General features: G+C 64.6%; 41 protein-coding genes and 5 pseudogenes. 20 read left to right on the forward strand and 26 right to left on the reverse strand.

The window, feature by feature from the left end:
* Positions 1-651, forward strand: a 651-nt coding sequence (locus ABZW16_RS24365; protein ID WP_354958298.1) for an aldehyde dehydrogenase family protein, incomplete at its 5' end; no start/stop codon positions are given.
* A complete protein-coding gene (locus tag ABZW16_RS24370) occupies positions 651-1,181 on the forward strand; it encodes a DUF779 domain-containing protein (RefSeq protein WP_354958299.1) in 531 nt (176 codons plus the stop codon). The genes ABZW16_RS24365 and ABZW16_RS24370, both read left to right, overlap by 1 nt.
* Before the next feature lie 149 nt (positions 1,182-1,330).
* Here ABZW16_RS24370 and ABZW16_RS24375 read toward each other — a convergent pair whose 3' ends face one another.
* The 4 genes from ABZW16_RS24375 to ABZW16_RS24390 all read right to left on the reverse strand — a co-directional run bounded on the left by ABZW16_RS24375 (position 1,331) and on the right by ABZW16_RS24390 (position 4,047).
* Positions 1,331-1,615, reverse strand: a complete 285-nt coding sequence (locus ABZW16_RS24375; protein ID WP_354958300.1) for a hypothetical protein — start codon at positions 1,613-1,615, stop codon at positions 1,331-1,333.
* A 79-nt stretch (positions 1,616-1,694) separates the two neighbouring features.
* The gene (locus ABZW16_RS24380) at positions 1,695-2,354 is read right to left on the reverse strand and encodes a class I SAM-dependent methyltransferase (RefSeq protein WP_354958301.1); all 660 of its coding nucleotides are present in this window, start codon (positions 2,352-2,354) and stop codon (positions 1,695-1,697) included.
* 344 nt (positions 2,355-2,698) lie between these two features.
* Complete coding sequence (locus tag ABZW16_RS24385; protein WP_354958303.1) at positions 2,699-3,499, reverse strand: MerR family transcriptional regulator; 801 nt, start codon at positions 3,497-3,499, stop codon at positions 2,699-2,701.
* Between the two features lie 41 nt (positions 3,500-3,540).
* Positions 3,541-4,047, reverse strand: coding sequence for a VOC family protein (locus ABZW16_RS24390; RefSeq protein ID WP_354958304.1), 507 nt, complete (start codon positions 4,045-4,047; stop codon positions 3,541-3,543).
* A 77-nt stretch (positions 4,048-4,124) separates the two neighbouring features.
* On the opposite strand from ABZW16_RS24390, the gene ABZW16_RS24395 reads away from it, so the two are divergent.
* The 5 genes from ABZW16_RS24395 to ABZW16_RS24415 all read left to right on the forward strand — a co-directional run bounded on the left by ABZW16_RS24395 (position 4,125) and on the right by ABZW16_RS24415 (position 7,424).
* Positions 4,125-5,021 (forward strand): aromatic prenyltransferase, encoded by an 897-nt coding sequence (locus ABZW16_RS24395; RefSeq protein WP_354958305.1) that lies wholly within the window; start codon positions 4,125-4,127, stop codon positions 5,019-5,021.
* Between the two features lie 92 nt (positions 5,022-5,113).
* Complete coding sequence (locus ABZW16_RS24400; RefSeq protein WP_354958306.1) at positions 5,114-5,542, forward strand: SRPBCC domain-containing protein; 429 nt, start codon at positions 5,114-5,116, stop codon at positions 5,540-5,542.
* On the forward strand, positions 5,535-5,864 hold the full coding sequence (locus tag ABZW16_RS24405; RefSeq protein WP_354958307.1) for a metalloregulator ArsR/SmtB family transcription factor: 330 nt from the start codon (positions 5,535-5,537) through the stop codon (positions 5,862-5,864). The genes ABZW16_RS24400 and ABZW16_RS24405 overlap by 8 nt, the downstream gene beginning before the upstream one ends.
* 26 nt (positions 5,865-5,890) lie before the next feature.
* Positions 5,891-6,625, forward strand: coding sequence for an SDR family NAD(P)-dependent oxidoreductase (locus ABZW16_RS24410; RefSeq protein WP_354958308.1), 735 nt, complete (start codon positions 5,891-5,893; stop codon positions 6,623-6,625).
* A 577-nt stretch (positions 6,626-7,202) separates the two neighbouring features.
* Entirely contained in the window at positions 7,203-7,424 is a 222-nt protein-coding gene (locus ABZW16_RS24415; RefSeq protein ID WP_354958309.1) for a hypothetical protein, read from the forward strand.
* A gap of 55 nt (positions 7,425-7,479) precedes the next feature.
* On the opposite strand, the gene ABZW16_RS24420 is transcribed toward ABZW16_RS24415, so the two are convergent.
* The 6 genes and pseudogenes from ABZW16_RS24420 to ABZW16_RS24445 form a co-directional block, all read right to left on the reverse strand.
* Entirely contained in the window at positions 7,480-8,001 is a 522-nt protein-coding gene (locus ABZW16_RS24420) for a flavin reductase family protein (protein WP_354958310.1), read from the reverse strand.
* Positions 7,994-8,503 (reverse strand): NAD(P)H-dependent oxidoreductase, encoded by a 510-nt coding sequence (locus tag ABZW16_RS24425; RefSeq protein ID WP_354958311.1) that lies wholly within the window; start codon positions 8,501-8,503, stop codon positions 7,994-7,996. Before ABZW16_RS24425 ends, ABZW16_RS24420 begins: the two co-directional genes overlap by 8 nt.
* 24 nt (positions 8,504-8,527) lie before the next feature.
* A pseudogene (locus tag ABZW16_RS24430) lies at positions 8,528-9,053 on the reverse strand (acyl-CoA dehydrogenase family protein).
* Positions 9,053-9,193 (reverse strand): annotated as a pseudogene (locus tag ABZW16_RS24435) (dimethyl sulfone monooxygenase SfnG); the annotation flags it as partial. The pseudogenes ABZW16_RS24435 and ABZW16_RS24430, both read right to left, overlap by 1 nt.
* A gap of 186 nt (positions 9,194-9,379) precedes the next feature.
* A complete protein-coding gene (locus ABZW16_RS24440; RefSeq protein ID WP_354958312.1) occupies positions 9,380-10,270 on the reverse strand; it encodes an alpha/beta fold hydrolase in 891 nt (296 codons plus the stop codon).
* 1,017 nt (positions 10,271-11,287) lie between these two features.
* On the reverse strand, positions 11,288-14,323 hold the full coding sequence (locus ABZW16_RS24445) for a glycoside hydrolase family 38 C-terminal domain-containing protein (RefSeq protein WP_354958313.1): 3,036 nt from the start codon (positions 14,321-14,323) through the stop codon (positions 11,288-11,290).
* Positions 14,324-14,509: 186 nt separating this feature from the next.
* Here ABZW16_RS24445 and ABZW16_RS24450 point away from each other — a divergent pair.
* The 5 genes and pseudogenes from ABZW16_RS24450 to ABZW16_RS24470 all read left to right on the forward strand — a co-directional run.
* A pseudogene (locus ABZW16_RS24450) lies at positions 14,510-15,301 on the forward strand (LLM class F420-dependent oxidoreductase); the annotation flags it as partial.
* Positions 15,302-15,553: 252 nt separating this feature from the next.
* Positions 15,554-15,862 (forward strand): antibiotic biosynthesis monooxygenase, encoded by a 309-nt coding sequence (locus tag ABZW16_RS24455; RefSeq protein ID WP_354958341.1) that lies wholly within the window; start codon positions 15,554-15,556, stop codon positions 15,860-15,862.
* A 318-nt stretch (positions 15,863-16,180) separates the two neighbouring features.
* Positions 16,181-16,618, forward strand: a complete 438-nt coding sequence (locus ABZW16_RS24460; protein ID WP_354958314.1) for a hypothetical protein — start codon at positions 16,181-16,183, stop codon at positions 16,616-16,618.
* A 450-nt stretch (positions 16,619-17,068) separates the two neighbouring features.
* Positions 17,069-17,329 (forward strand): annotated as a pseudogene (locus ABZW16_RS24465) (OB-fold domain-containing protein); the annotation flags it as partial.
* 192 nt (positions 17,330-17,521) lie between these two features.
* On the forward strand, positions 17,522-17,788 hold the full coding sequence (locus ABZW16_RS24470) for a hypothetical protein (protein WP_354958342.1): 267 nt from the start codon (positions 17,522-17,524) through the stop codon (positions 17,786-17,788).
* Between the two features lie 24 nt (positions 17,789-17,812).
* Here ABZW16_RS24470 and ABZW16_RS24475 read toward each other — a convergent pair whose 3' ends face one another.
* From ABZW16_RS24475 to ABZW16_RS24485, 3 genes are all read right to left on the reverse strand, one after another.
* Positions 17,813-18,136: a putative quinol monooxygenase gene (locus tag ABZW16_RS24475; RefSeq protein WP_354958315.1), complete on the reverse strand. Its 324-nt coding sequence runs from the start codon at positions 18,134-18,136 to the stop codon at positions 17,813-17,815.
* 328 nt (positions 18,137-18,464) lie between these two features.
* Positions 18,465-19,127, reverse strand: coding sequence for a hypothetical protein (locus ABZW16_RS24480; RefSeq protein WP_354958316.1), 663 nt, complete (start codon positions 19,125-19,127; stop codon positions 18,465-18,467).
* A 98-nt stretch (positions 19,128-19,225) separates the two neighbouring features.
* The gene (locus ABZW16_RS24485) at positions 19,226-20,716 is read right to left on the reverse strand and encodes a glyceraldehyde-3-phosphate dehydrogenase (protein ID WP_354958317.1); all 1,491 of its coding nucleotides are present in this window, start codon (positions 20,714-20,716) and stop codon (positions 19,226-19,228) included.
* A gap of 267 nt (positions 20,717-20,983) precedes the next feature.
* Here ABZW16_RS24485 and mgrA point away from each other — a divergent pair, with 267 nt between their 5' ends.
* Positions 20,984-22,027: an L-glyceraldehyde 3-phosphate reductase gene (gene mgrA / locus ABZW16_RS24490; protein ID WP_354958318.1), complete on the forward strand. Its 1,044-nt coding sequence runs from the start codon at positions 20,984-20,986 to the stop codon at positions 22,025-22,027.
* Between the two features lie 62 nt (positions 22,028-22,089).
* On the opposite strand, the gene ABZW16_RS24495 is transcribed toward mgrA, so the two are convergent.
* The 6 genes from ABZW16_RS24495 to ABZW16_RS24520 form a co-directional block, all read right to left on the reverse strand.
* Complete coding sequence (locus ABZW16_RS24495) at positions 22,090-23,499, reverse strand: FAD-binding oxidoreductase (RefSeq protein WP_354958320.1); 1,410 nt, start codon at positions 23,497-23,499, stop codon at positions 22,090-22,092.
* Between the two features lie 34 nt (positions 23,500-23,533).
* A complete protein-coding gene (locus ABZW16_RS24500) occupies positions 23,534-24,994 on the reverse strand; it encodes an amino acid permease (protein ID WP_354958322.1) in 1,461 nt (486 codons plus the stop codon).
* A gap of 355 nt (positions 24,995-25,349) precedes the next feature.
* Entirely contained in the window at positions 25,350-25,667 is a 318-nt protein-coding gene (locus tag ABZW16_RS24505; protein WP_354958323.1) for a GYD domain-containing protein, read from the reverse strand.
* A gap of 285 nt (positions 25,668-25,952) precedes the next feature.
* On the reverse strand, positions 25,953-27,032 hold the full coding sequence (locus ABZW16_RS24510; RefSeq protein WP_354958324.1) for a CHAP domain-containing protein: 1,080 nt from the start codon (positions 27,030-27,032) through the stop codon (positions 25,953-25,955).
* Between the two features lie 260 nt (positions 27,033-27,292).
* Positions 27,293-27,502 (reverse strand): hypothetical protein, encoded by a 210-nt coding sequence (locus ABZW16_RS24515; protein ID WP_354958325.1) that lies wholly within the window; start codon positions 27,500-27,502, stop codon positions 27,293-27,295.
* A gap of 275 nt (positions 27,503-27,777) precedes the next feature.
* A complete protein-coding gene (locus ABZW16_RS24520) occupies positions 27,778-28,473 on the reverse strand; it encodes a GntR family transcriptional regulator (RefSeq protein ID WP_354958326.1) in 696 nt (231 codons plus the stop codon).
* A 582-nt stretch (positions 28,474-29,055) separates the two neighbouring features.
* Between ABZW16_RS24520 and ABZW16_RS24525 the strand changes: the two genes are divergently transcribed.
* The 5 genes from ABZW16_RS24525 (at position 29,056) to ABZW16_RS24545 (ending at position 35,402) form a co-directional block, all read left to right on the forward strand.
* Entirely contained in the window at positions 29,056-29,775 is a 720-nt protein-coding gene (locus ABZW16_RS24525) for an SDR family oxidoreductase (RefSeq protein ID WP_354958327.1), read from the forward strand.
* A 192-nt stretch (positions 29,776-29,967) separates the two neighbouring features.
* Complete coding sequence (locus tag ABZW16_RS24530) at positions 29,968-31,098, forward strand: dihydrodipicolinate synthase family protein (protein ID WP_354958328.1); 1,131 nt, start codon at positions 29,968-29,970, stop codon at positions 31,096-31,098.
* Positions 31,099-31,328: 230 nt separating this feature from the next.
* Positions 31,329-32,939, forward strand: coding sequence for a GMC family oxidoreductase N-terminal domain-containing protein (locus ABZW16_RS24535; protein ID WP_354958330.1), 1,611 nt, complete (start codon positions 31,329-31,331; stop codon positions 32,937-32,939).
* 207 nt (positions 32,940-33,146) lie between these two features.
* On the forward strand, positions 33,147-33,713 hold the full coding sequence (locus ABZW16_RS24540) for a TetR/AcrR family transcriptional regulator (RefSeq protein ID WP_354958331.1): 567 nt from the start codon (positions 33,147-33,149) through the stop codon (positions 33,711-33,713).
* Between the two features lie 411 nt (positions 33,714-34,124).
* A complete protein-coding gene (locus tag ABZW16_RS24545) occupies positions 34,125-35,402 on the forward strand; it encodes a GNAT family N-acetyltransferase (protein ID WP_354958332.1) in 1,278 nt (425 codons plus the stop codon).
* 82 nt (positions 35,403-35,484) lie between these two features.
* Here the strand turns inward: ABZW16_RS24545 and ABZW16_RS24550 are convergent, their stop codons facing one another.
* On the reverse strand, positions 35,485-36,180 hold the full coding sequence (locus ABZW16_RS24550) for an SDR family NAD(P)-dependent oxidoreductase (protein WP_354958333.1): 696 nt from the start codon (positions 36,178-36,180) through the stop codon (positions 35,485-35,487).
* An 84-nt stretch (positions 36,181-36,264) separates the two neighbouring features.
* On the opposite strand from ABZW16_RS24550, the gene ABZW16_RS24555 reads away from it, so the two are divergent.
* Positions 36,265-36,954: a TetR/AcrR family transcriptional regulator gene (locus tag ABZW16_RS24555; protein ID WP_354958334.1), complete on the forward strand. Its 690-nt coding sequence runs from the start codon at positions 36,265-36,267 to the stop codon at positions 36,952-36,954.
* A 54-nt stretch (positions 36,955-37,008) separates the two neighbouring features.
* On the opposite strand, the gene ABZW16_RS24560 is transcribed toward ABZW16_RS24555, so the two are convergent.
* The 4 genes from ABZW16_RS24560 to ABZW16_RS24575 form a co-directional block, all read right to left on the reverse strand.
* Positions 37,009-37,905: an RNA polymerase sigma-70 factor gene (locus ABZW16_RS24560; RefSeq protein ID WP_354958335.1), complete on the reverse strand. Its 897-nt coding sequence runs from the start codon at positions 37,903-37,905 to the stop codon at positions 37,009-37,011.
* Positions 37,902-39,086, reverse strand: a complete 1,185-nt coding sequence (locus ABZW16_RS24565; RefSeq protein ID WP_354958336.1) for an FAD-dependent oxidoreductase — start codon at positions 39,084-39,086, stop codon at positions 37,902-37,904. The genes ABZW16_RS24560 and ABZW16_RS24565 overlap by 4 nt, the downstream gene beginning before the upstream one ends.
* Before the next feature lie 363 nt (positions 39,087-39,449).
* Positions 39,450-40,178 carry an IclR family transcriptional regulator C-terminal domain-containing protein gene (locus ABZW16_RS24570; RefSeq protein ID WP_354958337.1) on the reverse strand — a complete coding sequence of 243 codons (729 nt, stop codon included), beginning with the start codon at positions 40,176-40,178 and terminating at the stop codon, positions 39,450-39,452.
* A 7-nt stretch (positions 40,179-40,185) separates the two neighbouring features.
* Entirely contained in the window at positions 40,186-41,655 is a 1,470-nt protein-coding gene (locus tag ABZW16_RS24575; RefSeq protein WP_354958338.1) for an APC family permease, read from the reverse strand.
* Positions 41,656-41,978: 323 nt separating this feature from the next.
* On the opposite strand from ABZW16_RS24575, the gene ABZW16_RS24580 reads away from it, so the two are divergent.
* The gene (locus ABZW16_RS24580) at positions 41,979-43,499 is read left to right on the forward strand and encodes an APC family permease (RefSeq protein WP_354958339.1); all 1,521 of its coding nucleotides are present in this window, start codon (positions 41,979-41,981) and stop codon (positions 43,497-43,499) included.
* Between the two features lie 87 nt (positions 43,500-43,586).
* Here the strand turns inward: ABZW16_RS24580 and eutC are convergent, their stop codons facing one another.
* Both eutC and eutB read right to left on the reverse strand, forming a co-directional pair.
* Entirely contained in the window at positions 43,587-44,447 is an 861-nt protein-coding gene (gene eutC / locus ABZW16_RS24585; protein ID WP_354958340.1) for an ethanolamine ammonia-lyase subunit EutC, read from the reverse strand.
* Positions 44,448-44,452: 5 nt separating this feature from the next.
* Positions 44,453-44,842, reverse strand: a pseudogene (gene eutB, locus ABZW16_RS24590) (ethanolamine ammonia-lyase subunit EutB); the annotation flags it as partial.
* Between the last annotated feature and the right edge of the window lie 97 nt (positions 44,843-44,939).

Genomic DNA, 44,939 nt, shown 5'->3' on the forward strand with positions numbered 1-44,939 from the left:
TCATCATTTCATCAAACCATTGATAACGTAAATCTCTCGCTTCAGATTGAATACTTTTTCCTTTTTCTACTGTTTCAGATAAATCTAACTGTTTACGTGCGGACCAAGGCCGTGCGACAGGGCGATCCGCTCGATACCGACACCATGATCGGCGCGCAGGCCAGCAACGATCAGTTCGAAAAGATCCTGTCCTACATCGAGATCGGCAAGGCCGAGGGCGCCACCCTGCTCACCGGCGGCGAGCGCGCCGACCTCGGCGGCGATCTGGCGGGCGGCTACTACGTGCAGCCGACGGTTTTCGCGGGCAGCAATTCGATGCGGATCTTCCAGGAGGAGATCTTCGGACCCGTCGTCTCGGTAACCTCGTTCGCCGACTACGACGATGCCATCAAGATCGCCAACGACACGCTCTACGGACTCGGCGCTGGCGTATGGTCGCGCGACGGCGCGGTCGCCTACCGGGCCGGGCGTGATATCCAGGCCGGTCGGGTGTGGACCAACACCTACCACCAGTACCCCGCACACGCCGCGTTCGGCGGCTACAAGCAGTCCGGCATCGGACGGGAGAACCACCGGATGATGCTCGAGCACTACCAGCAGACGAAGAACCTGCTGGTCGGTTACGCATCGAAGGCGCAAGGCTTCTTCTGATGGCCGCAGTCCCCCGGCGCGTGCGCGCCACCGCGGCGGCGATGGATCTGCTCCGTCGCCTCCGCGGGCAGCACGGGCCGCTGATGCTGCACCAGTCCGGCGGCTGCTGCGACGGTTCGGCGCCGATGTGTTATCCCGCAGGCGAATTCGTGGTCGGCGATCGCGATGTGCTGCTCGGCCTGCTCGATCTGCGCCTGCGAGCCGATGAACTGTCCACGACCGAGCCGGAGCCGGATGACTGTGCGCCGGTGTGGATTTCGGGTCCGCAGTTCGCGGCGTGGCAGCACACTCAGCTCATCCTCGATGTGGTGCCGGGCCGCGGCTCCGGATTCAGTTTGGAATCACCCGAAGGACTCCGATTCCTCAGTCGTGGAAGGGTTTTCGAGGACGCTGAGCTGGTTGCGCTGGCCCGGACCGAGCCGGTGACCGGTGCGGGCTGGGAGCACGGTGCGCGTCCGATGGCGTCGAGCGAAGCACAGGTGGTCACCGAGGCAGCCGACGCCTGCCCGGTGCCAGGTCGTCATCGCTGACCATCCCCCAGCATCGATGGCGAACGCAGCACATCGGTTGCGGCGCGTCCAGCTAACCGTTCGCCTGCGCCGATGCGGCCAGCGCGCTCACTCCGATGGGAATCGGTGCGCAGCGAGTTGGATTTCCGTGTGGCACTGACGATTCCGGTTCAGATCTGGGAGCGCCGGTCGACGGCGACCATATCGAGCACCAGATCCTGCAAAACCCGGCGCGTGGTATGAGCTTGTGCGATCAAGGGTTCGGACGCTTCGGTCTCGGCCAGCTCCACCAGCCGATTCACTTGGTGACAGAGCGCAACGAGTCTGCGGATCGCTTGACGTCGCTCGGCGAGGTTCAGGGTGTCGGTGGCCATACTCAGCAGATCGCGCCACCGCCGCCGACCGTTTCGCCAAAGTTTGCTGGCACTGCGAGACTGCTCCAGCAATATCGACACAATCGGATCCCTGCTGCACGGACCGCCAATGCGTCAGTGACGGAACGGGATCGCACACCTCGCCGGCCAGCTCCGCGGTCTAGATCCGTTGGATGGTTGCGAGCCAGGCCGGTGCACCATCATCATGGAATCGCGTCTGAATCCGGTCCGGCTCGATGGCGGCGACCTGCCATCCAGCGCCGGCGCCGAACGCCGCACTCAGCTCTTCCCGACCGACCGGGTGCGGGCCGGTATCGGGACCAGTGTCACTGAAGCACAACACATACAGGGTTGCACCGTGCTCGGTCACCGACGCCAGACTCGCCACGTACCGTGCCCGCTCGTCCCCGTCGAAGGTGTGGAACAGTCCGCAGTCCAGCACCGTGTCGAACCTGCGCCCCAAACGCTCCAGCCGAAACGCATCGGCCGCGGCGAACTCGACCTCGATCCCACGGTCCCGGGCCTTCTGCCGGGCGATCGCCAGTGCCGTCTCGGCGATATCGAACCCGAGCACCGACAAGCCGAGCGAGGCAACGTACAAAGCGTTCTCGCCGGTCCCGCAACCCGCATCGAGCACGGCTCCGACGAATCCCCCTGCAGATGCCACACGCACTATCGCTGGTTGCGGCCGGTCGATATCCCAAGGCGCTGGACCGTCGTGGTACGACGCATCCCACGGCAGCCCGGTCATCCGTTCGTGACTGGTCGGATGCCGACCACCGAACGGATCATCGGCGCGGGTTCCCGATCGCTCCGACAACTTCGTCACCTCCCTGCGACTGGTCTTCTCACCTCATCGTGGCACGCCGATCGACGGGTCTCGACGATTGTGAGCCGGGTACTCACACCAGTTTCGAATGCACCGTCAGGCCGAGCTGATCCGTCGGGGGCAGCACATCCCGGCGCCGATCGCCCGGTGTGTTTGCCGTCGGTTCCGCATGCGTGGATGCAGCTGTATACGCCGACCGATGATGCGGCGTGGGTGAAGCGGGAGTTGTTTCGCCGCCGCCCACGCCGAACACGCAGCAGAGTGGGATCGCCTGTGGCAGTCCGCCATCGAGATCCCCGGCCGCGACGACTATCGGGACTGGATCCGGCCCGCACTCAGACCCAGCTCGCCGATTCCGGGATGACCCCGTTGGCGCGGGCATTGGCATCGATGATGTCGCGGAGCCAGGTGGTCAGTCCGGGCTCGATGGCATCGTAGAAAGCGGCGAATTCCGGGTCGGCGGTGTATGTCCGGGCTATGCAGACGTGCATCGAGTGGGTGCAGTCGAAGTAGGTGTCGATCGATGCGCGGTGCCGCTCGGCCAAAGCGTTGGCCCGATCACTTCCGGGGCGCACTCCGGCGCGCTGGGCCGCGGCCAGATCCGCGTTCAATGCCTCCACGCCGCCCGCGATCTGCTGCCAGTCTTCGGCGGTTCTGCCCGCGGCGCGTTCGGCGTACTGGGCCCACTGGTGCGTGTCGCCCCAGCGGTCGTGTGCTTGCGCGGCCCAGCCGGGTTGCCAGTGCTCGCCGAAGATCGCGACCTGCTCATCGGCCGAGAGCAGGATCCCGGACTTTCTGGCCTCGATCATGCGGTCCATGGCGTCCGCCATCTGGTGCAGGCGGGCAGCGCGCTCGCGAAGCGAATCGCGCTGCGCACGTAGCGATGCCGACGCATCGATGGCCGGATCGTCCAGTATCGACTTGATGTCGTCGAGAGGTAGGCCCAGCTCACGGTAGGTGAGCACCCGTTGGAGCCGGGACAGGTCCGCATCCGTATAGAGCCGGTATCCGGCGTCGGTGCGCTCGGATGGGCAGACCAGTCCGATGGCATCCCAATGATGCAGCGTCCGGATCGTGACACCCACCCGGGATGCGGCGGCACCGACGGTGAGACCGGCGGTGTCATCGAGATTCACACCATCCAGTCTGACATTCGCGCCGGGTGATGCCACCGACCTCATTGCTTCGGCCCTTCGATTCCGATGGACCGCAGCCACTCGGCCTCGGCGCTGTTCGAGTCGTAGGGCCGCGCCGCCGTCATGATCACCCGGGTGTTGTCCGGTGTGCGGACCTCCAGTTCCACCGAGTTCCACGGCATCATCCGCGGCCCCGTCGTACAACCGGGCAACACCAGCTCACACGCCGCCGCGATCTCGTCGAGCTGACTCAGCACGCACGCGAAGCTCACGCTCTGCGCCGTCGGCTCGGCCAGGCGCTCGTCCGGCACGAGCAAGACGTCCTGGAACGCCCAGCGCCGCAGATGCGTCACTTGCCCGGGGGCGGTGAACAGGTCGAAGAAGCCGAGTCCGCGAACCCAGAAGTCCACCGACGCAGCCAGATCGGGCGTCGGCACCGTGACGAACATCGGCATCCCATAGATGCCGCGGAAAGGCTCCGGAGCCACGGCGTCGAGGGCGGGCACGGGAACCGGACTGATATCGAATGCGGGGTAGGTTTCACTCACCACGACATCGTCGAGCCTGACGCAGCGTCAGGGTCAAACCGCTACGTCAGCCAGCCATCTGCGGGACGATGAAGGCCATGACCGAATCCGCCACACGCACGCTCGATCGGCTCCGGAGGGACCTGCAGGAGTATGCGCGCCTAGCCGAGGCCCGCTATGACCCTGCGATCGTGGACCCGGTGCTGGACACACTCGCCGATCTGTGGACCAACTCCGTCGTCGGTGTGCGCACGACGACGCATCCGGTGCCCGAACGCGAGATCAACGCTCGGGTGATGCATCCGGGCGCCCCGACCGATCTGATCGAAAGACTCTGTGACGCCGGACTTCTCACCTACACCGGACATCCGATGGAGCAGTTGCTCGCCGAGATATCGGCCGCCGTGCCGGTCCGTTCGGGTGTCGATCTCGCACTCGCCGGTGGTGTACAGAAGATCTGGCTGGTCTTCCCCGAACTACTCGAGGTGGAGCGGATTCTCGGATTCTCCGGGATCCCCGACTCGGCCCGCGCCAGCGCCGAGCACCTGACCCGATATGGCGGCCAAATCGGCATATTGGCAGTCGATTTCGATGCCCGCACGATGAATCTCTACTCGAACGTCTTCGCGCCGGGCACCCTCGCTCCCGCGGATATCGCCGGAATTCTGGCCGAACTCGACTTCGTCCCGGCCGACGACGCCGAACTGGCACTCCTCGGGCGCACCTTCAACCTCTACCGCACGTTTTCCTGGACATCCCCACGCATGCAACGGATTTGCTTCCCGGTGCGATGCGAGCCATCGAGCTTCCCGACCCATCTCGACCCGGTCCTGAACCGTTTCGTCGACGGAGCACCATTCGCCGACCCCGACACCCGAGGATTCGTCTTCTACGCCGCCTACGGCCCGGACACCCGCTACTACAAGATCCAGGCCGAATACGCCGCCGCCCGCCAAGCCACCTTTCCCGGCGGAACCGCGCCCAGCCGCACCTAGCGCTGCACTGCGTCAACGACCGCATTGACGCAACCATTCGGTTGCTATAGATTTATGGCAACCAAATGGTTGCGACATGAGGAGGTGCCCCGATGGGATTCCCGGATCGAATCGAACGCAGTGTGCACATTGATCAGCCACTGGAGCGGGTGTGGGCCGCGATCACCACAGCCGAGGGGCTCGGCAGTTGGTTCGGCAATAGCGCGGAGGTCGACTTGCGCGTCGGCGGCACCGCGAAACTGGCCTGGGAGGGCGGCGACGCAGCGGAATGGCGCATCGAACGACTCGAACCGCAGACGACCTTCGGCTACACCTGGCCCATCCACGGACTTCCCGATAGTGACCCGCGCCGAACGTATGTCGAGTTCACGCTGACACCGAACGACACCGGCACCACCGTCACCGTGGTCGAAACCGGCTTCGCACAACTCGAGCCGGATGACCACCGCAAGGCATTCGACGGCAATACCGACGGATGGGCGAAGGAACTCGCCAAGTTGGTCACCTATCTGCATGGCTGACCGCGCGTCCGAAGCCGTCGCGGAGGCTGTATTCGCGGCCCTGGCGGATCCGAACCGGCGCAGCATTCTCGCCGCGCTCGCGGAGGCCGGGCCGACCACCGCGACGGATCTGGCCGCCAAACTGCCGATCACCCGACAGGGCATAGCCAAACACCTTGCGCTGCTCGGCGATGCGGGTCTGGTGGCAGCCGAACCCGGTGAGCGGCGCCGGATCCGCTATCGCCTGCAGTCCGGTCCCATGCAGGTCGCCCAGCAGTTCCTGGCCGCGCTGGCCCGCGATTGGGACGACCCGCTCGCGGCACTGCGTCGACATCTGCAATAGCCGTTGACCCGAAAGGAATCATCATCATGACAAAAGTCTCCGATAGCGAAATTCTCATCACCGGGGCCAATCGTGGCATCGGAAAAGCACTGGTCGATGAGGCCCTGCGCCGCGGTGCCCGGCGGGTTTACGCAGCGATGCGTGTGCCGGTGCCGCACGCGGATGAGCGCGTCACGCCGCTGACGCTCGACATCACCGACGCGGGCCAGATTCAGCGCGCGGTCGATGCGGTCGAGTCGCTGGATATCCTCGTCAATAACGCGGGCGTGGCGATCTACGACGATCTGACCGACCGGGCGGTAATCCAGCAGCACCTCGATGTGAATCTGTTCGGCCCACTCACCGTGGCCCAGGCATTCCTGCCAATGCTGACCCGTTCGCAAGGTGCCATCGTCAACAACATTTCGATGAACGGAATCGGCGCCTTTCCGCTCGTTCCCGGCTATTCGGTCTCGAAGGCGGCGGCGTTCTCGATGACACAATCGCTGCGCGCCCAGCTCGCCGACAAGGGCATACGGGTACACGCCGCGCTGACCGGTCCGACCGACACCGAGATGACCCGGGAGTTCGACGCAGTGAAGGCCACCGCGGCGCACGTGGCGCGAGCCATCTTCGACGGTTTCGAAGCGGACGAGGACGATATCTTCCCTGATCCGGTGTCCGCGGCCTTAGCCGAAGGGTGGCGCAGCGGCGTCGGCAATGCCGTCGCGACCGAATTCGCATCGATCGCCCAGGCACTACGCAATTCCTCGGCCGCCTGATCTTTTAGTGAGCCTCCCGCAACGGCACTGTTCCGACCACCTCGGACCAGTGCCGTTGCCGTACCCGTTCCGGTTCGGCAGCGACGGGGCCAGTTCGCCCCTCGCGCAAAGAATTCGCCTCCTTCCGGTTCGCGCATGATCCACCGACGAGTCCGGTGTAGATCTCACAGACACGGGTTGCTCTCAGCTCAGCCAACCGCGCGACTATTGCATCGAGCGCGCCTGGCTCAGCCGCGCCCACCGCTATAGCGCCCGCTCCCGCACCACCCTGCCCCGGTGAGATGCCGGTGAAATCGCCGTGAAACGCGCGCGAGAAAAGATTCATGTTGTCCGCCACCGGTGACGAAGGAGGCGTACGCGGTAGCGGACAGGGAGGGGGTTCCGTCGAAATCACTCGGCCCGATCGAATCACCGGATCGATGGCAGGAGGTGAAATGACAACGAGCACAACGGAAGTACGGACCACCACGGATGTGGCCGCACTCCAGAAGCTTCCGGAGCTGAATGCGAAGTCGGATCCACTCGAGCTTCGCTATACCTGCAACTCACCGAGCGCACTGTCTCGGGTGGTTGGGGTTTGGCCTTCCTGGCCATCTGCAACACCGGGAACTACCGTCAGGACTTCACCCTCGAATATGTGCTGTTCCCAAATGGCACGGGCAGTACCGTCTACAAGGCCGCAGTGGATAGTCGCCGACTCAGTGTGCCCTATGCCGCGGGCACGTCCTACGTCACCATTAGCGACGATTTCGGAAACGAAGATCCGCGCATGCAGTGGGACCAGCTCAGCACACCCTGAGACCATCCGCGAGATCATGCGAAGTGCCGCGACCGGACTCGTCCGACCCCGATCTTCAGCTGGCGATCTCGGTGATCTCGCGATGTGGGTGCAGGCTGCGGAATTTACTGTCGTGGAAGATCAGCGGCTCGGCGTCGGCGCGGGCCGCGAGGCGGTTGATCCGCAGGATGACCACCGTATGGTCGCCCGCGGGGATGCGGACTTCGACCGCGCCTTCGATCCACGCCGTCGCACCCTCGATGAAGATCGCGTCGGCCGCGCCGCGCTGCACATCCACATTATGGAAGCGATTGCCGTTGCGGTTGCTCAGTGCCCGAGCCGCATCCTCCTGATCGGTGCCGAGCAGACTCAGACCGAGGTGCGTGGCGGTATCCAGCTTCGGCCAGGTCGCCGAACTGTTCTGCACGCAGAATGACACCAGTGGCGGATCCAGCGAGACCGGAACAAAGGTACTCACCGCCAAACCGTGTGGTGTGCCCTCGATTTCGGCGCATACCGCGACCACACCGCTGGGAAAGCTGGCGAATACGCGACGCAGTCCGGCGCCATCGGACGGGAACTCGAATAGCTCATACATGGTCGGCCGCCTTCGAACTCAGTGCCGCGGCGACGGGCCGCCAGCGGGTGGTATAGCGCTCTATCGCGCCGTCTTCCTGAAATGTGCGGTCCGATAGATAGAGACCGGGCAATGCGGCCGTCGCGCCGAGCTCGACCAACACCGGCTTCAGCAGCAGGTCCGGCGCGAGTGCGTGCGTCGGGCCCGCGCCGAGCATGAGCGGCACCGCCACGACATCGGCCAGGCCGGTACCGCCGTCGAACTGTTCGAGGAACAGCTTCAGCAGACCGCTGTAGGTGGCTTTGAAGGTCGGACTGGCGAAGACCACCAGCTCTGAACCGGCCACCGTGCGCACAGCGGCGGCGACATCGGGGTCACCCCAGGACAGCAGGCCAGCGCCGAAGGAGACCAGATCGATCACCGCCGGTGCCACGTCCGAGCGCAAACCCTCGGCGACCAGCGTTGCCGCGGTCAGCGTACGGGAGGCGGGCTTCGGATTGCCGACGACGACGGTAACTGTCACTTCCGTATCCTCTTCTCGCTCAGCTCAGATCACGCCGTGCAGCGGCGGCGCGATGTCGTGCAGCAATGCCCTGCCGATGTGCTGATACTTCCACCGCACCGGATCGTGCAGGGTGTGCGTGTGGACATTGCGCCAGTACTGGTGCAAGTTCAGATTCGCAGCGGCACTGCGTGTTCCGCCCACCTCGAACAGCGCGGCCGAAACTTCGTTGGCCGCGCGATCGGCGAGCACCTTGGCGGTGGCGACAGTCAGCGATGCCGGGGCGACGAATGAGTGGCCGTGCGGAATCTGCGCGATATTCGGGTCGACGGCCGTCAGCACGCGCACCCACCTCGGCCACCGCGCTCGGCGGGAGATCCGCTCCCCCGAATGCCGCGGGCGCCGTGATCGCGAGCAACCCACCCGCCGCGAGTCGATCCACCTCGGCGAATGGCAACTCTCGCCCGAGATCACGTGCCGCGGCCCCGGCTGCGAACTCCGAAGCCAACTGCGCAGCAACAGAATACGCCTGTGCCGCGGATTCGATGCGGTCGGCGGCGATCGCGGTCATCAGTGCCCGACCCCGGCGGGCCTGCGCGCCCCCAGTTCCCGGACCAGCGGCAGCACCTTCGCACCGAAGTACTCGACCTCCTCTTGGAAGGGCAGGAACCCGGCAAGCGTGAGGTTCGCACCGAGTTCCCGGTAGGCCACGACGGGTTGCACCCGGTAGGCGAACCGGATCCGATCGGCGATCTGCTCTGTGGTCATGCTTGCTCCATTCGGTGTCGGCGCGCGCTCCTTCCACTCCAGCACCGCAAGCCGACCGACAGGAGGGTTTGAATCTGTGCGATCGGATGGGGGTAGCGATCACCCCGACCGCCACCTACCACGAACACGCTATCGACTCAGGTTGGCGAGCAGGAAGTCGCGGGCGACGCCGGATGCTCGGTCGAACTGCTCCTCGTACACGGCGAAGTGCGTGCCGGGGATCAGCGCCAGTTGTTTGGGTTCCAGCGCCTCGGCATAGCTCTGCAGGGCGATATCGGTGGGTGTCAGGGTGTCCTGATCGGCGATCACCATCAGCAGGGGCGTCGGAGATATGCGGCGCAGGAACGCCTCCGGGGCATACGACTGGAACTTGTCGACACTCGACAGGGTGACCTCGTTGCGCCAGGTGGGGACCTGCGGGCCATTGGCCATCAACCAGTGGTAGACCTCGATACCGGGCATGGCGACGAGTTCGGTCGGATCATCGGAGGCCGCCTTGATCGTCTCGTACGGTTTCCCGGCAGCGCGAGCCAGGCGGTCGGCGGCAATGGCCCCGTGCACGGCGGGCAGCATGATGGTGGGCACCAAACTGCGAAAGTTCGCCCAACCGTTGGTAAGTGGCACCTGCGATACCACGGCACGGACCCGCCGGTCGGTCGCCGCGACGACCAGGACATGACCGCCCGCGAAACTGGTTCCCCAGATGCCGATCCGCTCCGGATCGATACCGTCCAGCGTCTGTGCGAAGGTGATCGCATCGCGGTAACCCTCGATCTGCGCGGTGGGGTCGACCTCGTAACGCGGTTCACCATCGGAGGTCCCGAATCCAGGGTGGTCGTAGACGAGACAGGCCAAACCGGCAGTGGTGAACACCTCGGCGAACGGCGCAACCCACTCCTTCACGCCCGCGAAGCCGTGCGTCATCACCACCAGCGGCGCGAGACCGGACGCCTGCTCGGGCCGGTAGAGCCACCCCCGCAATGTCACTGCGCCACTGGTGAATTCGACATCGACACGCATCGCGATTCCTCCCATTACACCGTCTTTGCACCCAACGTACGGCCTGGGTGAGCGGATGTCGAAGGTTCGTCTTCGACCACAACTCGACAGCCACTCGGCCGCAATCGAGTTCGGCCGCGGACACAGGGTGCCCGGGGCGCCGTCCTTCGACATCTCGACCACGCCTCAGCAGTCATGGTCGCCGCCGGTGGGGTCACAGTCGTCGGATCCAGGACGCATCGCGCAACTGGTCGTGTGGCATGGACACCGGCCGGATGCGATCGGGGACCAGCCATCCCTGCCGCCCGCTCGCGGTGAATTCCGAATAGGCCGCCGGGTGGTAACCGGTACCATGGCGCGATCGAGCAGAGGTTCAATAATCAACTTGAATTGCACGAACCAGGCTGCGCGATACCGAGATTCCATCGCGCCCGCGAGTACGTCTATTCCATTCTTCGACTATCCGCGGATCCACGGTCGTACCGGGGTCGGAGCAATTGGCGAACAGGAAGGTTCGTGCGTCAAATTGGAGGAAGGTACAAAGATATCCACGCCGACTGGGTCGATCTTTGGACTTCTTGTTCCTAGCTGCACCATCGTCGAAAACGATGTACTTGGCCCCTACGCCCGATTTCGAAGCCAAGTGGCCCGTAGGCGGGGTCGACTGGAGAACCGCGATGACCAGCGCAATTGCGCGGTCCAAACCGCATCCCGAAGCGCGAATAGGCGAATACCGCCGGCTCGAGCAGATGCTCCGGCTCGGTCGCTGAGACAATGGCAGTGCAGGGAAGTCCTGAGTCGATTGCGCCGGACAATCAAGGTAATGCCATGTCATGCCATGTCACGGTCCGATTTCCGGGTTGGCCGCCGATGCACTACTGGGCCGACTCCATAGCAGCGCACACCTTCGCAAAAGCAATATATGCACTGAGATTGGCGACAATTCAAATCGATCACGATATGCGCGAAGCGCTACAGCCCCTACCTTGTCAGCGGCTCTGGCTATGAACAAACCCGACTGATGCCTGCCGCTGCATCTCAGATCTCCGACGAGGTCCGATCCTGGGCACGGGTGAACCTCAGCGTGACGAGCTGAAATGGCCTCAGCCGCAAGCGAACTCCCATGCCCTCCCGGCTCGCGGGGGTGTCCCCCGGCAGCGGCCGCTCCAGCAGATCGCAGACCTGGAACCCGGCGAATCCGAAGCCGACGGCCACCAGCGCCGAGGCACGACCACCGTGCGCCTCGTAGACCCGTAGCACTACATCGCCGCTTCCGTCGTCGGCGAGCTTGACAGCGCTGGTCACCACGGCGGCATTGTCGATGGTGAACAGCGGTTCGACGGCCTCCGCAACGCCCGGCCGCAACGGCATGAGGTTGATGCGGTAGCCCTCGCGTACCGCGTCCCCGATCGATGCGCCCGGGATCAGCGAGTGTCGGAAGTGGTGTGCACCGTGGTCGGTCTCCGGATCGGGAAAGCGCGGTGCCCGCAAAAGCGAAACCCGCAGTGTTGTCGTCGTCCCGCCATCGGCTCGGACCGTGCGGGTGACGTCGTGTCCGTAGGTTGAGTCGTTGACGAGCGCCACACCCCAACCCGGCTCGGCGAAGTGGACGAACCGGTGGTTACATGCCTCGAACTTCGCGTACTCCCAGCTGGTGTTGGTGTGGGTCGGCCGGAACATATGCCCGAACTGAGTTTCGCAGGCATAGCGGTCGGCGTGGATGTCCAGGGGAAAGGCCAGTTTCAGGAACTTCTCCGTCTCCCACCATTCGACGCTGGTGTCGATGTCGAGGCCGCGCACGCCCGGCCGCAGTGCCAAGGTCTGCTCCACCTTGGAGGACCCGAACGAGCGCCCCACCCGCACCACCGCTGTGCCTGACGAATCCGCGTCCACCGCAACGAAATCCGCTTCGGTGAGGTCGGTGACCTGATTTCGATAGAAGAGATCGACATCCCACGCATCCCACGCGTTCGGGAAGTCCGGGTGCAGCTGTAGCAGGTTCGCGACCGAACCCGGCGCAAGCGTCTCGCGCCGCGCCTCCGGGTCGAATACCGACACGACAAGGCCGCGGTCATCTACTTCGACCCGCAACAGCCTGTTGTCGAGGACGAACCCGCCACCCGCACGCTCGGCCACCGAGCACGGGTGCCCTGCCGCCAGTGCGGCCGCCCCACCGGCCGGGACCGATCGCCAGGTGTGCGGCGCCGGGTTGAAGATATTCGGTCCGGTCCGCTCACCGCCGAGCATCCATTGGGCCCGTTCGATGACCGTCGTCAGCTCCTCGGCCACCGCCGCGTAGGTCTGCTCCGCCTCTCGGTGCACCCATGCGATAGACGAACCCGGCAGGATGTCGTGAAACTGGTTCAGCAGCACCGTCTTCCAGATCCGGTCCAGTGCCGAATAGGGATATTCGCGGTTCTTCCGCACCGCCGCCGTCGCGGCCCATAGCTCGGCTTCCCGCAGCAGGTGCTCACTGCGCCGGTTCCCCTGCTTGGTCCTGGCCTGACTGGTCAGCGTGCCGCGGTGTAGTTCCAGGTACAACTCCCCCACCCACACCGGCGGGTTCTGATATTCGGCCTCGGCCTTGGCGAAGAAGTCGGCGGGCTTATCCCACACCACCTTCGGCGAGCCCTCCAGGTTCCGCATCCGGGCGGCCTTGGCGACCATCTCCCGCGTCGGCCCGCCACCACCGTCGCCCCAGCCGGTGGGTGCCAGTGACCTGGACGCGCGGCCCTTATCCTTGAAATTCCTTGCGGCGTGCGCGATCTCGCGGCCCTGCATCGAGCAGTTGTAGGTGTCGACCGGCGGAAAATGGGTAAAGATCCGGCTTCCGTCGATGCCCTCCCACAGGAAGGTGTGGTGCGGAAACTGGTTGATCTGACTCCACGAGATCTTCTGTGTCAGTAACCATTTGCACCCGGCGGCCCGGATGATCTGCGGCAGCCCGGCGGCGAATCCGAACGTATCGGGCAGCCATACCTCCTCGCTCTCGACATCGAACTCCGCCAGGAAGAACCGCTTGCCGTGCACGAACTGCCGTGCCATCGCTTCGGAGCCCGGCATATTCGTATCCGACTCGACCCACATGCCGCCGGTCGGCACGAACCGTCCCTCCGATACCGCACTCTTGACCTTCGCATACACCTCGGGGCGATGCCGCTTGATGAAGTCGTATTGCGCGGCTTGGGACATCGCAAAGATGAACTCGGGCTCCTCGGCCAGCAGCGCGGTCATATTCGCGGTGGTGCGCGCCACCTTGCGCACCGTCTCGCGCAGCGGCCACAGCCATGCCGTGTCGATGTGCGCGTGCCCGACCGCGGAGATCTTGTGCGCGGACGCCACCGCTGGCGCGGCCAGCACATCGACCAAATACGCGCGCGCCGCAGCAGCCGTGGAGTTCACGTGCTGCAGATCGACGGCGTCGAGCGCGCGCTCGATCGCCCGCACGATGTCATAGCGGCGGGCGGGATCCTCGGGCATCTCGTGCATCAGCTCGCCGAGTACCTCCAGATCCTGGACCAGCAACCAGACCTCTTCATCGAAGACCGCCAGATCCAGCCGACCCAGCCGATACTGCGGCTCGTCACCGGCGGTGGATTTGTCGCCGAGCATGGTCGGCGAGAAGGGAATGATCGGGTTCGAAGCCGCCTCGACGTGCAACAGCACGTGCTCGCCGCCGACCGCCGCAGACGCAACCCGCACCCACTGGTTACGCGGGTGCAAACCCTTGACCGGCGATCCATCCGACCGATAGACCAGGCCCTCGCACTGGAAACCCGTCATGTTCTGGTCGAAACCGAGATCGATAATCGCCTCGACGGTCTTACCCGCCCACGCGGCAGGCACCGTCGCCTCGACCGTGAGCCAACTGGTCCCCCACGGTGCGCCCCATCTGGCACCGGATCCGATCGGCGTCCGGGGCGCGGCCAAGCCCTCGGCGACCGACACCGGCTCATCCGGTGCAACCCAGATGGACGCTTTCAGCGGCACCGACTCCGGATAGATCGCCGGAGTGATCCGCTCCGCGAGAACCCGGCCGAGGCGATTCTCGACCAACCGACGGTCATCGTGCATAACGCTGGCTCCCATCGGACCGGGGGCGTGATCAACGAACCGCAACCATTCTCCGACAGTGCGGCTATTTCTCGAGCACATCGGCCATATTGCGCTGCACCGACTCGGCCGCGACACCAACGGCTGTGCTCCTACTCACACGCGCCTTGACCATCACATACATGTGAAGGTTTCAGCATACTGTTCATGAAGATAGGCATCACCACCTTCGTTACCGACGAGGGCATCAGTGGTCCGAAACTCGGTGTGGCACTGGAGGATCGGGGTTTCGAATCGCTGTTCCTGCCCGAACATTCGCATATCCCCGCGAGTCGGAAATCCCCCGCCCCGGGCGGAGGTGAGCTGCCACGGGAGTACTACCGCGCGCTGGATCCGTTCGTCACCCTCGGCGCCGTTGCGGCCGTCACCGAGCGGTTGCTCCTCGGCACCGGGGTCACCCTGCTGATCCAACGCGACGTCATCCACACCGCTAAACAAGTCGCCACGCTCGACCGAATCTCACACGGACGCTTCGTATTCGGCGTCGGCATCGGCTGGAATCGCGAGGAGATGGCCGATCACGGCACCGACCCCCGCACCCGCGGCGCGCTACTCGACGAGCAACTCGTCGCCATCCGCAAGATCTGGACCGAGGACCTCGCCGAATACCACGGTCGCTTCATCGATTTCGACCCGATGTACGCCTGGCCGAAACCCGCACAGCAACCGCACCCGCCGATCTTGATCGGCGGCGGTGAGTCGGCGGCCGAACGCGCGATCCGCCACGGTGTCGGCTGGATCCCCACCGCAGTGGCCGATCCCGCCGCGATACCGGCCCAACTGGCCCTGCTCGACGGACACGACCTGCCGGTCACAATCGCATTCGCCGCAGCCGATCCGGCCCTACTCGACAGCTACGCCGAGGCCGGGGTGCAACGATTGATCCTCAGCGTGCCGACCCTCCCGGAATCGGAGACACTGCACGCCCTCGACGAAATCGCGAAAGCCGCCGGACCTCGCCGACCGCCGCGCCCGGCGTGCCGTCCTTCGAGGAAGCCGACGAGCACGCCGGGCGAACCTTCGGGCGGGGTGTTGTCGAAGACGGTGCCCAGCAGACCACTCGCTCGTGCCGACGATAGGAAGCATGACTTGCCGGCGAATGTGTCTTCAGCCCTGAGGTTTTCGGATTGGGCGCGTAGGCTCGAACGCGGATCGATCATGCGAAAGGGCGTAGGTGTGGCCGGCAACAATATGTTCAGCGTCTACGGGCGAATGACCGCACTGCCCGGTCGGCGTGACGAGCTGATCACCTTGCTCCTCGATGGATTCCGCGCCGGCGGCGATGACAGCGGCCTGCTCACCTACAGCATCAACACGGCCTTCGACGACCCGGACACGGTGTGGCTGACACAGCTGTGGATCGATAAGGAAGCACACGACGCGACCACCCGTTCCGAGCCGGTCGCAGCGGTGACTCGCCAGGTTCCTCCACTCCTGGCTCGGCAACCCGAAGGCTGCTACGGTCACGCCGTCTATGTTCACGACCGCACCACCGAGTGACGTGGGTCAGGGCCGACCTCGCCGTCCAACAGGCGGCCTGCCCCGGCTCGTGATGGCAGTGCTCGCTTATCGGGGTGGCCTCGGCTTCGAGCGATCACACCAGGCGAAGGTTGGTGCACCGCACATCAGGACCAACTCGCTTGCCGCAGTTCGAGCGGTCGGCGCTCGAGCCACCTGAGCTGGTGCTCAACCGAGACATCCTGCTCTGGACGAGGTGGCCTGGAAGAGCCCCTTCGAGACCGCTTCCGCTGCATTCGACACCTATGACACAGTTCTCACCGTGCCGTTGAATGGTCTGCCGACCGAGACCAAGGCGCCGTGCCCGCGTACGTCGTCGATACGGCCGATCGGGTGCGCAAGCGGCTGCTGGCCGCCGACCTGCCGTGCGTGCTGGGCCACGCCGACTTCGAAGCGCAGAACCTCCGGTGGCGCGACGGGGACGTGTGGGTCGTCCACGACTGGGACAGCCTGGCGTGGCAGCCGGAGGCGGCACTGGCGGGTGCGGCGTGCGGGGCGTTGGCCAGCGCGTCACCGCCGACCCTGGCACCGATCGAGAGCTCCGCCGCGTTCCTGGTTGCCTATCAGGATCTCCGGGGGTACCGGTTCACCGCGGAGGAGCAGGAGATCGCGTGGGCGGCCAGCCTGTGGCCGGCGGCGCACAACGCTCGCTGGGAGGCGGTGCACGGTGACACCCCGGTGTGCTGTGACGCCATCCGCGCACAGGCAGCCGAGCGCCTCCGCCGGGCCAACGCCTAGCCCCAGCGCCCAATCGGTAGTGGGCAGCTTCTGGCTATAGCTACAGCAAGTGAGCACAAGTGCCGCTTATCGAGCCGATTGACGCTGGTCCGGGTTGGTGTCGGCCGTGCTGGGTGCTCGGTCGCCGCGTCTGGTGCGGCCGGATCGTGTTGTACAGAATCCTTGTGCTGGTCCCTCTGCAAACTCGGCTATTCGTCCCGGGCGCAGATCGCCGCCTGGACCTCGCGTTCACATCGAGCGCAATAGCACCCGACCTGGGCACGCGACGGCTGTCGGAGCGGTCTCTGGGTAGCGGCGCTCGGCAGAAATGGGTATGTCTATCGGTAGTTCTACGGTCGCGGTCGGGCGTTGAGCGGGAGACGCTCGGTGAGGACAGCATGCATCGCTATCAGACCGAGGTCTTCCATGTCCGAGCACAAATACGACCCCACCGGGAACGCAACCGTCATGATGATTCGACGTTGTGGGCGCTGTGAAAAGTTGTTCGCGCCGCTGACCGCCGAATGTTCGTCGTGTCGGTCCTGGGATCTCGAGTGGTCGCCTTCGTCCGGTCTCGGTTCGATCGTGTCGTCGCGGCTCGTACACCGTCGTGTGAGCCGTCCGCAGGCCCAGGTGGAGCCATTGACGATTGCCATCGTGGAACTCGACGAGGGTCCGTGGGTGTACGCGACGATCGAAGGTGATGTCGCACCCGTTTCGGATCCGCCGGTCCGGGTCCGATTCGAGCCGCGTCCTCGGGTGGATCGCTTTCCGGTGTTCGCGGTCTGCCCCGCGGCGCCCGATTCGGATGGTGGCGATCGTTCCACGACACGGCGCGCAAGCGCTTCGAACGCGCATCGTCGCGCAGTCGAGCGTCGCTGCGACGCGCAGTGGGTGCGGACATCGCTTCGCCAGTGTGAACGGATGGCGGGCGCGCAGGCCCTCGATACGACCGCGCAGTCCCTGATCAGCTTCGCGATCCGATGGGCGCCGTTCGGCGGCGCCACGGCCGCCGAACTGCTCGTGACCTTTGGTGTGACCCGTCAGCGGTTTCTGCACATGGCGGACGAGGCGCTGCTCCCACGACCGACCGACAGCGTCGAGGTGCGCGGGCTGAAGCATGATTTGCGGGACGCCCTGGCACAGGCATGGCAGATGAGCCCGACCGCGGTCCCCACGCGTTGCGCCTGATCGAATAGGCCACGCGAGCAACGGCTATTCGACGGTCATCTCCCCCATTTCGGACCAGCCGGTGGCGTCGATGGTCTGGCTGATGATCTGGGGAGTCGACGCGAGCGCCTGCGGCAATTCCTTCATCGCGGTCTCGAAGTGGGGACTGCCGACATGGGCCGCGCCCGCGGCCTGGTCTCGAAAGGCTTCTACGAGAACGAATTCGCTGGGGTCGTCGACACTGCGCGACCAGTCGAACCAGAGGTTGCCCTCCTCGGCACGGGTCGCCGCGGTGAACGGTGCGACGAGGTCGAGCCAGCGGTCGGTCCATTCGGGCTTGGTCTTGAATTTCACGACGATGAAGATCATTGCCTGCCTCCTGAGGTAGGTCGGGCTGCGCGACACAGCCCGACTCGCGCTGTTGTCGGGCGGTGATCGTTGCCAATATCCCATTGTCGGACAGTCAGTAGGTGTCGGAGGGCCGAACGCGAGGCCCTCGCCCCGAGCACCGAAACCGGAGCGGATCGAGCTTGGGTCCACCATGATCTCTGCCGCGATCGAGCAGCAGTGCCACGATGGATGCGGCGCTGTGCAAAGCCGACCGAGTGACTTTCAGCGGGTCGATCACGCAAGCATCGAATATGTCGTGGCGTAGCCGAGTGGACGAGAAGCAAGGTCGCCACGCCCTGGTAGGTGCTCAGACCAGGGCAGCGCGACCGCGTGCGTAGGCGACGACGTCCTCTGCATAAGCCGACTCGCTCCGCTCCGCAAGGCACGTCCGGAGCTGGATCAACGCGTCGTCGAGTTGCGGTCCTGGTCCGCGGTCGGCGAGCAGGACGACGATCGCTTCCCAGGTCGCGATCTGCCGGTCCGGGGCAGCCAGCAGTTCGTCGAGATAGTGGTCCGGCTCCAGCAGCCGCAGCGCCCGACGCGCATAGGCGTGCACGCGTCGGGGCAGCTCGGCGCGGATGGCGTCGACGTCTGCCTGCAACACCCGGCCCGGTTGTGTCGGGTCGAGGTGCAGCGACCACAGCTCGGTCAGCTCCTCGGGCATGCCGTGGTCGTTGATCAGCCCGGGGCCGGTCGCCAGCTCGAGCGGCGTGACCGGGAGCCCCAGCTGCGCATTGCGCCAGTTACGGAATTCCCACCAGGCGGTGGGTGTCGCACTCAGGCTCAGTCCGAATCTGAGTACCTGCTGCCCGTCGGTCCAGGTACGCAGAGTCCGGGTGCGGCCGACCGATGCCACACCACCCGGCACGACTCGCACCCACGTAGCCTCCGAGCCGTGAAAGCCGTACGGCTGCAGCAGCTTTCCCGCATCGCGCGTCAGTCGGCGCACCGCCGAATCCGGTCCGACCATGTCAGCAGACTAGCGGTACCCACCGACACAACTGGATCAGCGTGCATCCCACCGGGGATTTTTCGGCGTGCCGCAGCCGTCGATCTCGGCCGCGCGAGTTACCGCGCGTCGGTCGCCGTCAGCACGCGAGCGTCGGCGGCACGGTCCAGCTGTGCGCCGACCTGCGGGTAGGTCGGATACTCGATGCCCGAGATGTACTGCACCGTCCGCACCACCTGGCACGAATAGCCGAATTCGTTGTCGTACCAGACATACAGAATCGCGGTGTCGCCCTCGACGATCGTGGCATTGGCATCGATGATCGAGGCTGCGCGCGATCCGATGAAATCGCTGGAAACCACGTCGGTGGCGGCGGTGTAATCGAGGTTTCGGCTCAACGGCCCGGCGAGCGAAACCTGACGCAGGTAGGCGAGTACATCGGCCTTCGTCGTCTCCCGCTCGAGCTGCAGATTCAGAATCGCCACCGATACGTCGGGGGTGGGGACACGAATCGAGTTGCCGGTGATCTTGGCCTTGAAGTCCGGCATCGCCTTCGCGACCGCGGACGCGGCACCGGTTTCGGTGAGCACGAGATTGAACGGCGCGGACCGGCCGCGACGGTCCGCCTTGTGATAGTTGTCCAGCAGGTTCTGGTCGTTGGTGAACGAGTGCACCGTTTCCACGTGACCGCGGATGATGCCGTACTCGTCGTCCATGGCCTTGAGCGGCGGCACGATCGCGTTGGTCGTGCACGAGGCGCACGAGAAGATCTGCTGCGACAGGTCCAGGCTGCGGTGGTTGACGCCGTGCACGATATTCGGAACGTCGCCCTTACCGGGGGCGGTGAGCACGACCTTCGCAATGCCGGGACGCAGATGCTGCGACAGGCCGTCACGATCACGCCACTTACCGGTGTTGTCGATCAGGATCGCATTTTCGATCCCGTACTCGGTGTAGTCGATCGCCGTCGGATCATTGCTGTAGATGAATTTGATCACGTTCCCGTTCGCGGTGATCGTGTCATTGTCGGTATCGACCTTGATCGTGCCGTTGAAATGGCCGTGCACCGAATCCCTGCGCAGCAGCGACGCACGCTTGGTCAGATCGTCCTCGCCGCCTTTGCGCACCACAACGGCACGCAGGTTCAGCCCATTGCCGGACCCGGCCTTCTCGATGAGCAGCCGAGTGACCAGACGACCGATGCGGCCGAAGCCATACAGGACAACATCCCGCGGGCCCGGTGACCGAGCCTTATTGCCATCGGTCACCTCGGCCAGGACCGCTGCGGTGAACTCGCTGATCGACAGTCCGCGATCGTCGGCGCGATAGGCCATCACCAACTGACCGAGATCGATCTTGCAGGGCCCCAGATCCAGCCCCCCGAGCACCTGCAGAAAGGGCAGGGTCTGGTCCACCGACAGCTCTTCGCCCTCGATCTGCCGCGCGAAGCGGTGCGTCCGCAGGATGCTGATCACCGACTTGTTCACCAGCGGCCGACTGTGCAGCAGGATCGTCACGCCCTTTGCCCGATACAACCTGCCGATAATGGGAATCATCGCCTCCGCGGCGGCTTCCTGAGCGTTCCAGCGGTCAAGTTGTTCGGTAGTCAACACAGGTCCTCGGATTTCCTCGATCTATTCGCCGCATCCATGCTAATGAGGGCCGCGATATCACCGAGTTCGGATCCCCACCGGTGAGCTTCGGCTCCTGCCCACAGCAATCCGACCAGTACAACAGCTACGGGACGCCGCGGGTCAGAACTGCAGTCGCGGCTACCGCGAGCACCACCGCGACAGCGGTGATTCGATCGCTGTCCCGAGTCGACGCCGATCATCAGGCACTATGGGACGGTCGACACAGGTGACGAGGAGATCCGAATGACATACATTCCCGAGCCCACCAGGTACGACGGCGCAATGCGCTACCGCCGCTCAGGCAGGTCCGGCCTGGATCTGCCCCTGCTCTCGCTCGGCTTCTGGCACAACTTCGGCGACGATCGTCCCTACCTCCTCCAGCGCGAGATCGCCCTGCACGCCTTCGACCTCGGCATCACCCATTTCGACCTGGCCAACAACTACGGCCCCCCGTATGGGTCGGCCGAGATCAACGCCGGACGAATCCTGAGCGAGGATCTCGCGCGGTATCGCGACGAACTCGTCATCTCCACCAAAGCGGGATGGGACATGTGGCCCGGGCCGTACGGGCAGGGTGGCGGGTCGCGCAAATACCTGCTTGCCTCCCTCGATCAGTCACTGACCCGACTCGGGCTCGACTACGTCGACATCTTCTACTCGCACCGATTCGACCCGACGACCCCGCTCGAGGAAACCGCGGCGGCACTGAATACCGCTGTCCGCCAAGGGAAAGCGCTATACGTGGGAATTTCGTCGTACACCGCGAAGGATTCCGTCGCGATGGCAACGATCTTGCGTGAGCTCGGCACACCGCTACTGATCCACCAGCCGTCCTACTCCATGCTCAACCGTTGGATCGAGACCGAAGGGCTGCTCGACGCCGCCGCGGCAGCAGGGTTCGGCGTCATCGGGTTCACCGCACTCGCACAGGGCATGCTCACCTCGAAGTACCTCGATGGCGTTCCCGCGAAATCGCGTGCCACACAGGGCAAGTCGTTCCAGACCGAATTACTCACCCCCGATATGATCGCGCGGCTGCGCAAGCTGAACGCGATCGCGGATCAGCGCGGACAAACGCTGGCGCAACTGGCCCTGTCCTGGGCGCTGCGCGACGACCGCATGACCTCGCTGGTGATCGGCGCGTCCACCACCGACCAACTCGATCAGAACGTCGCAGCGCTGGACAATCTCGATTTCGACGCCGCCGAGCTCGCCGACATCGATACCCTCCTCGACAACGACGGCGAAGTCGATCTCTGGCGGTCTGCGCGCCAAGGCATCCTCTGAACAGGTTTGCAATACGGCACTTTTCGCGTCGCCGACCCCAGAGTGGACGGCCGCAGTCGAGCCTACGAGCGAGCGGCGGCGCTCGACGGCGCATCCGGCCGGTTCGCTGGCAGGATATGAGGGTTGAGTATGAGCGCGGGATCCACGCCGTGCCGAATCGCTTTCATCAGGTCGATATCGACCGCGGATCTGCCGAGATGGATCCATGCGGCCTTCGAACGGCCGACTCCGTGCTCCGCGCTGATACTTCCGTTGTGGGCCACGACCAACTCGAATACGAACTCGGTAATCCGCTGGGCGGCTGCGGGATCCACATCCAGCAGATTCACATGCACGTTGCCGTCGGCGAGATGGCCGAACACGATCAGCCGGACCGACGGAAATACCGAGCCGATCTCACGACGGAGTACATCTATGAAGGACTCCAACTCCGCAACCGGCATCGCGACATCCAGTTTGACCGGAGGCGTCGCGGAGGCCGCGTTGACGGATTCGGTGTGGCTTTCCCGGAATTCCCAGAGCCGCTGGCCGCGCCCGAGCGTCGCATCCACAACGAGATCGCCTGCCTGCTCGAGTGTTTCGAGCAGCACCGTGGCGACATCCGGCGATCCGGATGCTTCGACGAGCAGATAGTACGGCGCGCTGTCGCCGAGGGGGTGGCGGAGTTTTCGGTGCTGTAGGACCAGCGTCATCCCGTCGTCGGTCATGAGCTCCGCCGCCTCGATGGTGAGCCCCGCCCGTCGGAACGCATCCGTCAAAGCCAGTGCCGATTCGACGGTTTCGACCCCGGCCAGGACCACCTCGGTGTGTGTCGGCGGCACATGCAGCTTCATCAGGACCTTGGTAATGATCGCCAGCGTGCCCTCCGATCCCGCGAGCAACCCCGGCAGGTGGTAGCCCACATTGTCCTTGGTGAAGTTCTTCCACCGGGTGAGCACACTGCCGTCCGACATCACGGCCTCGATGCCGAGCAACTGGGCTCGGGTGTCGCCGTACTTGATCACGCGGACGCCGCCCGCATTCGTTGCCACGATTCCGCCCAGCGTGGCCGAGTCGCGGGAGGCGAGGTCGACACCGAAAGTGAGGCCCACCCGCTGTGCGGCGGTATGTGCCTCGGCGACGGTGGCGCCCGCCCCCGCCGCGAGGGTGCGGGCGATCGGATCGACTGCCTCGATCGAGTCGAGACGTTCGGAGCTCAAGACGATCTCGCCGTGCATCGGGATAGAACCACCCACCAGTCCGGTATTACCGCCTTGGGCGACAACCCCTATTTCGAACTCGCGGCACAGTCGCATGATCCGGACTACTTCTTCGGTGCTGCCGGGACGCACCACCGCTGTGGTGCCACCGTGCCAACGGCCGGTCCAGTCGATGACATAGCGAGCGGTCATATCGGGATGGGTGAAGACGTGAGCCTTTCCGACGATGGCGGACAATTCGAGTACAAAACGTACTCGCGCCCCGGGGCTCATCCGTCGGATCCTTTCAGCCGTGACGAGCGCAGCGCTACCGGGAATCATGGCGTATCTCACGTTCTTTCACGATGGCGAGTACACGGCCGCGGGTCAGGAACCATCCGCCGACCAAGGCTGGAATCATGATCACCCCCGCCGCGATCACCGCGCCGCGTTGCACACTGTCGTCGCTGGATGCCATCAACGCGACCACCCCGGCGAGGAATACCAGCGTCGCGATACTCGTGTACGGCGCACCGATCAACCGGAACGACGGACGCTCGGCCAGGCCCTTGCGCCACCAATGCCACAGTTTCAGCTGGCACAGGATGATCGCCGCCCAGGCGGTGATGGTGCCGAGCGCGGACATATTGAGCACGATCTCGTAGGCATGCTCGGGTACCATCGCGTTCAATCCGACGCCGATCAGCGCGATGGCACCGGTGGCGAGAATGCCGACGTAGGGCACACCACCACGCGACATCCGCGCGGCCGCCTGGGGCGCACTGCCGTTCATCGACATCGACCGCAGGATCCGACCGGTCGAGTACAGGCCCGCGTTCAGACTGGAGAAGGCCGCCGTCAACACCACCAGGTTCATGACCGAGTCAGCGCCCCCCACACCGAGTTTCGAGAAGAAAGTGACGAACGGGCTCTCACCGGACTTGAAAGCGGTGTAGGGCAGCAGCAGGCCGAGCAGCACCAGCGAGCCGACGTAGAACAGCGCGATGCGGGCGATGACCGAGTTGATGGCCCGCGGCATGATCTTTTCCGGACTCTCCGCCTCACCCGCCGCCGTACCGACCAATTCCACTGCGGAGTAAGCGAATACGACGCCCGTGGTGACGGTGACCAGTGGCAGCAGACCGGTCGGGAACAGGCCGCCGTGGTCGGTGAGCACGCCGAACCCCGTGGACTGCCCTTGGATGGTGAATCTACCGGTGAGGAAGACGGTTCCGATAATCAGGAAGGCGACCAACGCGACCACCTTGATCAATGCCGCCCAGAACTCGAGCTCACCGAACCAGCGCACCGAGACCAGGTTGATCGCGACAACGACCGCCAAGGCGATGAACGCAATGAACCACTGGGGAACTACGTGAAACGTTCCCCAGTAGTGGACATAGGTCGCGATCGCGGTGATATCCACGATCCCGCTCATGCACCAGTGGAAGAAGTACATCCACCCGACCGCGAAAGCCAGCTTCTCGCCATAGAACTCACGCGCATAGGAAACAAACGATCCGGAGGACGGACGATGCAGCACCAGCTCGCCCAGCGCCCGCAGGATGAAGAACACGAAGATGCCACACACCGCGTACACCAGGAACAGTCCGGGACCGGCAGTGTGCAACCGACCACCCGCACCCAGGAACAGTCCGGTTCCGATCGCGCCGCCGATCGCGATCATCTGCAGCTGACGCGGCCGCAACGCCTTGTGATAGCCCGCATCCTCGACGTGCAGCGCGTCCGCGGGCGCCGACAACTCGGGATCGGGACGAACTGTCGCCATCGGTTGCTCTCCTCCGGTGACGGGAATAAATCGTCAACCAATGTACCGTCAAATATTGGCACGATCAATAGAGGTGTGAATTTGCCCAGGTGAGACCCCATTTCGCAGGCGCAGAGACTGGCGCGGCTTTGCCACCGACGTCAGCGGCCCGACCAAAACGCTGGCCGCGCAACGCGAATAGGCTGCGGGCGGCCAGCAGCGCAACCACTGCCATGCCGACACGAAAGCCGCCCAAGACCCGGACCACACCCAAATCCGTTGGGCACCAAAGTATTTCGTTGTCAACGACACCGGCTTGCTTCACCTCGGCCAGCACCGCCCGGCGCCGGATGCGCCGGGCGCGAAAAAACCGAGCCTAGGCAGGCGGCCGATACGTGACCTCCCGAGTGACGGCTTCGTCGACCTGCTCAGGGGTCAGCAGCGCCACGGTGTGCGATATCGCCGCACCGGAAGCAGCGGTGCGGATGGCGAGTGCCGCGGCCGAAACCTCGTCCGGGACATCACCGATTACGAACAGGTCGTCCTCACCGAAAGCGAAATAGCAGATGTCCACATGGCCGCCCACACTCTCGACCATTTCGGTGATGGCCGCTCGGCGCGCGCTGCCGCCCTGCGCGAGCAAACCGCGCGCCCCCTCCGGTGAGTAGCCGACCCGCCACAGGTACTTCGACATGTCCAGTCGCCTCCTTCTCGCAGAACGATCTCGGCGAGACGACCCTACGGTCTCGCCGACCGCCGGGCGGCAACGTAGTAACAGCGTCCCAGCAATGATGCAGCAACGTAACAGTGGCGCTGCCGCAACTGACGTGCGCGCGACCAAGTCGCGCGCACCGTAACGGCTCACCAAGTGGTCATGATTCGTCCAGAAGGTTTTCCCGATGCAAATGCGCCCGCCTCGGCAGACCGCTTGCCGCCCGCCCAGATGCGAGGGCATGGGACCGGCTCCGGCGTCTACCAGCTACACGGCGACCGCGGTCTTCGAACTGGCAGGCGGGTGCACGACGCCGGTGAATTTTCCGCTGGAGATGTCGTAGGTGTGCTGGCGCACGGCGTCGCCGGAGTTGCCTTCGATGGTGGTAATGGTGTTGCCGTTGCGGGCCACCACCACGCCGATGTGATTTTGGCCAGCGAAGACGATGAGGTCGCCGGGGCGGGCACTCGCCATGTTGCTGTCGGCCAAGCCTTTGCTCGCGGCGTCGGACCAGACGCTGGGTACATAGTTCTTATTGCTCCAGTCCACATTGATGCCGGACTTTTTCCAGACCCAGGTGGCGAAGGACGCACACCAGGCGTCATCGATGTTGTACGGCCGGTTCACGTGGTTGGTTCCGATTTCGGTGACGCCGAGTTCGTTCTCGGCGAATCCCTTGATCTTCTCGATGGTGCTGGCATCGGCAGGCGGCACATAGCTATGACCGGCCCACGCGGTTGTCAACGCGGTTGTGGTCCCGCCGTAGTAGCCGCTCGTCGGGTTGTCGGGTAGGGAGTTGTAGATGTGGTCGGCATGCCGCTGGATATCGATCGCGGCGTCGCACATCCGCTGCTCCACCGTTGCGGCGGTGGAGGCGCATGCGGTCCGCAGTGGGCCCTCCACCGATTCCGGCCAGTACTGTTTGCCTGTAGTCGCATCGTTGAGCGGTTCGAACGTCTTCTTTGCGTCGTCGAGGGTGCCTTGGAGTTGCTTGACCGCTTTCTCGATGTCGTCGTATGCGTCACCCGCCACGGAGTAGGTTCCGTAGGTCGAGCTGTCGACGCCTTCGTCGTTGTCTTCCATCGAGGCTTCGATGTCTTGCAGCGCGGAGACGGCTTCGTTGTGGTTGGTCGTCGCGATCGACTGATTCTTATCGTCGATGAGGTTCTTGTCCCGCAGCAGTTTCACAAATTTCGGAGCCCTGGACGGCGTGCCCGCGCCCAGCCTGTCGACATTGGCCTGAACCGCCGCGTGGGTGGCACGGACGATGCCCTTGAGCATGTCCGATGCGTAACCGGGAACGGTCAGCGACGGGATGATCCGATAGTGATCAACGGTCGGGCTCACCGCAGCCCCCGATCATCGCTCCGCCGCGGACTCACGAACAGCACCATCCGTAATCCTCTACGCGCCAGGGACATACGCGATTCGAGTATTATCCATTCCCAGAATTGGGGACAGTTTCGGTCACCGCCCTTACTCGCTGCGGATGGCTTCGTAGGGCAACAATCGGTCAGGTGTCATAGCGCGCCTCGGCGCGACATGCAACGAGGCCCGGGTTCTGGACGAATTGGCACCAGGTCCGCCACCGACGGACCGACGAAAGATCAGTTCGCGAAGGGGCAGTTGCGATCACTGATCTTGCGGTCACGCAACAGAATCTGCTGTCCCCCGGTCAGCCACACGGGACGTTCTACCTGTACCTCTCCTACCCCGAACAGCTCGGGCCATCCGACGAGATCGCCTGGGAGCTGCTCGAAGAACACTGCGTCGCGGTCGTGCCCGGGACCGCTTTCGGGGCGGACAGCGGCAAGCACGCGCTACGAATCTCCTACGCCTGCGGCATCGAAGACCTCCGCGAAGGTTTGACCCGAGTCATCACCGTAATGGCCGACCGCAGCGGCAGTCGGTCAGGTTGAGCCGAGAAGCAGACCACATAGGCTGTTCTTCTTCAGGCCGCAACACAGCCCACGCTCGGTGATGCGACCCAGCCGAAGGGATAACCGTCTCTATCCGGGGCACTGGATTGGGCAACCGAACAGCACATGCCGGATTCGCCGACGGCCTGTGCTGTGCGCGCTGCGGCTGATGCTCAGGGGTTGAGCTCCGGCTGGCCGTCGTCTGCCACCGGTCGCGCGGCGAGCACGATCGCCATCACATGCAACACGTGCTCCGACATCAGCTCCCCCGCCTTTTCGGCCTGCCCGGCGAGAATCGCCTGCGCAATCGCGACGTGCTCATGGGCGCAGTTGATCGAGTCCTGCGAGGGCGGGACGTCGCGCTCTCGGAGAACCGAGGTCAGTACGAGTGAATCGTCGACGGCCTCGGCGAGCACCGAATTCCCGCTCGCCTGCGCGATGGCGCGATGAAACGACCGGTCGTGGCCGCGGAAGGTCGCGGCATCGTGCGCCTCGGCGGCCTTCACGGACTTGTGTGCCAGCATGACGAGCTGTTCCCGCGCCTCCGCGTCCGCGCGATTGGCAGCGTAGAAGCTCGAACTGCGTTCGATCCCAGCGCGGAACTCATAGGCATCGCGAATGCCTCGGATCGACGGGCGGACAACTCGCAGCCCACGCTCGCACGGTTCGACGAGACCGACATGCCGCAGTCGGAGCAACGCCTCGCGGACGGGCGTCTTGCTGACATTCAGCATCGACGCCACCTGTGCCTCGCTGACCCGGCTTCCGGCGGCCAACGCTCCGCTGACGATGCTGTCCCGAATCGCGTGAAGTACCCGATCGGTCAGGTTTTCCGGCCGATCAATAAAGGGGAGCGGCGATGCGTTCATTGCCGTGATGGTATCTGAGATATCGACCGCGAACCAAGATGGCCTGCGCCGTTCAGGGCAGACGCGCGGCACCTGCTGTCATGGCGGTTAGATCCGCTACGGAAGTAGCGTGCGTTGGTTTCGGTGGTCGGCCTACGGATTCCGGTGCCCGGTTTCGCCCACTGCCCCGTCCAGACAAATTGCCACGCTACCCACTCCGACTGCTCGCCGAGCGTAGTCATAGGCGGTCGAATACGGCCTGCGCGACCACCATTCGGCTACGTTCGACAGACCCCAGCCCCGGGGCTGGATACGGCAGGAGCTAGCTGGATGCGGCGCTGGGCATACTGCGTCGGGATGTCATATTCCATCGTTGGATGGACAGCGCCCTTGCGATCTCTTCGAGCTACTCGATCAGAGGCTCTTCAGTGCGGTGAACTGGTGCTTCTTTTGATATGTCTCCGATACTCATGGGTTGATATACGATATATGGGCAGCGCTTGCTGCGGGTATCCGACTGGTCTGCCGGGTGACGGTACGCCGCTATTGGCGCACACCGGCGAGAAGAATGAATGGAGTTGGTGAGTGAGCCGCGGCGTATTGGTGACTGGCGCATCCCGAGGAATCGGACGAGCGGTGGCGGCTGCGTTCGCGGAGGTCGGTGATCGGGTTGCGGTGCATTACTCGTCGCGTCGCTCCGATGCGGAGGCGACGCTGCGCGGACTGCCCGGCGACGGGCATGTCCTGGTCTGCGGAGATATCGCGAATCCGGCGGATGCCGCGGCGATCGTCGACGCGTCCGCGGCTGGGCTCGGCGGGATCGACGTCTTGGTCAACAACGCGGCGGTCAATCTGCCGCATCCGCTGCCGTCGACCGATTATGAACAGTGGCAGCAGGTTTGGCGCCGGACGGTGGACGTCAATCTGCTCGGCACCGCCAACGTCTCCTACGGGGTGGCGCGGCACATGATCGAGCGCGGCATCTCCGGACGCATCGTCAATGTGGGCTCGCGCGGCGCGTTTCGTGGCGAACCCGACCATCCCGCCTATGGCGCGACGAAGTCCGCGGTGCAGGCAATGGGGCAATCGCTGGCAATATCATTGGCGCCCTACGGGATTGTGGTGGCCTCCGTTGCACCAGGGTTCGTCGCCACCGAACGGGTCGCGGATCGGGTCACCGACGAGGTGCGCACACAAAGCCCCTTCCACCGAGTAGCCGAACCTGCCGAGATCGCCGCAGCCGTGCGCTATCTCGCCGCACCGGAGGCGGCATGGAGTTCGGGCGCCGTTCTCGATGTGAACGGCGCTTCGTATCTGCGGTGACGTATCGGATCAGGTCACACGGTTCATCACAGACCTTCGGCGCGTTGGCCAGAGGCAAGCCGGGCGACGCGGTTGTTCTCGAACTGCTCCGTACCGTCATCACCGAAGGAATCGAGGCTCTCGCGGTCGAGGCATCGACATCGCACTCGGCCGGCTGCTGACCACGCACTCCTTGCAGAAAGTACACATCAAATGACGAAAACAACGTTGTCCCCGGAAGCCAGCGGTGTCTACACCATCGCTCCCACACCCTTCACCGACGACGGCGCGATCGACGAGACCTCGCTGGACCGCCTGATCGACTTCTATGCCGAAATCGGCGCGAACGGAACCACGATCCTCGGCCAGCTCGGCGAGGCCCCCAAGCTGGATCAAGACGAAGCCCTGGGGATTGTGCGCCGCGTCATGAAACGGGCGCAGTTTCCGGTCGTGGTCGGAGTCTCGGCACCGGGATTCGCGTCGATGCGCTCAGTGAGCTCGGCGGCGATGGACGCGGGGGCCGCTGGCGTCATGGTCGCACCACCCCCGTCGCTGCGCACCGACGACCAGATCGTCAACTACTACGCCGACACGGTCGAAGCGATCGGCGCCGACGTGCCGTTCGTCATCCAGGACTACCCACTCACCTTCTCGGTTCAGATGACCCCCGCCGTGATCCGGCGCATCGTCGCCGACCACCCGAGCTGCGTGATGCTCAAACACGAGGACTGGCCGGGCCTCGAGAAGATCACGGCATTGCGCGGCTTCGAGGCAGACGGATCGATGCCGCATATTTCCATCCTGTGCGGCAATGGCGGGCTGTTCCTGGATTTCGAAACCGAACGCGGCGCCGACGGCGCCATGACCGGCTACTGCTTTCCGGAGCTCCTCGTCGACGTCGTGCGACTGACTGCCGCGGGACACCGCGACGCCGCACACGATCTGTTCGATGCCCACCTGCCGCTGATCCGCTACGAGCAACAGCCCGGCGTTGGGCTCGCCGTGCGCAAGTACGTCCTGGCGCGGCGCGGCATTCTCGCCAGCGCCGCACAACGCCGCCCGTCCACCGCGCTCAGCGACCGAGCCCGGGCCGATGCTCGCCAGGACAGCTCGCTACGACGGCCGCGCGCAGCTCGGCTGAGCGTCGGAGCCTCGTTCGCCGGGCAGTTGGTGACATGGACGTTCTCGCGATACACGATGCCTACGGTGCGGCGGTGCCAGAGCAGTGCCAGCAAGAGGTTGGCCAGCGCGCAACGCGCTTTGGTGCGACTCCCTTGCGCTCTTGGCCGTAGATCTCGTGCGCCCGTTCCCCGTGAATTCTATGTGGGAGCACCTGTCATCTGATTGTATCTGCTCCCAGATGGACGTAGGCTCGCTACATGAACCGACAGACGTCTATGTCAGCGGCCCCAGGGCCGGCGGGTCACAACGTCGCCGGGCTGGGCTCCACCCAGCCGGAGGTGTTTACAGCGGCACGAGTGGAGACGCGCCCGACCCGCTTCGGTAAGGACAACGGCGTCGCATGGCCGGTGCATGATGCGCGACCACTTCCACCAACGAAGGAGTGAAATGACATGAACGACCAGCATGCCGAAACCTCGATCGTCGCCGACTATGTTGTCGTCGGTACCGGATCGGCCGGCTCGATCATCACAGAACGGCTCAGCGCCAACTCCCGCAATCGGGTCGTGGTGTTGGAGGCCGGTGGAAAAGACACCGACCGGCGTATTCACATGCCGGTCACCTGGTTGCAGCTGTTCGGCAGTGACGTCGATTGGAACTATTCGACCGAGCCGCAGTCCGAGTTGGACGGGCGACGGATCCATTGGCCGCGCGGTAAAACCCTGGGCGGCTCGTCTTCGACGAACGCGATGATGTGGGTGCGCGGGTTTGCGGCCGACTACGACGAATGGGCGCAGCATGCTGGTGAGCAGTGGTCGTTCAACAATATCGTCGGATACTTCCGCGCGATCGAGGACGTCCAGGCAGCGCGCGAACCCGATGAGGGTGTCGGCGGGCAGATGCACGTCTCACATCAGCGCAGCCCTAATCGTCTCACTGCGGCCTGGCTACAGGCGGCTCGACAGTCGGGCTATTCGACCGAGCGCGCCAACCTTCCTCAGCCGAGCGGGTTCACCCAAACGGTTGTCACCCAGCATCGAGGCGCCCGATGGAGCACGGCTGATGCTTACCTGCGACCCGCCATGCGACGGGAAAACGTCACCCTCATTACCGACGCCACGGTCACCCGCGTGAGGTTCGTCAACAAACAGGCCGTTGGAGTGGAGTTCGAAAAGGACGGCCGAATCCAATTCATTCGCGTCAGCCGCGAAGTGATCCTGTCGGCGGGCACGGTGAATTCGCCGCAGCTGCTGATGCTTTCCGGTATCGGGGATCATCGCCAGCTGGCGCGCCTCGGCATCGACACACTGCACCACGCTCCACAAGTAGGCCGAAACCTCTGCGATCACTTGGTGTCGGTGCTCGGATTCGACGTGAACGAGCCGACGTTGGTCCGGGCCGGACGACCGTTGCACATCGCTGATTATCTGATCCGACGCCGCGGCATGCTCACTTCTCCGGCTCCCGAAGCCTACGGATTCGTACGCAGCGACCCACGCCTGAGGCTGCCCGACCTGGAGCTGTTCTTCGGGCCCGGCCCCTTCTTTGACGCCGGACTCGGTGAACCGTATGGACACGACGCGGTGTCCCTCGGATCGATTCTCGTCAAACCACACAGCACAGGGCACATCACCTTGGCCTCGTCGGACCCGAAAGCAAAACCGATCATCGATCCCCGGTATTTGTCCGACAGTGACGGAGCTGACCGCGCGGCAATGATGGAAGGTCTGCGGATCTGCGCGAGGATCGCCCACGCCCCGGCATTGAGCAGCGTGCTCGGCACGATGGCGCGCCCGGTCGGTGCCACCGACACCAGCGAAGCCACCCTCGAACGCTCACTCGAGAGCGAGTCCCACAGCATCTACCACCCCGTGGGCACCTGCCGGATGGGCAGCGATGCCGACAGTGTGGTCACACCGGAATTGGAAGTTCGCGGGGTGCGGGGACTGCGCGTCGCTGACGCCTCCGTCATGCCGACCATCATCCGAGGCCACACGAACGCGCCGAGCATCCTCATCGGCGCCAAGGCGGCGGATCTCATCACGACAGCCGAGGCAGCGTGACAAGCCCGAGTCCACTCACCATCTGATGCAACTGACATCAGATGGTGAGTGCTGCTACTTTTCAAAATGATGTAACCAACGTCGGCGGACACGTCATCAGCCGTAGCTTCGCGGCTCCGCACATCTTGCCGAGTGAGTATGGAGACACCGATGAGAGACTACGACGGGAAAACTGCGGCCGAGCGCACCGCCGAGCGGCGCCAACGCTTGATCGACGCCGGTTTCGAGCTGTTCGGCGAACACGGCTATGCCGGGACGTCGATCCGCGCGGTGCTTCGCCGAGCCGAGCTGCGAGACCGCTACTTTGCCGAGAGCTTCCCCGACCTCGACTCACTGCTGGCCGCAGTGTATTCCCAACTCATCGAAGAAGAGATCACCGCGTGCCGTGCCGCAATCGACGCCGAGAGTGGTTCATCGGACGGAGGAGCCCGCGCGATGATCGCCGCGCTGGTTCGATCCCTGGAAGGGGATCCGGGACGAGCCCGAATCAAATTGCGGGAAGCTGCCGCCGGCGGGCCGGTCGCACGAAAGTGCCGACAGGACGGGCTACACAAACTCGCCGAACTAGTCGCCAGCTTGCTACCACCATCGAAAACTCGCTCAGCAAAAGACCGGCTGTTGCTGTCGGTCGGCATGGTCGCTGCCGCCGACGAATGGCTCACCACGTGGATCGACGGCGAACAGAACCTCACTCCTCGCGACGTGGTCAACCTCGTCATGACGATGTTCGACGCTCTTGCTGAACGAGGTGCAACAGACGCCACCCACGACTGACCTGCCTGAGAACGGATGCACTCCTCGGTTCGCCCCGCACCGAAACGTACATCCGAGCAATCTGGGACGCCCTGAAGTAGTCGGATCCGCGGGCGACAGATCCGGTAGCGGGCCTACTGCTCCACGATTATCGGCGGACCGGTGCGCGCCGAAACGTCCTGTCGCGCAAGATCGCCGGTGTCGGCTGCCGCCTGGGAAAAGGCCGGATCAGTGGGCTTTCGGCGGCAGTGCGCCACACGAGTGCCCACCGGCAGATCGGCATGGCGCCTTGTGCCGCCGGTAGTGCGGACTTCCGTCTCGCCGATCTGCATTTGCCCGAGGTTTGCGACCCGGCTTGCTCACACCCTCTGTGGGTGTTTACTGAAAGAGCGTCTCAGTTGGCCCACCCTCCAATGGCAGTTCGAGGTGCGTATGCCGGTATGGCGACTGCGTGAATTCCGCGACGATGATCTGGATCAGGCAATCGAGATCTGGGAACAGAGCCGGGCGATCGGCGAGGAGCCGGTGTTCGCGTTGGCGGAGGTGCTGGCGTCCGCGCGAGCAGGGCAGCCAGCGGTGGTGGCCGAGGTCGGCGAAGAAATCGTCGGAATGGCGGTCGCCCAGATCCAGAACGAGCGTGCCTGGGTCCTGTTGGTGGCGCTGGGTACGCAGTGGCGGCGGCGCGGTATCGGTAGTGCGCTGCTTACCGAACTGGAGCGGCGGCTGCGGTCGAATGGGGTGCGGCGGATCTGCACGCTCCTCCCCCAGGATGCCACCGGGTCGGTCGCGTTCGAGAATTCCGGATATCTGCGCAGGACGGGTTTGGTCTACTACGAACTGCTGGAGCCGTTGGCGCCGGCGCAGTCCTCTTTGCTGACCGAGCTCGGTGGGCGGCTGCTGCCACCCGGGTTGTGGCAGTCGATGGGGGGAATGGACCGGGAGAAAGAAATCATCGAACGACGGATCGTGTTGCCGTTGGCGAACCCGGATGTCGCGGAGCGCTATCGGGTTCGGCCGCCCAAGAGCGTGATTCTGTTCGGTCCGCCGGGCACCGGAAAGACCAGTTTCGCGAAAGCGGTCGCCTCGAGACTGGGGTGGCCGTTCGTCGAGTTGTTCCCGTCTCGGTTGGCCGCGACGGCAAGCGGCGGGCTCGCGGCGTCCTTGCGTGAGGTGTTCGCGGAGTTGGCCGAACTCGATGAACTTCTATTGTTCATCGACGAGGTGGAGGAGATCGCGGGCGCACGCGAGGGGACGGCGACCAGCGCGGCGCACGGAGTAACGAACGAGCTGCTCAAGCTGATTCCGGCATTCCGGGAGGATTACAGCCGCCTGCTGATCTGCGCCACCAACTCGGTTCGTTCGCTGGACTCGGCGTTCCTGCGGCCGGGCCGCTTCGACTACGTGATACCGGTCGGTCCACCCGACGAACCGGCCCGCGAGGCGATCTGGCGGCGCTACCTCGGCCCCGTCGCCGAACACATCGACCTCGACCATCTGGTGCGCGCTACCGCCCACTTCACCCCCGCCGATATCGAGTACGCCGCCCGTGCCGGTGCGCAATCGGCGTTCGAACGCGCGATGCGCGAGAAGACGAACGAACCCGCCAACCTCGCGGACTACCTCACCGCCACTGCCAACACCCGCCTGACCTTGACACCGGACATCCTGACGGCGTTCGAACACGACCAAGCGAACTACACCAGACTCTGAGACCCGCCGCCTCAGTGCATGCTCGCGGTCATCCAACGCCGATGAGCAGGCGTCGGTCCGGAAGGTCGGGGCGCCGGGAGTTCTACCACGGGACTGTCTCCCCGTGGCGATCGAGGAACTGCAGGCCGGGGGCGCCGGCCTGCGCTTCGAGGACGTCGGCGACGGCAGGGATGCTCTCGCGGGGTGTGAGGGGCGCGTCGGGTCCGCCGAGCTGGGTCCGATTGTGGCCGGGGTCGATGAGCAGCTTGGTCTGTCCGTCGTCGGCATGGCGGGTGGCGTAACTGCGCATCAGCTGGTTGAGCGCGGCCTTGCTGGCCTTGTAGAGCTCAAAGCCGTCCTCGGTGTTTCGCGAGATGCTGCCCTGCTCGGAGGACATGACCGCGACGGTCCCGCCGGGCGCGACGAGTCCGCGCAGGGCCTCGAGGGTGCGCAGCGGGCTCAACGCGTTGGTGGTCATCACCTCGGTGAACATATCGGTCGAGACCTCGCTGATCGGCAAATTGCCTCGGTCGATCGCAGCATTGACGAAAAGCAGATCGAACCGACGGCCGGCCAGGCGCTCGGACAGCTCGGCCAGCTGGTCGGAGCTTGTCATCTCCAACGATTCGACCTCTAGCCGTCCGTGCGAGGCATCGGCATTCGCCTGCAGCTCGCCGCCGCCGCGGCGCGTCGTGGCGATGACTCGCCAGCCGCGTCGAGCGAGCTCGTTGGCCAGGACGAGCCCCAGCCCGCGAGAGGCACCGATGACGAGAGCTCGGCGGTCGGACGTAGTGGACACATTCACTCCTACATGGTTTCTAGTCTAGACGCAACGTTGCGACTAGACTACATGCCGACACCACCGATGGGTATGGTGTCTCGCATGCCCGCCGCGAACTCCCAGCCCCGCAGGGCGCATTCCGGCCCTCGACGCGATGAGGCCGCGCGCCTGGCTGTGCTTCATGCCGCCGACGATCTGCTGGTCGAGCACGGATTCGGCGCTCTCACCATCGAGGCGATCGCGCGTCGCGCCGGCGTCGCAAAGCAGACGATCTACCGCTGGTGGCCCTCCAAGGTCGAGATCCTGCTCGACACGCTCATCGAAGACAGCAACAAACACCTTGCCGTCCCGACGGAAGAGCCCACGGCCGAAAGCATCCGTGGCTACCTGCGCCGCTTCGCGCAATTTCTTGCCCGCGACCCCGCCGGCAAGGTCCTGCTCGCGCTCATCGCCCAGGCGCAGCATGATCCCGACACAGCCGAAAGCTTGCACAAGCGCTATCTCGGTCCACGCCGTGACCAGGAGCGCGACATGCTCACGCGCGGAATCGACGCCGGCGAGATCTCGCCCCGCCTCGGCCCCGACGCCACGATCGACGCTCTTGTCGGTCCGATCGTCTATTGCGCCCTGACGGGGTCGAGCATCCCGCGTGAACTGGTGGACACCCTCGTCGAGAACCTGCTCAGGCCCCGCGAAACTCGAGTGTCCGCTCAGCAGCTCGCCGGGCCGAACAGCCAGGTACCGACCAGCGAATCACCGGAGATAAACCCGTCTGCAGAAGGCGCCAGGTGACCGAACCGGGCCGCCGCGGAGACGTATGACGCGCGGCAGCGGCTTGTCTGCTCCCTACCGGCTGATCTGACGCGGAACCGCCACCGCGACGAGTTTGTCCGGGTTGCGGATGGCGTAGAAGTTGGTGATCTTGCCGCCGACGATCTCGATCAGGAAGACACCTTCCAGGCGGTCGTCGCTGTAGACGACCATCGCGGGGGCGTTGTTGTAGTTGACCGTCTCGATTCGCAGATTCGGCGTCCTCCTCGCGCTGCGGAACAGGTCCACGAGGCATCGGGCCACCTTCTCCGCACCCACCACCGGCCGGCGCGCCGCGATGGCCTTGCCGCCGCTGTCGGCGGTCCAGGTGGCGTCCGGGGCGAGGAGCGAGAGCAGCCCCTCGGTGTCACCGGTGGCCGCCGCTGTCATGAACTGCTCGGTGATCTGCGTGATCTGCGCCGCGTCGACGGGCTCGAAGCGTTTACGCCGCGCCTGCACGTGCGCACGGGCGCGGTGCGCCACCTGGCGCACCGTCATCACGGATTTGTCCACCGCTGCGGCGATGTCGTCGTAATCGAATCCGAATACTTCGCGCAGCACGAACACCGCTCGCTCGTCGGGGGACAGTGTTTCGAGCAGCACGAGCATCGCCATCGACACCGACTCGGCGAGCACCACGTCTGCCGACGCGTCCCGCTCGTCGAGCAGCAGCGGCTCGGGCAGCCACGGGCCGATGTAGTCCTCACGACGGCGCGCGCTGGCGCGCAAGGCGTTGAGCGCCTGACGGGTCACCAGCCGTGCCAGATACGACTTGGTGTCCCGCACCGTCGCGAGGTCCACCGCGGCCCACCGCAGATAGCTGTCCTGCAGCACGTCGTCGGATTCGGTTGCCGCGCCGAGGATTTCGTAGGCGATCGTGAACAGCAGCGGCCGCAGCACGGTGAACCGCTCGGCGTGCTCGTCGGTTGTCACGAGGAGGTGACCACCGGCGCAGCGGCGGCCGGCTGCTCGGGCCGCGGGCCACTCTTGGGCCAGATCAGGGAACCCGGCTTGCGGGCCTCGCGGCGGATCTTCCCTACCCCGATCCGGCAGGTCACCTCCTTGATCCTCGCGCCCATGCGGCCGCCGATGTAGAGATTCACCGAGGTGTCGTCTTTGCGGGCGAGCTGTCGGAGGCCGACGCGCCGGCCGAGGCTGATGCACGTCCCCATGACGGCCAAGTTGATCACCGCTGGTTCGGTCCCCGCAATGTGGCTCAGCACTGTGTTGGCAGCCTGCGCCCCGAGCGCCCCCGCAGCCTGAGAACTCATCCGAAGCGGCTGGCCCGACGGTGCGGCGGCGTCACCGGTCGCGACGATGCGGTCGTCGTCGATACTGGTCAGCGTCTCGTCGGTGAGCAGTCGGCCGAGTGCGTCGGTCTGCAACCCGCTTGCGGCCGCCAGCTCCGGCACGCCGAAACCGGCCGTCCAGATGGTGAGTGCGCTCGGACGCACCGCTCCGTCGGCGAAGACGACCGCATCCGGCCGGACCTCGGTCACCACGTCGGCTTCGAGCACGGTGACACCGTGCCTGGACAGCCACTTGGCGACGTACCGGCGACCCGGCGCACTCAATGACGGCATCAGGGTTCCGCCACATACCAGCGTGACCGTGCGTCCTTGTTCGGCCAGTTCGGCGGCCGTTTCGATGCCGGTTGGTCCGCCGCCGACCACGGTGAGCGGAGCATCGAGGGGCAACTCTGCCAGATCGGCGCGCAGCCGCTGCGCGGACTCGAATTCAGCGATGGGGAAAGCGAACTCGGCCGCGCCGGACACAGACGGTATCGCTGCGGTGCTGCCGACCGCGTAGATGACATGGTCGTAGCCGAGCACACGACCCGACGTCAGCCGCACCGTACGGGTGGCGGTGTCTATGCGCGTGGCGCTGTCGACAACCAACTCGATGCCCTCACCGAGCAGCGTGCCGTAGTCAATTGTCGCATCGCCGGTTCCGGATACGAACTGGTGCAGCCGGATTCGATCGACGAACTTCGGGCGGGGATTGACCAGCGTGATATCGACATCGGTGCGCATCCGCAGATGGTTGGCTGCGAGTGTTCCGGCATAACCGCCGCCGATAACGACGACCTGGTGGCGTGTGTTGTGCTCAGTCATGCCCTCGAGACACCGCGGATCGCTGAAACATGACACGATCCGACGTGACGTGCATCACTCCGCTCGAGCTTGTGGCCGAGCACCCGATGCGCCTTCTCGCTCGATGCGACACCGATCGCCGGGTCGCCCGGCCGTCGGTCACCGATTACCACCAGGAAGTCGCTACTTGTCGCCGACCGAACCACGTAAGGTTCGACGCCGGTGCCGACTCCGGCTGCGGGCCGATGAGACCGCACGATGTGGAATCCGCTCACCTGTCAGACGATACGACCGGCCGCGGTGAATGCCTGCAACCGTCTCAGGATCAACGCCCAGCTCCCGGGGCGCTGCCAGCCAAAAGCCGGGTTCACGCCGGCGAGCCGCTCAGTAGAGCAGTGGGCCGAGCCGAGCGGCGCAGTCGCGCGCTGAATCACGATGGGTTTCCAGCACGGTGAGGCGATTGCTCGGCCCGCTCAGGCAGAGCGCTCCGGTCAGCGTGCCGGAGGGTTTGTAGATCGGCAGCGCGAGGCAGGCGATGCCGGGAATGAGTTCGTCGATGGCTGTGGCATATCCGCTCTCCCGGATGAGCTGCAGATCACGGGCGAGCGCACCGTGGTCGACCTTGGTGCGTGCGGCAATCCGCACCGGGGTGGCGACCATGGTCCGCCACTCCGTGCGGGAGGACAGCAGCAGCTTGCCCGCGGCGGATGCGTGTAGGTGCCGTGCCAACTCTCGTGCACCCGGAATGGGGTGGTCCGGGTCTTCGCTGATCACTTGGACGGCGGCGGGTCTGAAGTTCATGAGGTGCACCGCGAATCGGGTCGAGCCTCGGAATTCGTCGAGCAGCGTGCGCGCTGCGGTGGGCACCACCGGGACGTTGATGGCGGTAGCGAGCCCGCGCAGGCGCGCGCCGAGAGCGAAACCACGCAGATCTGCAGTACGAACCAGGTACTCATCGGCCACCAGCGAATTGAGCAACCGGTAGGTCGTCGCCGGGGCCATACCGAGGCGCTCGGCAATTTCCTTGGCGGTCACGCCCGCTCCGCAGTCGGCGACGGCCTCCAGTATTGCGATGGAGTTGGTTACGGTATTCGTCCGCCGGGAATCCTTCATGTGCCGCCTACCGAAAGATCGTGCTCTGTAAAAGATCGGTCGGCAGCGGTTCGTCGTAGATCCCGATGCCTCGCAACCGATCCGGCGCGAACACTCGCAGGCCGAGTGTGAAGACCGCCGAAGCCAGCAGCACGACGATGTACACGCCTACCAGCACGATATTGTTGCTCTGCGTCGAGAATGCGGACGTGATCATGAGAGCGCCGAGTACGACTGCGGTCACAGCACCGAGAATCGTTATCCCCGTACTGGATTCACCGATCCGACGCAACAGCGCAGGGGCGGCCAGGCACGCCGGAAGGTATGAGCCGAGGTATCCGAGCGCACTCAGTGTGAGGAAGGACCGTATCCCGTCCTGCGGTTCGGCTCCCGACAGTAGATAGACGACCGCGCAACCGGCCACCGCGCCGACCGCCGCGACAATGGCAGCCGCGGGCGTATGGAACCGTGGATGCGCTCGGCCGACCGCAGCCGGGGCGATTCCCTCACGGCCCATGGTGAACAGCACTCGCACCAACGCATTGACCGAGGCAACGGTGCATGCGAAGAATGATGCGGCCACGCCGAGATCGAGTACGGCACCGAGCACCCGGGAGTTGTCCTGAACGAATAGCTCGGTGACCGGCGTCGAACTACCCGATACCGCGTCTGGCGCGGCGGCCAGCGCCACCGCCTGCGCACACACCGCGACCAGATAGATGACGGCCGCCGCGATCGGTGTCCATATCAACGTCCGCGGCACCGAACGGAACGGCCGGTAGGCCTCGGCGGACAGCGTGGTCGCACTCTCGAACCCGACGAACGCACTGATGGCGACGACCGCTCCCATAGCGAGATCGCCGGTGCCACCACGCCATGCGAATACCCGTCCGCCACTGACATCATCTCCGGATCGGGCCAGCAGGTAGACCATGAGAGCAAGCACCGTCACCACCGAAACACATTCCACCAGCAGGGTTGCCGAAGCCGAGAGACGAATCCCGCGCACCATGAGAACCAGCGCCACGAGCGCGGCGACCACCAGTAGTCCAACGATGGTGGCCGTGCCACCGAATCCAGCGAGCCCGGCGGCCACAGCGATCTGATCGAGATAGGTTCCCACCGCGATCAGACCGGCGACACTCACACACCCGTACCCGACAATCGCGGACCAGCCGACCGGCACGGCGACCACCGAACCGAGCCCTTGCGCGACATAGGTATACAGCCCACCGGTCACGGCCAGCCGCTGCGCCATCGGCCGGATGACCAGCGCGACGCACCAGGCCAGCAGCGCCGCCGCCAGAAATGCGGCCACACTCGCAGCGCCTCCCGCGGCGGCGATCACGAATGCCGGTGTTACCACGGCTGTCCCCGATGGTGCGATAGCTGCCACCGACTGCGCGAACACCGGCACGAAAGGTAGTTCCCGGCGCGTCAATCCACGGATCGAGGAGCGCCGGACCACCACGGGTGGACGCGGCGGAGCTGATCTCATCGGCCCTTCCTCCTACTCCGGATCTCGGGCGCGCGTACGCCGCCCATTCTGTCGATTTGCCATAGGGTCGCTGATCAGCGTTTCGCCGACGTTAATTCCGGTAACGACGCTTTGTCGCGACTCGAGACAAAGCCCCTGCACACTTTCTCGTCCGCGGTCACCGTCAGATGCCGACGCCGTTACAGACCGCCGATAGCGTTCCGCGCTATCGAAAACCGAATCGCCCCGGGCCTCCGGATACCGACAAAAAGTGGGTCCGATCATCGGCCACCGGTGAGCTGATCACCCGAAGACCCGAAACCCGTTAGTAGAGAGATGGATTCATGACACAGCAGATCGATCGCGCACCCAGCGCGACACAATCCGGCGACACGCCACCCGATGGAATCCATCGGCTCAAACCGAATACGGTCGGATTGGTCGGCGTGGTTTTCATGGCCATCGCCACCGCCGCGCCCATCACCGCCATGACCGGCAATGTGCCGTTCATGATCTCGGCGGGAACCGGGACCGGAACGCCCGCCGCATTCTTGATCGCCATGGTGGTGCTCGCGGTGTTCTCAGTGGGTTTCACCACCATGTCCAAACACATCACAGCGACAGGCGCGTTCTACGGATTCATCTCCTTCGGCCTGGGCCGGTCGATCGGCTTGGCGTCGGGGCTGCTGGCAACCCTGGCGTACATGGTGTTCGAGGGGGCGCTCGTCGGCATCTTCTCCAGCTTCGGCACCGACACCGTTGCCGCGCAGTTCGGGGTGGACGTGCCCTGGTGGGTGTTCGCGGTCGCCATGCTCGCCATCAATGCGGTCGGCACCTGGTTCGGCGTGGCCGTCGCGGAGAAACTGCTGGTCATCCTGCTCGCAACCGAGTGCCTGGTACTCGCCGTGATGGCCGTCGCGGTGGCGCTGCACGGCGGTGGGCCGCAGGGGTTCTCCTTCGAGCCACTGAATCCGATCAACGCCTTCACCGGGCCGTCGGCCGGCTTGGGCCTGTTCTTCGCTTTCTGGTCGTGGGTGGGCTTCGAATCGACCGCGATGTACGGAGAAGAGTCGCGCGATCCCAAACGGACTATCCCCAAGGCCACCATGATCGCGGTGGTCGGCGTCGGCGTGTTCTACGTACTGGTGTCGTGGATGGCCATGTCCGGCAACGGCATTGCCGAATCGGCTACGTTGGCCGGGTCGGATAGCCCGATGGATGTGTTCTTCAATCCGACTCAGACCTATGTCGGGCACTGGGCAGTCAGTGCAATGCAGTGGCTGATGATGACCGGATCGCTGGCCTGCGGTATGGCGTTCCACAACTGCGCGGCCCGCTACCTGTACGCGCTCGGACGAGAAGGGGTGTTCCCGGTGCTCGAGCGCACCGTCGGGCGCACGCATGCTCGGCATGGATCGCCGCATATCGCGGGGTTGGTGCAGAGCATGATCGCCGTGTTGCTGGTGGCCGGCTTCGGCATCGCGGGTAAGGACCCGTACACCGGGACCTACACGCTCCTGGCCATTCTCGGCACCATGGCGATATTGGTCGTGCAGGCGGCCTGCTCGTTCGCGGTGCTGAAATACTTTCGCAGCAATCACCCCGAGAGCGGGCACTGGTTCCGCACCTTCCTGGCACCACTGATGGGTGGGTTGGCCATGATCGGTGTAGTGCTCCTGCTCGTCCTCAATATGGGCACCGCCGCCGGTAGTGAATCCGGGTCGTTGGTGTTGCAGGCGACGCCGTGGCTGGTCGGGCTTATTGCGTTGGGCGGCTTCGGATTCGCCGAATACCTCAGGCGCCGCGAACCCGCCCGGTACGCCCTTATCGGCCGCACAGTCCTAGAAGAGACACACGAACGCTGACCCTCCGTGCCGTGCCAGGGCCGTTACTCCCGCATCGAGAGTAACGGCCCTGGCGTCCAGCTCGCGTCTCCGAGGCAGTTCACTGGGTCACCTGTCGGAATCACTCGCCTCCAGGACAAGCCCATCCGCTGAGTTCAGCGAGCTGCTACCAGACGTGTCCTTGAGATCGACGCCGGACCGTCCCAATCGCCGTGCCCCATCGATCAATCCCACCGCCACCTGGGCGGCCCGCTCGTACCCGAGACCATCAGGCGGATGGATGTTGGAGATGCAATTCCGCTCCGAATCCGCCCGCCCCGGCCGTGGCAGATGCGTCAGATAGATGCCCAGACTGTCCACAACGGAAAGGCCGGGCCGCTCGCCGATCAGCACCAGTACCGTCGAAACCCCCAGTGCCGCACCGATATGATCTCCCAGCGCAACACGCGCCTGGGTAGCGATCACCGGCGGGGCCAGGGTGTATCGCTGTCCCAGTGCAGCAGCGAGTGCAGCGAGCATAGGTACACCATGGTCGGCAAGTGCCCGCGGCGACAGCCCGTCCGCCAAGACGAACCCGATATCCGCGCCGACCTTGGCAGCAGCCGAAAGGTCTTGTTCGACAGCAGGATACGAGATGGCGTCGACCGGTTCGCCGAGCAACCGACCGAGGTCCGGCCTGCGCAAATACTCCGAACGATCGGCTGCACGGCTGCGGACGTGGAACGGCTTCCCCAACCCGACCGCCGCGAGCGCGTCCGCAAAACCGACTACTTCGAGTGGATGATGCACCGCATCCCGTGCGGCCGCATGCGCGGCTCGGAAGGCGAGCACCTCCGCGGTTGCCAGCGTGTCCCCCATCCGGCCGAGCCCGATGCGGGCCTGGGTTGTCCGCCGCAGCTCGGTCCAGAAGTTCTGCGCGGCAATATCTTCTGCACCGTCACTGCACGCGGTGCGAGGAGCCGCTGGCATCGTGTTCAAGCCACACCTCCGGAAGCCAGCGCACGCAGCGGAGACGACAATGGTTCAACAGGGAGGATGCGACCGTCGGTGTCCATCATGCCGAGACTGTCGAGCCAGGCGCCGAACTCGGGCGCGGGGCGCAGACCGAGAACTCTTCGTGCATAGAGCGCGTCGTGGTAGGCGAGGCTCTGGTAGCCCAGCATGATGTCGTCGGCACCGGGCACGGTGATGACGAACGGACAACCCGCGGCGGCGAGCAGCGTGAGGAGTGTGTCCATATCGTCTTGGTCGGATTCCGCGTGGTTGGTGTAGCAAACGTCCACGCCCATGGGGAGGCCGAGCAGTTTTCCGGTGAAGTGGTCCTCCAGTCCGGCGCGGATGATTTGCTTTCCGTCGTAGAGGTATATGACCAATCTTTGCAATAGCTATTAAAACCAACATTGGTATAACTCCAAAGATAAATGCGTGCAACATATTAGAAAACTCCTAATTTTTTAAGTA

The sequence above is a fragment of the Nocardia sp. NPDC004604 genome, assembly GCF_040609795.1.
Classification (GTDB): Bacteria; Actinomycetota; Actinomycetes; order Mycobacteriales; family Mycobacteriaceae; genus Nocardia.

What these genes read in the sequence shown, in the direction of transcription:
- ABZW16_RS24440 (WP_354958312.1), bottom strand. Translation starts at nt 10,270, where the DNA reads ATGCGTGTCGATGTCGAATTCACCAGTGGCGCAGTGACATTGCGGGGG.
- ABZW16_RS24500 (WP_354958322.1), bottom strand. Translation starts at nt 24,994, where the DNA reads ATGGCGACAGTTCGTCCCGATCCCGAGTTGTCGGCGCCCGCGGACGCG.
- ABZW16_RS24520 (WP_354958326.1), bottom strand. Translation starts at nt 28,473, where the DNA reads ATGAACGCATCGCCGCTCCCCTTTATTGATCGGCCGGAAAACCTGACC.
- ABZW16_RS24480 (WP_354958316.1), bottom strand. Translation starts at nt 19,127, where the DNA reads ATGGTCGGACCGGATTCGGCGGTGCGCCGACTGACGCGCGATGCGGGA.
- ABZW16_RS24475 (WP_354958315.1), bottom strand. Translation starts at nt 18,136, where the DNA reads ATGATCTTCATCGTCGTGAAATTCAAGACCAAGCCCGAATGGACCGAC.
- ABZW16_RS24420 (WP_354958310.1), bottom strand. Translation starts at nt 8,001, where the DNA reads ATGTATGAGCTATTCGAGTTCCCGTCCGATGGCGCCGGACTGCGTCGC.
- ABZW16_RS24410 (WP_354958308.1), top strand. Translation starts at nt 5,891, where the DNA reads ATGACAAAAGTCTCCGATAGCGAAATTCTCATCACCGGGGCCAATCGT.
- ABZW16_RS24470 (WP_354958342.1), top strand. Translation starts at nt 17,522, where the DNA reads ATGGCGGGCGCGCAGGCCCTCGATACGACCGCGCAGTCCCTGATCAGC.
- ABZW16_RS24395 (WP_354958305.1), top strand. Translation starts at nt 4,125, where the DNA reads ATGACCGAATCCGCCACACGCACGCTCGATCGGCTCCGGAGGGACCTG.
- ABZW16_RS24370 (WP_354958299.1), top strand. Translation starts at nt 651, where the DNA reads ATGGCCGCAGTCCCCCGGCGCGTGCGCGCCACCGCGGCGGCGATGGAT.
- eutC (WP_354958340.1), bottom strand. Translation starts at nt 44,447, where the DNA reads ATGCCAGCGGCTCCTCGCACCGCGTGCAGTGACGGTGCAGAAGATATT.
- ABZW16_RS24505 (WP_354958323.1), bottom strand. Translation starts at nt 25,667, where the DNA reads ATGTCGAAGTACCTGTGGCGGGTCGGCTACTCACCGGAGGGGGCGCGC.
- ABZW16_RS24535 (WP_354958330.1), top strand. Translation starts at nt 31,329, where the DNA reads ATGAACGACCAGCATGCCGAAACCTCGATCGTCGCCGACTATGTTGTC.
- ABZW16_RS24580 (WP_354958339.1), top strand. Translation starts at nt 41,979, where the DNA reads ATGACACAGCAGATCGATCGCGCACCCAGCGCGACACAATCCGGCGAC.
- ABZW16_RS24495 (WP_354958320.1), bottom strand. Translation starts at nt 23,499, where the DNA reads ATGAGCCCCGGGGCGCGAGTACGTTTTGTACTCGAATTGTCCGCCATC.
- ABZW16_RS24455 (WP_354958341.1), top strand. Translation starts at nt 15,554, where the DNA reads ATGTTCAGCGTCTACGGGCGAATGACCGCACTGCCCGGTCGGCGTGAC.
- ABZW16_RS24405 (WP_354958307.1), top strand. Translation starts at nt 5,535, where the DNA reads ATGGCTGACCGCGCGTCCGAAGCCGTCGCGGAGGCTGTATTCGCGGCC.
- ABZW16_RS24545 (WP_354958332.1), top strand. Translation starts at nt 34,125, where the DNA reads ATGCCGGTATGGCGACTGCGTGAATTCCGCGACGATGATCTGGATCAG.
- ABZW16_RS24565 (WP_354958336.1), bottom strand. Translation starts at nt 39,086, where the DNA reads ATGACTGAGCACAACACACGCCACCAGGTCGTCGTTATCGGCGGCGGT.
- ABZW16_RS24555 (WP_354958334.1), top strand. Translation starts at nt 36,265, where the DNA reads ATGCCCGCCGCGAACTCCCAGCCCCGCAGGGCGCATTCCGGCCCTCGA.
- mgrA (WP_354958318.1), top strand. Translation starts at nt 20,984, where the DNA reads ATGACATACATTCCCGAGCCCACCAGGTACGACGGCGCAATGCGCTAC.
- ABZW16_RS24575 (WP_354958338.1), bottom strand. Translation starts at nt 41,655, where the DNA reads ATGAGATCAGCTCCGCCGCGTCCACCCGTGGTGGTCCGGCGCTCCTCG.
- ABZW16_RS24530 (WP_354958328.1), top strand. Translation starts at nt 29,968, where the DNA reads ATGACGAAAACAACGTTGTCCCCGGAAGCCAGCGGTGTCTACACCATC.
- ABZW16_RS24400 (WP_354958306.1), top strand. Translation starts at nt 5,114, where the DNA reads ATGGGATTCCCGGATCGAATCGAACGCAGTGTGCACATTGATCAGCCA.
- ABZW16_RS24445 (WP_354958313.1), bottom strand. Translation starts at nt 14,323, where the DNA reads ATGCACGATGACCGTCGGTTGGTCGAGAATCGCCTCGGCCGGGTTCTC.
- ABZW16_RS24570 (WP_354958337.1), bottom strand. Translation starts at nt 40,178, where the DNA reads ATGAAGGATTCCCGGCGGACGAATACCGTAACCAACTCCATCGCAATA.